Genomic DNA, 57,671 nt, shown 5'->3' with positions numbered 1-57,671 from the left:
AATATTAAAAGCATGATTATTGGTTGTTACTTGTTCACTCTTATTGCTGTTATCTTTTTTATCATTACTCTCGCTGCTTGAGTCACCACCACAAGCATTTAAGCTTATAATCACAATCAGCATAAATAATTTTTTCAATGTATATGTCACTTCAGTGCCCCTGCATCTGTGCAAATGTAATTTGCATCAGAAACTGAAATAGCTGGCATTGCGCCAGCCGTATTGTTCAATAAGATTGGTTAAATATTTTCTTCTGTATCTTGTTTAAGATCTTCAGCTGACACATCTAATGCATCAATGGCTTGTTGGATAAGGTCCGTTTGTTCACCTAGAGCGGAAATAGCCGCATAGATATGTTCTTTATGCTCAGCATTTTGAATTTGCACATCAAACGACATCCCTGATTTAGCTATTTCATCAATAATTAGAACTTTGCCCATAGTGCTATCAAGCGCCGCCTTTAATTTTACTGCAAGTTCTTCATGACCTTTAGTGATCAATAAGTTATGAATACTAGCACCACTTTGCTCTAACCCATTTACGCGTGTATAAAGGCCAAGATAAGTATTACGAATACCCTTTGCATTTAACCAAATATCTCTGTGTGTATTATCAGAAAAACATGAGTGCTCATCTTCTTGGCTATCGGTACGTACAGCGATACTCATTCGCTCTCCTGCCAGCTCACCAAAGCTTAAACGGCCCATACTTTCTAACATCGCGCCAAGATTTGCTGCTGCATTTTCTGCTTTTACGTATTCTTGGTAATGGAACCCTGTGTCAGGGCGCCATGCATCAACTACAGCTTGTAAATCTTCTACCAATAATTGTGTAACAGCCTTGAGATAAACACCACGGCGCTCACATATTTCATTAAATGAGCCCTGCTCACCTGATGTACAAGTGCGGCCATTTGCTTCATCACTAGGAAGGTTTGCACTGGTATAATAATCGGTGATTGGACGGTGACCTGCCGTATAATCGCGTTGCGCTGTGTAAGTGAGGTCAGCATTAAGATCTTGGCCCCATAGTAAAAACTCAATTGCGTGATAACCCGAGGTGACATTCGCTTCTTCACCATCTAGCTCAAACTTTTCACGAATTAACTCGGCAGTAATTTGAGGGAAACTGACACTATCTAAAATAATATTACCACCAGCTTGATACACTTGGGCATTACCTCGTGACTGATTGCCGTCCATATCTTGTGTATAGTCAATAAGTGCTTCAGCTAATGGCCACGCATTAATCGCACCTTCAGGACCTTGTCCATCCTCTAATGTCCAATTTCCTTGCTCATCTTTTGTTAACGCATCAATTGGCCCTTCACGAAAGCGAAATACTTCACTTTGTCCGTAAGGTTCACGCGCATTCAACCATGCTTGCTTAGCAGCCATAAAATTATTTTCGCTTGGACTGGCAACAAATTTATCAACGGCTTCTTGTAGTGATTGTGCACTGTGTAAAGCATCTGTATATACTGCAAATGCGTAGTCAGCATTCGCTGAAACCACACTTTCAATGGTTGCTGTTGGATGTACCACAGTTGTTTCGTCTGTCTGAACATTACCTTGATTTTGACCTGTATCAACAGGCGCAGCGACCTTTTTGTCATCACTACCACAGGCAGCTAAAACGCCAATACATACGAGCGAGAGTGCAATATTTTTAATGTTTTTCACAGTAATCCCAATTTTTGTAAGGTTATTATAGCGGGTGAATGTTAACGAATAACAAAGATGCATTCAATAACTATTTTCATTTAGATTAACAAGCCTTAAAAAGGAACTTGCTAGTTGGGAGTTTTTATCTCTGATGGTTATAAATTGATTTCACAGATAACAAACTGATTAATATCAGCTCTTCTGTCAAACTTTAGGTCTATTAGTATTCGCAGGTGTTACTTCTAAACGGTGGATAAAATAATGAAATAGATTAATTTGAATAAAAACAGCTTTATATGGCTAAACGTCAAGCAATCAAAATTTTTGTACATAGTGTAATTTGATGCTTCTACCAGCACCTACTATTTTTCCATCATCTATCCTAGGCTCAAATGTAACATATTGTTTATTAAAAATATTACTTGCTTTAAGCGTAATTGATTTTCCCTCATCAAAGCGCCATGATACCGAGCCACCAACAAGATAATAGGCGGTTTGATCTACACTTTCTAGCACGCCTGGTTCCGGTGTTTGCACAAATACGCTATCTCTCCATATGGCGTTTACACTCAACCGCAATGACCCTGCATTATGAGTAACTGATGTGGTTGCAAAACGCTTAAAACTTGGGTTAAAAGGCTCATCCATTAGGTGGGTATAGCCAAATTCTAACCAAGTAGCGTCCGTTGCATTAAACTTGCCATTTAATTCATATCCTTGCATATTCGTATTAAATATATTCTCAAATGTAAAACGCCTTTGCTCGATGGGTAATGAGCCTGATTGAATAGGAACCAAGTTTATGAAATCCTTGAGTTGATTATCAAATAGTACAAAATCAAACTCCCAATTTGTATATTTGTTATGCCACACAATCTCTGTGGTTTTAACATATTCTGACGTCAGGTCAGGATTACCCACGGTCACATCATCATTTGAGTTCAATTCATTGCTTACCGGCGTGCGAAATGATTCACCATACTGAAGTTTAAGAGTATGGTGCTCTGATAGTGCGTAAGTAGCCGCCACTCTTGGAGAAAGTTTACTGTCTATGCCTTTCACTTCATCGTATCTAGCACCAAAAAACAACGTGGCCTGCTCAGTCAGCGCATATTTTACCTGTCCGTATATTGCAGTTGAGTCGAATGATTGTAATAAGTTATTAAAGGGGATATGCGGTTTTACAGTAATTACGCCATCTTGATAAAATTCATTACCCAAATATACGTCACCACGGGTGAAATCATAATAACTGCTATTAATTCCCGCTTCAGATTGTTCCTCTTCAGAATACTCAACACCAAAGTTAATTGTAGTTGAGACATTTACGCGATAAGCAGCATCAACATTAATTGAGAAATCAATTGATTGCCATGCGGGCCCAACAAAAAAGTCATGCTCAAGCCCCAACTGCTGGGCTGTGGCAATTAAACCGGCAGAATAAATATCATGTTTGATGTATTTTAGCGTTGAACGGACATCCCATTTGTCACTATTCAACCAATCATATCCAAGCGAAAAAGCGATATTCTCACTTTTGTGCTTGTTTTCATCTGACCAACCCGCCAAGTTCACAAAACCATTAAGTTGCGTTTGGTTGTGCCACATTGATAGCTCAAAATCATGCCATTGTGCACCAAACTCGACATAGTAACTAGCAAGCGGGTCTCTCACGCCCTGTTCATAACGATGCCCCTGCTGTCCTTGCCAAGATGCATTTGCATATACAGCCAGTACATTAGAAAGTGATTTGCTAAGACTGAATGCCGCTTGTGTATACCCTTGCTCTCCAATGCCCGCACTCATTTGGTTTCGATTTTTAAAGGTAATGATGTTCATCACACCTAAAAATGCATTACTGCCATAAAGTGCCGATCCGGGCCCACGGATAAATTCAACTTTTTTAATAGTGTCTACTGAAATGTGTGGCATATATACCGACGCTTTGCCAAATGACGACTCATTCAATCGATGTCCATTGAGCATCACAAGCACATTACCACTATCTAAAAACACACCACGGGTATGCTCTTTAGGCACAGCCCCAACCCAATCACCGCGAGTTGATTGAAACCCAGGCACATAGTTCATCAAATCATAAACATTGGTAACGCCTAACAAAGACATGTGTTGATGGGTAAACACCGTAATGCTTGAGGGGACACTGGCGCGCGTTTCATCGGTTTTTGTGGCTAAGCTGATATTAACATCTAACAGCTCTTCAAAAGACAACGCAAATATATCGGGATCTTCATTAGCCTGGCAAATAGAGGCTATAAACCAAGTAGCAAGCAGAGAAATTTGTTTTTTATATGTATTCATAGTTCAGCCTAGCTACGTGCACTGACTGAAACAAAGGTAAAAATATGGCAACAGCACAGCGACTTTCACATTATATTAATAATACAAATGATCAGCTGCCGTGCAAGCTTTTACATGTAATTTATTGAAATTTATGTAGCAACAGCACTTTGCTTTGCCTTAAAGTACTTAACCAAGCCTATTATTGAGGCGACGATCCAAAATAATTCAATAACAAAACTTGCCAAGTTAAAATTGTAACATAAGCTGATTAGCAGTAAGATTGCGCCTGTGAGGTTCATCACGTTATAAGTTAAGCTCTCTGGTGCAGCTTTTCCTAGTTGAAGCATAAAAAATGCGCCAACTACCAAAGCAGTACCACTCATACCTATTACATCAAACAGTATATCAATCATGTTTTTGTCCATCAAAAATGCCAGAATTAGCTAGCTATAACTCACCCAAACACACTGGCCCTTTCCATGGGTAGGGTGACTTTCAATCGTTGAAACAGCATAAACGGCGAGAATCATAGCAGCTGTATTAACCTGTAACAGGATAATTGTCCGCTACTACTTAAACCTAACTTTGCCGCCAATAAATTTTATAGCAGGTGTACCACGTATTATCGTAGCGCGTGCAAATACCTGCTCGCAAGATGGACAGTGATTGTTGTCTTGTGTGTGGTTTTTTGTTATGCGTTCTAAAAAGCATTTCACCAGCGCGCCCTTACCACCTTTACGATATTTAAATAACGCACAAGTACAATTAGCACAATAGATATCAACTGTACGGACTGGCCCTTTTTTATTTGGTTTTGCCATCATCCATTACCCCGTTATGCTCAAAATAAAAGCCATTAAAATAAACTGGCAAGTATGATAGCCTCCATTAATAAAAAATAGTTTTAGCGGTCGTTGTTCAAAGATATAGCTAATACCTAGAGCTGTTGAAACAAGCCCACCACCCACAAATGTACCCATAGCTATCGAGTCAATTAACAGGGGGTCTTTACCCAATAACGCAGCCATAAAAAAAGCAGCCACAAGCGCTAACATTAGCGCACCACCGTAAATCAGCTTCGGATCACTTTGCTGCAGGTCTATCTCTGTCAAACCACAACACTCCATCCATACATGGCCAAATAACCATGGCGAATACCACAGCCCCCCAAGCATAAAAGATGAAAGCGCAGCTAACAATACGGCCCAATAGTTCAAATCAAAAATCGACATTCAAATATCTTTATTGCTATTTTTATTTAAATTTAGGCAATAGTTACTTGATGATCAAACTTTCCTTCTTACTCATAAGAAGTGATTAGATTGACTAAACTCAACTTAAAATACACAACACCCAGATATAAAAACCCGCTTACCGTATGAGAAATAGCATGACTTTATTTATGAACTGGACGTTTTTGTAGCTTACGCTGAAGTGTTCGTCGATGCATATTCAATTGCCGTGCGGTTTGCGACACATTACCATCATTTGCCTTAAGCACTTGCTGTATATGCTCCCACTCAAGCCGCTCTGCTGACATCGTATCAATATCAGATAAATGCTCACAAGAGAGACTATGACCCAATAATGTTTGCACAATTAATGCTGTATCGGCAGGCTTTGACAAGTAATCATCAGCCCCTAATTTAACCGCTTCAACCGCTGTGGCAATACTCGAAAAGCCAGTTAGTAATACTATACGGCACAAAGGAGACAGTTGACGTATTTGACTAATAAAGTTAAGCCCAGATACGCCGTTCAAGTTCATATCTAATAACACATAGTCTGGTTGGTTGGCCAAGCATTGAGCGACCACATCTCGAATATCATTTACTATCACAGGCTCAAAGCCATGTTTTTGCAATCGCCTAGCGAGTGCGTTAGAAAAAGCAATATCATCTTCAACGATGAGTAATTTCATAATCATAACTTCGTTTGCGTTAACGGCAATACAACGCGTGTTGTAGCGCCTTGCGACGGGTTGTTCTCAATAGTCATCTTGCCTTCCAAACGCTCCAATGTAGCGTTTGATAGCACCAGCGCCATACCTAAACCATGTTCACTTGGCACCATATCATGACCCAATTTAGCCAGCTTATGAGGCTCAATACCCAGTCCTTGGTCAACAATAGAAAGGTGCCATTGACGGTTTTTACTGAAACTATATATACCTATTTCATGCTTGCTTGCCAATTCATTAGCTCTGGCAGCGTTAGCAACTATATTTAATAACGCAGGAATTAACATCGGATCAGTTAGTACAAGGTCGGCCTCATTATCTGCATCAACAACAACCAACTGAGCACTATATTGCATCGTTGCAAGAGTGCTTAATTCAGACAGAACATCACCTATTGCAATCGCTTTTTGCGAAGGGCTCTGTTTTAAATACTCTGTTTGCGTGCGAAATCCATCAAGTTGTTTTTTACATTGGCTTAATACATCACCAATATCATGCCAAGCAGGATATTCAGGATACGCTTCTTCTACTTCTTCTAGTAGCAATGTAAGTGTAGCAATAGGCGTTGCAAGTTGATGTGTGGCTTGAGCCGCCGCGGCACCAAGCGCCAATAGCTGCTCGTTTTTAAGTTGTGTTTCTCTTATTTGCGCCAATTTTTTCTCTCGTTGCTGCAACTGTTTTGCAAGTGCCATAACAACAAAAACAATGACTAATACACTAAATACAAAGTTAATTAACATACCAAAAAAGTGCTGAGTCATATCCATATGATGAATATGATCACTCGGCACATGCCAAAACAAATAGCCATAACTTGTTATTGCACTTAATGCTATAACCAAAACAAAATGTCTAGGTATCGTTACTGCACCAACCACTATCGGAAGCAATAGTAGTGATACAAACGCATTGCTTGCCCCACCAGACAGAGATAGTAATATGGTTAAAAATATAATATCGGCAAGTAACTGTAACAACATTCCCATAGGTGCCGCTTCATGAGTGTGTCGATATACATAAACACTGGCTAGTTGAAATACCGACTCCAACGCAATAACAAATAGCAAGGGCAAAAGATTGACATCTTTATAAAAAAATAACGAGCCAGCAAGTACCATAAGCAGTTGCACTATTATTGCTATCGTTCTCAATAACAGTAAACGGCCAATAGCAGAATTAGGAGAAAAGGCTATCATAGCAACCGAGTTTTATTTCAAAGCGCTCAATCTAATGATTTAATATCAAATGACAAGTCAAATTTTAAATTTAGCTGATTTAGATCACTCATCCAAATGCAATTTAAACTCTGCACATGGTGTGCCTTGATGAAATACCAAACGCCATTTCCCATACTCCAAACGCCACAAAGACATACGAATAGAGTAATTAAGTTGGTATTTTACATTGCGACGATAAGCGGCATGATAGCTAAGTTGGGCAAGTTGCGCCGTGAGCATACGACCTTGAAATGCCTGATTATAAAACTGCGGTACTTTTTCATCTGGCAAGCGTGATAAAACATACTGTTTATTAAAAATTAGGCCATTGGCTGATATCTCATAAAAATCATTACTCAGCAGTTGTTCCAACATGTCATTGGACTGTCGTACACTGGGTTCAAGTAATTGACGCTCTTGCTCTATAAGTAGCTCGAGTAAATCAGATTTAATTTTATCGCTCATAACACCTTATAGATCAATCTGTCACTTAGGTATGAGTCTAGCCTAAACTTAGATGTGTTGCTCACAGAGTTCAACTGAATGCTTACACTTATTTGTCATTCTTAACTTACATAAACTACTGCGCTAAATTATTCATATAGCGTTTTAAAAGCCTGTGGAATGAAAAAGTTCATATCACAAAGAACACCACGCCCTAATGCCTAATAGTAATATCAACTGGTGATCAAACCCAATATTTGTTATAAATGCCACTATCGGCCAATGGTCAGACAAGAATAAGAGACCCGCATGATTTACGCAAAAATTACTGGTTGGGGGAAATGCATTCCACCCGCTGAAATTACTAATGACGAATTAAGCCAAATAGTAGAAACAAACGACGAGTGGATAAGCACCAGAACAGGTATTAGATCTCGCCGCGTGAGCCATGTTACGACCGCTCAATTGGCAACGGTTGCAAGTCAACATGCACTGGCTTGTGCAGGGTTAACTGGCAAAGATATTGACTTGGTACTTTTGGCCACTTGTAGCCCTTCAACCATGGTTGCCAATACAGCCTCGTTAGTACAAAAAAATATTGGTGCCACAGGTGCTGCGGCTTGTGATACTAATGCGGCTTGCTCTGGGTTTTTGTATGCCCTGCAAAATGCTACAGCACAAATTCAAGCTGGTATGATCAAACGAGCGGTTGTTGTTGCTGCTGAGCGCATGACTTGGTATGTCAACTGGGCAAAAAGAGACAGCGCTGTATTATTTGGCGATGGTGCTGGAGCTGTTATTTTAGAAGCCAGTGCAGAGCCATGTGGTTTACTTGGTACAAAAACAGGCTGCGACAGTGGCGATAGAGATATTTTACACATAGCCAATTACGGCACCGATATGGACAAGTACCAGCCAAGCGGGCCGTCTGATTTATTATTTGAAGGTCGAGAAATATTTAAACGTGCGGTCAAAGGCATGAGCGAAGCTTGTGATGATGTGCTTTCACAAGCTAACTTACAACTAAATGACATTGATGTCTTAGTGCCTCACCAAGCAAACTTGCGCATCATTCAAGCCATACAGCAACGGTTAGATATCAGCGATGATAAAGTAATGGTAAACATTGATAAATATGGTAATACATCTGCTGCAACCATCGCTATTGCGCTGTGCGAAGCAGTAGAGAATGGCCTAGTCAAACCACATAGTAACATTATGTCAGCGGCATTTGGTGCTGGGCTAACATGGGCTGCAAGCTACATAAAATGGGGAGAAAGAGTCACCCCCATTGCACTAAGTGATGCAGCACTACCTCCTTGCACTCAAAGCGGTTTGGAGCTCATCGCACCAGCCGTTAAAGCCTGCCAATAGAGCTATAATATTCCCCTCTTGATTTCACACTTTTATTTAAGTGGGGAAAATCTTTACAAACCAAAAGCTTAAAAACAATGCATAAAAAACAGGCTATATGAACGCCTGTTTTTCTTTTTAAAAGTTATTTAACGTAACGACTCAGCAAATAGTCAAACGAGGCTCTTAAACCAAGCCCTTCGCCACCAGCTGGGCGTCCCGGTAATGAACGAGTATTCCAAGCCATTACATCAAAATGCACCCAAGGTGTTTGCTCTGGCTCTATAAACTCTTTTAAGTAAAGCGCTGCAGTAATAGCACCACCGTAAGGGGTAGCGCCACTATTTGCCATATCTGCCACATCACTTTTAAATAAGTCTTTATACTGTCCAAATAATGGTAGTTGCCAAACAGGGTCTTGTGCATTGACTCCATGCTCAATCAAGCCAGCAGCCACTGAGGTATCCGTACTAAAAAAGCCTGGTAACTCAGTGCCCAACGCAACACGACAAGCCCCTGTGAGCGTAGCAAAGTCGACTAACAAATCTGGAGACTCACTTTGCGCTTCAGCTAACGCATCACACAGTACTAAGCGGCCTTCAGCATCGGTATTATCTATTTCAACGGTAATACCTTTGCGCGTTTTAATTACATCTCCTGGTCTAAATGCATTACGTGAAACCGCATTTTCAACCGCAGGCACTAATACTCGTAAACGTACTGGTAATTTGGCAGCCATTATCATTTGCGCCAAACCAATAACGTGTGCAGCACCGCCCATGTCTTTTTTCATATTGCGCATACCGGATGCAGGCTTTAAATCAAGCCCGCCAGAATCAAAGCATACACCTTTACCCACTAATGTAAGCTTAGGGTGGGTTTCATCACCCCAAGTCAAGTCAAGTAGACGTGGTTTATTGTCACTCGCTCTACCAACCATATGAATAGTCGGATAATTTTGTTCCAATAATTCATCACCTATGATTTGGCTAAATTGACCATCAAAACGGTCACTTAATTCAATCATTGCCTCAGCCAAGTGCTGTGGCATCATATCTGCGGCAGGCGTGTTAACTAAATCTCTTACTAAATAAATAGCTTCTGCACTTTGCATGACACGCTTAAATATATCCTGATCGGCAACTGCTAACTGAGCCTCAACCTTTGGTAGCGATTTATAAACCGAAAATTGATAGGCACCAAGCACAAAACTCAACGCTTGCTGCTCAACAAAAGCATCACTGCCTTGTATCTGATAAATACCTTTTGGCAATTGCTTGGCGAGATCCCCTGCTAACCACATCGAATCAAATGACTCTACGACGCTTACCACCGCAGCCAAATTTGTACTTTGCGTTTGAGGAATAAAAAAATGCTTGGTATTGGTTGTTTTAAGTGCCCCAACTATAGATTGTATTAAAGATGATTGGGTCGTTAACCAATCATCCAACTGAGATTTCAAAATAAAGTGAATGGGTATGCCTGTATCGGCTTGAACAAGTAATCCGCGCATCATAATCTGTCTCTTACTTTAAAAGTTAATTTAAGAATAACAAGTTACGAGGCGTAAATCACTTATTTGCGAGAAGCTTTATTACTGGAAGAGAATGAACTTGGCAGAACATCCACACCGACCCACTGGCCCAGTTTTACAATTAATGGAATAGTGATTGGCGCAAATGGCAATAACGCAAATACCCCTAACCCTAATCCTTTAAGCAAGTCAACAAATTGCTTATTTGCAACCACTAGTTCACTTTTTTGTGCTTTACCCGAGCTATACCTTTTATAAATATCAAGCATCTCCTTGGTTTCTTGCTTCTCCTGCGACAATGCTAATTTGAGCTCAATCATTGCACGACGCAAGCGTATTTGTTGCCTACGCTTTGATATTTTGGCCACCCTCATAGGTGCTTTATGTATAACTTTAATCAGCTTCATGCAACGCCATTGTTGATTTAAATCATCCCAGAGTTTAGCAAATTTTCTTTTAATGGTACTATGTGATTTTAGTCTTAATTTTTTACACACATGTCTAACTCAACGAAAAACCCACCTTGCGAACCAAAAAAACCAAAATCTGATGAATGCTGCGCAGGCGGAAGTTGCTGCCCTTGTGTGTGGGATACATATCGAGCACAAAAACGCCAGTGGTTAAAATACCAACAAACAAGCATTGCACTGAATAAAAAACAATCAACCAGTGTGCATTAAAAATTTAATTTTATCCTATTTTCTTCCATAATTTTGACTTTAATCTACCGTTAAACCTAAGATTTTAATAATAATTATTTAAAAATTTGCCTTTATTTAAATCACTGCTACGGTTATATCGGGTGCAAAGAATGTTTGCATCACAAGTTAATGATATGTATATATAAGTTGCAATAAAAAGCAAACATGAGTTTTTGTTTAAAGCTTATGACAACAAAAGAATCAAACTGGGGAAACAGGATGAAACTACAATTAAACGCGATTAGTCGTGCAATTACTTATGCTATCGCTTCAACAGCATCTGTTGGTATATTTTCTACTACTGCGATGGCAGATGAAAATGGAGCCAAAAAAGAAAAGATTGAAAAAATAGCGGTCGTTGGTTCGCGTGCAGCACCTCGATCGGTTGGTGATTCACCCGTTCCAGTCGATATCATCGGCGGTGAAGAGTTAAGTAAGGCGGGTGGCGATGATATGCTCGAACTTTTAAAAGGTTCAGTGCCTTCACTAAACGTACACCAGAACCCAATCAGTGATGCAGCTTCATTAGTTCGCCCAGCGAACCTTCGAGGCCTACCTGCTGACAGCACGTTAATTTTACTAAACGGTAAACGTCGTCACCGTTCATCGGTTATCGCATTTTTAGGCGGCGGTATTAACGATGGTGCGCAAGGTCCAGATATCTCTGTTATTCCAAGTATTGCATTAAAGCAAGTTGAAGTATTACGTGATGGCGCTGCAGCGCAATATGGCTCTGACGCAATTGCTGGTGTAATTAACTTTGTATTAAAAGATGCATCAGAAGGTGGTAGCTTTGCAGTTAAACATGGTCAATTCTTTGAAGGCGATGGTGATACCACAACCTATGAAGGTAATGTCGGTTTGCCATTTAGTGATGATGGTTTTGCTAACTTAAGTTTTCAGTATAAAAATGCTGATGCCACAAGCCGCAGTGTGCAACGTCCGGATGCTGCTGCATATGATGGAGCTGGCGTACCCGGTATACGTAATCCGGCGCAAGTTTGGGGAGCGCCTGAAATAAACGATGATATTACCTTATTTGGTAATGTTGGTTTAGATTTAACTAATGATTCGCAGTTTTACATGTTTGGTAACTACTCTGAGCGTGATGTTAAAGGCGGGTTTTATTATCGTAACCCGCAAACCCGCCCTCAGGTCTATTCAAACGATGGTGGAGACACCCTACTAGTTGCTGACTTAGATGGCTTAGATACTGGTATTAGCTGCCCAACCGTTAACCTTAAAAATTCAGCAGGCGAGCAGATTTTAGATGTATCTACGATTGCCGCTTATCAACAGATTGCATCAAACTCCGATATTGGTAATAACTGCTTTGCATTCAATGAAATTCTACCCGCAGGTTTTACACCTTTCTTTGGTGGTAACATCACGGATACGTCTTTAACGATTGGAACAAAAGGCGATATTACTGATGGCTATTTTAAAGGGGCACGTTATGACTTGAGCGGCTCAGTCGGTCGCAACGAGTCTCGTTACTTTATTACTAATACAGTAAATGCATCGCTGGGTGCTGAAACACCGATGGACTTTAGTCCAGGTAAATACATTCAGTTAGAGAAAAACTTCAATGCCGACATTTCAAAGGGCTATGACTTTGACCTTGCATACGATGTGAACATTGCGGCAGGTTTGGAGTGGCATGAAGAAACATTTGAAGTGATTGCAGGTGATGAAGCGTCATTTATAGCAGGTCCTTTAACAGAGCAAGGTTTTGGTATCGGCTCTAATGGTTTTCCAGGCTTTAAGCCATCAGCAGCAGGCGAATATAGCCGCCGTAACTATGCCGCTTATGTGGATGTTGAAACGCCGTTTACTGAAGAGTTCTTAATGGGTTGGGCACTGCGTTATGAAGATTACGACTCATTTGGCTCAACCACGAATTACAAAATAACGGCACAGTTCCAAGCAACTGATGACTTATCATTTCGTGGTTCAATCAGTACCGGCTTTCGCGCGCCAACTGTAGGTCAAGCGAACGTGAGTAACGTACAAACTAACCTAAGTAGTGGTGTACTGGTAGATTCAGCACTTTTACCACCAACAAACCCTGTATCTCAGCTTTTAGGCGGTACTGAGCTACAACCAGAAGAGTCAGACAGCTATACGTTTGGTGCAGTTTATCAATCTGGTGATATATTCTTAACCATTGACTACTACAACATTCAGGTTGAAGACCGTATTAGCCAATCAGATAAAATTAACTTAACAGTCAGTCAAAAAGCAGCGTTAAAAGCAGCTGGCGTGCCAAATGTAGATAGTCTGGCGCAGGTAAGTTTCTTTACTAATGACTTTGATACCACAACACAAGGTGTTGATGTAGTTGCTAACTATTCTATGGACTTGCTAGATGGTTACTCAACATTTGCATTTGCTTATAACTGGAATGAAACAGAAGTTGACAGGTTCTCTGCGATTACTGGCGCATTCAAAGTTAAGCGCTTAGAAGAAGACTTGCCACAACATCGCGCAACAGCAACTTGGACACAACAGTGGGAAACTTTCACAGGCTTTATTCGTTATAACTACTTTGGTGAATATCAAGGTGTACACGTAGACTTCGACCAAACAGCTATCACGGCTGACCCTTCGGTTACCTTCGATGCAGAGCTAACTTACTTTGCAACTGAGAATGTTAGCTTGAGCATAGGTGCAAACAACATCTTTGACCAAGAGCCTGAAAAACTTGATTTCCAAAAGGCCTCAGGTATTCCTAACAACAATTGGGGTGGTAAATACTATGAGACGTCTCCGTACGGTATTAACGGTGGCTTCTACTATGTGAAGGCTACTTACACCTTCTAATTTTTACTGTAACCCAGCAGTAAAGGCGAAATAGCATTAGCTATTTCGCCTTTTTATTTTTACCATTAAGCTAATCGAATTAAATAACTAACGCATATGCTATTGATAAAAAGAGCCAACGAATTAATGGAAGAAAATAAGCTCAGAGAGGCTGAGTTTATGTTTAAGGCCATACTAAAAGAGAATAATAACAATGGCTCAGCCTTGTTTGGCCTAGGCCGTATATGTATTCGTTTAGAAGATTTCGACAGTGCAATCTATTATTTACGCAGAGCCTGTGAACACCTGCCAAAAATGCTAGACCCCTTATTTGCTCTTGCGCATTGCTTTAATCAGGTAGGCTCCCCAGTGGATGCTAAAACCGTACTTGAATACACTTTGAGTATCGCAAAGCATAATGCACAAGCACACTATGAACTAAGTCAATTCTACCTAGACTATGGTTTTATTGATAATGCAAAGAAAACCTTAGAACAAGGTTTGAAATGCCCATATGGCCCAGTCAGCGTTTTTATGCTCAATGAGCTGGTACAAATAGCACCAGTGTCTGAACTCGAACAACATTTGCAACTATTAGAGCAGCTGCTGGATACCTATGACAACGAACGCCTTAAAGTAGTTGCCTACTATGCATTAGGTAAATGCCATCATCGTCTCAAAAACCATGACCAAGCATTTGACTTTTTTCAGCTTGCAAACGATATACAGTTACAGTTTTGTGACTTTAAAACATCGGCAATGCTGCCATTTTTTCATAAATTAAAACAACACTTTAATGAAGACTTTTTCAAAAAACCGACTGACAAAGTAGCGTCTACATTTACACCCACTTTTATTGTCGGCTTGCCCAGAACAGGCTCAACCCTACTTGAACAAATGCTAGTGCAACATAGCAATATAGGGTCTATCGGTGAAAATACCATACTCAGTGATGCCATCGTGCCATTTTTAGAAAAGCGCTCTGAAACTTCATATCCCTATTGCTTTGACAACCTAAGCACTTCAACAAAAGATTATTGCCGTACTTTATACGTAGAGGAAATCAAAAAACGCCGAGTAGGTGATGAAGTAGTTATCAATAAGTTACCTGCTAACTTTCAAAATTTAGGTATGATTTATAGCTTATTTCCTGAAGCACGAATTATTCACCTAACACGTAATTTCAAAGCAACAGCTTGGTCTGTATTTAGTAATCATTTTGCAGCTGATGAACCCTACTTTTGCTCAATCAGTGAATTTGAAACTTATGCCCAAGCAGAGCAAAATCTCATGGCACATTTTAATAACCATATTCCCAGAAATATATTTACACTTAGTTATGAAGCGCTACTAGAGCATCCAAATAAGATGATCACCAAAACTCTGAACTTCTTAAATCAAAAGTTTGAACCTCAATGCTTAGAATATTATAAAGATAGGCGCTCAATAACAACTTTAAGTAAAGCACAAGTGCGCAAACCAATCAGTAAAGCGCCACTTACAAGCTGGCAACCCTATGAAAAACATATCATAGCACTACTTAACCATGCTGATGAAACGCAAACCAATCAAGTAAGTCCTTAAACTGGTCGTGATGAGCCCCTTTATGCGTAAGCATATCTATATGACCATAATCATGTAAATGGCCATGTTTTTGGCCGTACATTTTCAACTTTTGCGTGCCACAGCCAGATTCTTGCATAAACTTTTTAATATCAACTGGTTGAGCTAAAGCTTTGTCCTTTACCCCCGCAACATGCAACGTTGCGGGTAATCGCATATTTTTTAATGTAGTAGCATAATCAAACCCATCATCACTGTCTATCCAAGGCTTACGTTTTGCCCACTCCATTGCTTGGCGGTGCGATTTTTGAGTTTCATTATCACTGCCCCACCTAAGCGCTTTTGCGGGTAAAAATCCATGTTTTTTTGCATATAAAGGGGCTAAACCATACCAAATTAAGTTTGCTTGAATATATTTACTAATATGGTGATTGTGAAGCGAACGCTTCGAGCCAAAATAAACACAGGCAGCCACTTTATCCACCATATTTTTAAAACGTGCAAAATAGCTATTCATAAGCACCCCCCCCCAAGAATGTGCCACCCAAAACTTGGGAAACTCACCGCTATGATAAGTAATATAATCAAGCATAGCTGGAATATCTTCTAAAATTGCTTCTGTTTGGCCATAGTCAGATTGGCGCGAAATTTCAGGTAAACTTAAACCCCTACCGCGAAGGTCACCAATATAACAGCGGTAACCTTTTGATGCCAAAAAGGGTGCAAGCCCTTTGTTGCTTTCAGTATAAAAGATTTTGCCATTTTCAACCGCCCCATGCATAAAAAACACGGCGGGCCCTTTGCTCCCAGACTTTGCGATATATCGCAAATGTAATTTTTGCTCGCTACTTAATGTCACGAAAAGAGAAGATTGCTCAATCATTATTAGTTCTTGTTATAATCCAGTTAACTCATCCTACCAGTAGTTTTGTGTACTCGCAATCAAGCTAAATTTGTCACAAGTAATTGGTACGCGATATAATAGAATGCTAACTTCATAAGAACTCACGTTAATGCACAGTAGAAACAAACATCAACATGGATATGACTTTAATGCTTTATGTATGACACTGCCTGAGCTATCCAAATACCTGATCATCACACCAAAAGGTACAAACAGCATTGATTTTAGTGATAGCAATGCCGTAATATGCCTTAACAAAGCACTACTGATGCATTACTACGCTATAAAATTTTGGTCGTTGCCTGAAGACTTTCTATGCCCGCCCGTCCCAGGGAGAGCAGATTATATTCATGCCTTAGCCGATTTACTCGATAAGCAACAACCTTGTTCAAATGTGACAGTACTAGACATTGGTACTGGCGCTAACATCATTTACCCATTACTTGGTAATGCAGAATATCAATGGCAATTTGTTGGCTCAGACATCAACCCCAAAGCACTCAAATGCGCTAAAGCCATTGTGGCAGCAAACCATTTAAATATTAAATTGATACAACAACACAGCCCCAACAACATCTTTAAGAATGTGATATTGCCTAATCAATATTTCGATTTAACAATGTGCAACCCACCCTTTCACTCCAATCAAGATGAGGCTATTAAAGGAACACAACGCAAGTGGCAGAACCTTAAACAGCACTCAAGTAGCAAACTAAACTTTGGTGGCCAAAACCAAGAGCTCTGGTGTGATGGGGGTGAGCGTAAATTCATCAAAACCATGATTAAAGAGAGCAAAAATTATTCACAACAGGTAGGCTGGTTTACTTGTCTTGTATCAAAAAAGGATAACCTATCATCACTTAAACTTTTTTTGAAAAAGCAGAATCCTAAAGAAATAAAAGTCGTAAAAATGGATCAGGGCCAAAAAGTGAGTAGGTTTTTAGCATGGCGTTATGCAAGTGACTCTTAAAGTAAAGTGAGTTTACGCCGTTTAGGGATTAACTAAAACGCACTCAAAGCTTAGCCCAGCCATATGTCCCTTATCTAAATTTATGTCTTGTTTTCTAGCTGAGCCTTATAATGGGCTCGACACATAGACACATAACGGTCATTGCCACCAATTTCAACTTGCGCACCATCTGCAATGGCAGTACCGTTTTCGTCAGTACGTAAAACTCGATTAGCCTTACGGCCGCAATGGCACACAGTCTTCAATTCAATAAGCTTGTCAGCCCACGCAAGCAAGTATTGTGAACCTTCAAATAGTTCACCTCTAAAGTCAGTTCTTAAGCCATAACACAACACAGGAATATTCAACTCATCAACCACATCTGTCAGCGCACTTACTTGCGACTTACTTAAAAACTGACATTCGTCTACTAAAATACAGTCAATTTTTTGCAGCTCATTTTCATTCGTAATTATTTGCATCAAGTCGCTATGTGTATCATAAACATGGGCATCCGCTTCTAGGCCAATACGTGATGCTACTTTACCTACCCCTGCGCGATTATCTATCGCGGCGGTAAGAATAAAAGGGGTCATACCGCGTTCACGATAATTAAATGCAGATTGCAATAAAGTGGTTGATTTACCAGCATTCATAGCTGAATAATAGAAATAAAGTTGTGCCATAGGATTATCTTGTAACTAACAATGCCACTAGTCTAACCAAAGTTTTGGTTGTTTACTATTTTACTTTGAGCCCTCAGGGTCAATTATGATACTGTCAATTTGTTGATGCTCAAATCCTAAGTACTCCATGTAAACCTGCGCAAATGGAAACTCAGCTAAATGTTCCCATAGTTCTTTTGCGAGTATCTCATTATTTTTAAAAAACTGTTTTGAATAAGTTAAAAAACCATAGCTCGTATCAAATGGCGGGTGATATGCCTCCAACCGCTTTGCAAAAGGAAACGCTTTAACAACCTTTTCATTGATCATACACAGCCCAATCGTACCATCAACTACCCGTTTACTTACCAATTCATAAGCATCTAGTTGAGATAATGTATCAACTTTAATAAAGCGCTCATCGGTGATATTTTTCGCAGATGAATAGCCATTGGGGATGGCCAGACTAAAACTTTGCTTTGAGGATGCTAACGCTTTGATAAACTGTTTATCTCCCACAATACAACGTCCAAATTTATTAAGTGCAAGTTGCGTGTTAAGTTCACCATGTTGAGTTGTTGGATAAACCATGAAAGCCGCTCGTTCTTCACGGTAACTGGCGATTACCGCATCAACCTTGTTGCGTTTCATATCATGTAAACATCGTTGCCAAGGCTCCCTTATAAAATCAATGCTAAGGCCATCAATTTTTTGCTCCATCATTTGTAGCACTTCAATACTAACACCAGGGCGAGTATCCGGCACATGTAAGCCTGTCCCCATATATGAGGGTGCTAATTCTTTGTCTTCATAACAAAAAGTAAGTGTTTGTGCGAAAATAGCAGGAACAAACGACCCTAAACACAAGCAAATGAACAGCCTTAATAACAACAGTTCTTACTCCCAAAGTTTATAATGATTGCTCACAAGTATATATAGTTTAATTTATTTTGCTCTCATGTTTAAGGCGTGTTTATCTTTGCGGTATAAATTTTTCAAATCAAATGCTTTCAATGCAAGAAATGCGCTATGTAGCATTGAAAGCCTTTGAGCAGTGCCATTCTGGTATTTTTTTCTACGTTATCAACCCTTACATAAAGCAACTATGGATACAGGCTCTGCCTTGGGGAAATACCCAATAACTGTGGTAACAAACAAAGCTAAGAGCAACAGCCCATCGCCATATAAAATCATGCAACTGTATATCAATTGCTTTACAAACAAGTCCCGCATTAATTCAACCACATTGCGATGCTACAACTATAAACATGTCAATCGAAGTACCTATAGCAAATTAATAAACTATAACTGCTGCCATAATTGAAAGGTTAAATAGCTTCGAAACGGAGCACATGTATTTATATCAAGCTCACCATACTTAGCAAACGCTTTTTTCACACCCAAGTCTCCAGCCAGATAAATATCGGGGTTACTTTGACCACGCATTTTTGCATAATCCACAGTCCAAGGGCCAACCCCTTTTATGTCTAACCACAAATCGAGATCATCAATTACGTTTTCATCACTGCAATAGCGAGCAAAACTTGCTAAAGCCTCCTTACGCCGTTGTGGCATTTTAAAAAAAGCAAATGCGTTATCTTTCATCGCATCAGGATTTGGGAATAGCGTTTGCCCTAAGTGATTTTGTTCGCCAAGTTCTTGAACCAATTGTTTAAGTAAGTTCCTAGCTGCGCCAACACTCACTTGTTGTCCTAATATTGCACGTACACCGGCTTCAAACTCGCTCCAAATACCCGGTAAACGTAACCCTGAAGTTAAAATAAACGATTTTGGCAAGGCTTGGCTAAGGTGGGTTTCAATAAAAGATGTATTAGCATCTAAGTCCAACACTCTTCGTATATTACTGACCACGGTTCGCAGTCCAGTCACATCGTTAATCGCTATCTCAACCCTAAAACAGTGATTAACTTTATCAAAGTGTACTGCGAACGAGCCATTGAATGTCTCAAGGCTAAAACTACGTCCATAGCCATTATCTGTTAACCATTCAACAGGCTCAATCAGCCGTTTAGCCAGAAAGTCATGTAATACTTGCCAGTTATAAGGTGGCCTAAATGGCAGGTTCAAGGTAATTATTGACTGAGTATGCTCTACACCTCCTCTTAGTTTACTTGGTGTAAGCTGATATAAACGCACAAACGCATCATTAAAGCGCCTTAATGAATGAAATCCGCTCGCAAACGCAATGTGTGCAACTGGTAAAGTAGTTTGTTGTAACAATTGCTTAGCAAAGTCACATTGTCTATACAATGCGTACTGCTTGGGGCTAGTTCCATAGAATTGCTTGAACAATTTGTTTAAATACCTCTGAGTAATACCCAGACGCTCAGCTAAACCTGCTACTGAGTGGGTTGATAAAACCCCTTCATCAATTAACTTTTTTGCTCGTACAGCGGTTGTTTCGGTGCCGAGCCATGCATAACTACCTGGTGCAGCGTCAGGCCGACACCGAATACATGGTCGAAACCCAGCCTCTGCGGCATTGTGAGCATATTCAAAATATTCCACATTTTTTTCTTTTGCCGTAGGTGCTGGACATATTGGTCGACAATAAATTCCTGTCGTTTTAACTGCTACATAAAATAAACCATCAAACCGATGGTCTCTGCTGTTTCTTGCTTTTTCACAAATATCAGATGAGTACATAACAACTCAATGGCTTAATAACAATGGTCCTAGTTTATCGTAAAATCTATTTCGTTATAGCCAGATTTGGAACCAAACCTAAGAATGATGTATACGTGGCTATCTAATATGGAATTGACCACATTGCAGATGTTTGCTAATTTGGCCTTATATTTTAACTTAAGAAAAGTTTAACCGTGAATCTTAGAGTGTTTATCAGCCTTATTATTACTTTAGCGATTGCTTTGCAATCTGTTGGGGTGGTGGCTGCTGCAACACAAGTTCATCAAATTGATCTTGAGCACCTCAAAACAGAGCATACTCACTCCTTGCTTACTATGGCACAGTTCGAGCAAGTTCAAGATGATCACAATATCAAAGATTGCCATCATTGCGGACATTGTAGTGGGAGTCACTTAAGTTGGTATATCAACAAACCCACACCCACTTTATACTGGCAACCCTCACACAACATACAGCGCGATGAGTTCGCATATGCGCTGCAACGTCACGAACCACAATTTAAACCTCCCAGAGCATAACGTCTTATTTTTATACCAATTTGCTTAGTTAAGTAAGCAATTTTGAGGCTATGAAATCTTGTCAATAGCACCGCTCTCGCTCCTTGCTATTTCCAAGGTACCTACAGCCATACAGGCAAGGCTCGAATTTCGCTATTTAGTTGTTCTAAATGAGAATTTTATGACGAAGTTTGCGTCAGGTTTAGTTCCTCAAAATGATTAAATATTATTGCAAATTAGTATTACAAGCCTCAAAGGCCACTCATTTGGCACTGCTTTCACTACGCACTTTAAGTGCGCAGCATTCGATTATGAGTGTCAGTTAATAAAAAATTAAATCCATCTGCAAAAATGGATAAAGCAAGAGACTGTTATGTTTAAATTGATAACCGTGGCAATAATATATATTGCACTTACCCTATACATCCCTTCAAAAGCAATATCTTGGGAGGATGAGCACATTCATATCGAGAAAAATACTGAGCAGCAAGATTTACTAAAACACGACGAAACTTTACAAATTACTTTAACTCAAACTCAGCAAGAATTAGCAAACATCACTGTGGGCAAATTACAGTCCAAAATCGCGCATGTACGTACTTATGCGCCCGGGGAACTAAAAGCAAATGGTTACACAAGTTATGTGGTATCTCCGCGTACCGACTCCGTCATAATGACTCGCCATGTTGCTTTAGGCGAGCGGGTTAAACAAGGGGATAAATTAGTAACATTATATAGCGAGTCTATGGCTCAAGCCCAAGGTGACTACATAGTGGCATTTAACGAGTGGTTACGGGTTAAAAATATGAACGCACTAGCGGTCAGCGAAAGCCAGCGAATACAAGCAAAAACACGTTATTTAGCCAGTTTAGGTAAAGTAACAGCGCTCGGCCTAACAGATGGAGAGATTAATAAGTTAAATAATAACAGCAACTTAAAGCTAGGTCAGCATAATTTATATGCCCAAATAAACGGTGTGGTTTTACAAGATAATTTTTCACAAGGACAACGCATTAACACTGGACAAACGCTCATGTTATTAGCTGATGAGACAAACTTGTGGGTTGAAGCCCGTTTATCCACCAGCGATAATCAGCATATCTCATCACAAAGTACCGTAGAGATTGAACATTTAAAACATACATACCAAGCTAGAATCATTCAAGAGTCTCATACCATAGACCCAGTCACCCGAACACGCACAGTTCGCCTGCAAGTAAATAATCAAGAAGACCGACTCCATGCAGGTATGTTCGTTAATGTGTATTTTACTCAACCAACAGCGCAGCCTGTTATAACTGTACCTGAGACAGCGCTAATACAAACCGCAGAAGGCTTATGGCAAATATTTATTATCTCTCAAAAAAACCATTTTGTAGCGGTCAACGTTAAGCGAGGTCGCCAGTTTGACGAGCAGGTTGAAGTGATTGGCATAGCTGAAGGTTCAGAGGTGGTAACCCAAGGTGCATTTTTTATTTCCTCTGAGCTGGCTAAAAACAGCTTTGATATACACAACCATTAATTAAGGTGACTAATATGCTAAATCGCCTTATTGATTGGTCTGTTGATAATCGTCTGTTAGTTCTGTTAGCACTTGTCGCTACTTTGATTGCTGCTGCACTTTTAATCCCAAAGCTCAATTTGGACGCTTTCCCTGATGTTACAAATGTACAAGTTACCATTAATACTCAAGCGCCTGGGCTTGCCGCTGAGGAGGTAGAAAAACTAATTACTTACCCTATTGAAGCGGTAATGTATGCTCTGCCAAGTGTACAGCAAGTAAGGTCTATCTCTAAAACAGGCCTGTCTGGCATTACCGTGGTTTTTAAAGAAGGAACCGATATTTACTTTGCTCGCCAACTTGTATTTGAACGCCTGCAAACAGCCAAAGAACTTATCCCTGCAGGGCTCGGGATACCGCAGATGGGCCCAAATACATCCGGCCTTGGGCAAATATATCAGTATTTATTAATCAGTGAACCCAATGCAAATATTGATACCATGACACTTCGAAGCCTCAACGATTGGGTTGTAAAATTACTCATTATGCCCATTGATGGGGTTACAGACGTGCTATCGTTTGGTGGCAATGTAAAGCAATATCAAATTCATATCAATCCAACACACTTGATGAGCTATGGTTTAACTCAACATGATGTTGTAAATGCGATCGTTCAAAACAATGAAAATGCTGGTGGCTGGTATATGCAACGCGCTCAGGAGCAGCTAGTCATAAGAGGAATAGGTTGGTATGCAAGCTCGCAGGAGGGGATTAAGCAACTGGCACAAGTGCCAGTAAAAACCATTAATGGTGTTGTTATTACTGTTGCTGAAGTGGCAAAAGTAAAGCTTGGTACTGAAATTCGCCAAGGCGCGGTTACGATGACACGTAGAAATACACAAGGTGAGCCTGAACAACTGGGCGAAGTAGTTTCTGGCATTGTGTTAAAACGACTAGGTGCTAACACCAACAATACCATTGCAGGGATAAAGCAACGGATAAAGCTTATAGAACAATCCCTCCCCGATGGTGTGCGGTTTGTGCCCTTTTATGATCAAGCAGACTTAATTCAAAAAGCAGTAAGTACCGTGGTAAGTGCTTTAGCTATGGCCTTTTTACTCATCATTATTACATTAGCGTTGTTTTTAATGAGTCTTCGAGCAACATTTTTGGTGCTTATTTCTATCCCCATTTCAGTCGCACTGGCTTTGATACTGATGTCTTGGTTCGGTTTATCTGCCAATTTAATGTCGCTAGGAGGAATTGCGATTGCTATCGGTATGTTAGTTGATGGCTCAGTCGTAATGGTTGAGAACATATGCAAACAATTAAGCGAGAATCAATCACAATCTTGCCAAGTAACTATTAAGCGAGCCGGTAAGGCCGTTGCACGGCCTGTGATTTTTTCAGCAATGATCATATTGGTGGTCTTTATTCCCCTATTCAGTTTTGAAGGCGTAGAATCCAAGCTCTTTGAACCTATGGCCGTGAGCATTATGTTGGCATTGATAAGCGCAATCATTGTAGCCATGGTTGTTGTTCCCGCTCTGGCTTCTTATTTATTTACATACAAATTTAAAGTGCGAAAAAGCGTCATACTAACGCCTTTAGATAGGGTTTATCGCTTCTTGCTTAATAAAGCGATGTCGGCACCTGCTCTAGTATTAATAAGTGCCAGTGTTTTACTTATTATAGCTGTTGTGATTACACCTAAAATTGGCACGGAGTTTGTACCCGAACTTGAAGAAGGTACAATTAATTTAAGAGTGACACTCGCGCCCTCTGCCAGTTTAGAAACGGCGTTATCAGTAGCTCCCATACTCGAACAAAAACTGCTTTCTTTTGATGAGGTAACCTATGCATTAAGCCGTATTGGCCGGGCTGAAATTGGGGGTGACCCTGAGCCCGTAAATAACATTGAAATTTATATAGGACTCAAACCAATACAACACTGGAAAAATGCAAAGGATCGTCATGGGTTGCAAAAACTGATGTTAGAAAAATTAGCTACCCACCCAGGCCTGTTGTTTAATTTCTCGCAACCAATAGCAACTCGAGTCGATGAACTACTATCTGGTGTTAAAGCACAGCTGGCCATTAAGCTCTTTGGTCCACAATTAGATATCCTCGTTGCCAAAGGAAAACAAATTGAGGCGCTGGTTAAAACAATCGACGGCACTAGCGATGTTGCTTTAGAGCAAGTTACCGGTGAGGCACAATTGATTATAAAGCCAATTCGCATGCAACTGTCACGCTATGGATTATCAGTAGCGGATGTGATGTCTGTGGTAAGAGATGGTATTGGCGGTACAGGTGCAGGTCAGATAATAACGGGTAATGAACGCTATGATATTTATGTACGTTTAGACAATCGTTTTCGAGAAAACCCTCAAGCAATCAAAGACCTTAGATTACTCGCTCCGAGCGGTGCTTGGGTAAAGCTTGGTGACGTTGCACAAGTTAGCTTTCAATCTGCCCCTGCGCAAGTTAGGAGAGAAGATGTTCAACGAACGGTTGCTATTGAAGCTAACGTAGAGGGTCGAGATATGGGTAGCGTCGTTGCCAACATCCGCTCTGTAATAGACAACCAAATAACTCTACCCGTGAGCTATTCGGTAGTCATTGGCGGCCAATTTGAGAATCAGCAACGCGCGCAAAAAAGATTAACTCTTATAGTACCTTTGTCCCTAGCTTTGATTGCACTTTTGCTCTATTTGGCATTTTCATCGGTAGGTCAAGCTATGCTTATCTTGATTAATGTACCTTTGGGAGTTATTGGTGGTGTATTTGCTTTATATATAAGCGGACAATACTTCTCAGTTCCAAGCTCAGTAGGCTTTATTACATTATTTGGCGTGGCAATTTTAAATGCAGTGGTAATGGTTGAGAGTATCAACCAACGCATATCACAAGGTGAAACAGCACAGCAGGCTATATTTAACGGAGCAACAGCACGTTTACGTCCAATTTTAATAACAGCTTTAACATCTGCATTAGGGTTGCTACCGATGATCATGTCAAGCGGTGTTGGGGCCGAAATTCAGCGACCGCTTGCCACTGTGGTAGTTGGTGGGCTCATCAGCTCAACGCTATTAACACTGTTTGTACTGCCAGTTCTTTTTACCCGTTTTTCACGCGTTAAGATAGCAGCTTTAAGCGAAAAATAAGCTAGCCATCACCTAGATTAGTTGCTTGCCTAGGTGATGGTTCATCGGCCACTTAAGCCATATAATGATACAAAAATTAACTGTAATGCGAATTATAATCAATATTTAACCGCATGATTTTCATGGGTTTTTTATTGACAGGTAAATCATTTACTATAAACTGGCCCTCTATTAATTATTAGCAGGCAGATGGTATGAAAGGTAAGCAACGCGTTATTGATGCATTTAATGCACTTTTGGCAAATGAGTTAGCAGCTATTGATCAATATTTTATTCATTCTCGCATGTATGATGATTGGGGGTTGAACAAACTATACGAGCGTCTAAACCATGAAATGGAAGAAGAAACAACGCATGCTGATTGGCTAATCAAGCGTATTTTATTCCTAGAAGGCATCCCCAACATGACTAAACGCCGAGACTTACTAATTGGTCATGACGTACGCTCTATGATGCAAAACGATCTAACACTTGAATTAGAAGTTGTTGTAAGTGTTAAAGAAGCCATCGCTATCTGCGAGCAAGAGCAAGACTATCAATCACGCGAAACGCTGGAAAAGTTATTGTTTGATACCGAAGAAGACCATGTATATTGGTTAGAGCAACAGCTAGGACTGATGGATAAAATTGGTACCCAAAACTACATTCAAACGCAACTATAATTTAGGAGTCAGCATGAAAGGTGATAAAGACGTTATCAGTGCATTAAATACCGTGTTGGCTAACGAGTTGGTGGGTATTAACCAATACTTTTTGCATGCTCGCATGTTCAAAGACTTTGGTTTTAGCGCTCTTGATAAAGCTGATTATAAAACCTCAATTCAAAAAATGAAAAATGCTGATCGCTTAATAGAGCGCATTTTATTTTTAGAGGGATTGCCAAACCTACAAAGCTTAGGTCGCCTGCGTATTGGTGAAAATAGCAAAGAGATGATTACAGCTAATATGGAGTTTGAACAAACGTCATTAAGTGATTTAAAAGCGGCTATTCTGTTAGCTGAACAAAAACGAGACTATATCTCACGAGAAGCACTTGATGCCATTTTAAATGAGCAAGAAGAGCAACTCGATTGGCTTGAAACCCAACAAAACTTAATAAAAGTGATGGGAATTGAAAACTATTTACAATCGCAATTGTGATTTATAGCAACAAAAAAGGGCCTGAAGGCCCTTTTTTGTTTGAATCTAAAAGTTATTAAGCAACTTGATCTGTCACATCCACAATCTCTATCAACTTCTCGTTTAAGATTTTTTTAGTACAGTTCGTACATTTACCACACTGCGTACCAACGCCAAGCTCTTTGCTAAGCTCTCGCATACTAGTGGCCCCATCGTCTATCGTTTGGGCTATTTTTTTGTCAGTCACGCCGTGACAAATACAGATGTACATGAATACGAACCAATCTCAATAACATTAACTGCCAATAAGTTTAATCTAAACAAAAATAGTTATCAACTACAAAAAACAAAAAATGATAATTATTGTTATTTACATACAAGTTGATCATAAACTTAGTATGTAGTAACGAATAAATGATTACTTACGACTAGGCCCCTGTAATTAATAAAAAACTATACTAAAATTTCTATTAAATGAAGTTGGTGACGTTATTAAGTAACCCCTTTTTAAGGCATCAACCAGTCTAGTTGGGTACAATAATACTGTTTAAATAAGCGTGCTATATCAATTGCATTAAATAAATGACCAGATATTACGATAGATAAATGGCTTAGTAACCAGGCAAAAATTTCGGCATGTATTTGTTCTACTTGAGTTATTTAACTCGCTAGAATGATCAATGTTTTAATAAAATTGGTATTAAACTAGTTTAATGGGAAGTATTACCTCACACTCGAACATAGTAACGCCTTAGAAAGCAGGAAACATGACAATTAAACAATAACAATTCGAAGGACGATTACATGTATCGTAGCTGTGTGCTCATTTTTTTTGCTTACTTAGCGATTGTTTTACAAAGCAATGCCTTCGCACTAAATAGCGGCACTATTAATCGACTTTCTACTGAAGAAGGTCTGTCTCAAGCAAGCGTTAGTAATATTGTTCAAGACAAACATGGCTATGTGTGGATAGGAACACATATGGGTTTGAATCGCTATGATGGTGATTTAGTAGAAGTCTTTAAAAAGCCTATTAACTTCTCAACAAAACACATTTCAATGTTAATGTTACTAGATGAAGATACCCTGCTGGTTTCTACCACTTTTAATGGCGCTTACCTAATTGACATCAATACACTTGATGCTAAACAGGTTTATTCAGGAAGATTAGCCACCAATACAAACACCTTTTCTGAGATCACCGCAGCTATAAAGTTAGGTAACTCACTTTACGCTGGAATAGATAACTTTCTCTATAAAATAGACTTAACAAATCGCCGCTCAACTTTAATTGCATCTTTTGAGCAGCATAGCTATATAAGAGCCTTACTTAAAATTGACAAGCAACTAGTTATTGGCACAAACCATGGGCTATTTACTTTAAACATTGACTCTAAACAACTCTTTGAACATGAGTTCCTTCGTAAACAACAAAACAACCTCAATAGTAATATAAAATTATTAAAAGTAGACTCTGCTATTGGATTATTAGTTGGCACAGTACAGGGCTTATACGTAATACCAATAAACAACAAAAACTTACAGCTAAACTCTGCATATATACTAGTGCCAAAGCTGAATATTTGGGATCATGTTATGACACCAGAAGGCGAGTTGATTGCCACTGAACGTGGCGTGTATCAAGTAAATAGAAATGCTAAAACGGCTAAAAAACTGCTTTCATTACAAGACAGTAAATACAAACTACCCCAAGCAAGCGTCACCGATTTAATGTTAGACACCAATAACAATATTTGGATGGCCACATTAAATCAAGGCGCTTACTATTGGCCAATAAGTTCTTTGCGCTTTAATGTACTCAAAGCAACTAATAACACCATTATTAACAACAATATTTGGGCAATACACCAAGACTCCGATAGTCGTATTTGGCTTGCCACAGATAATGGCGTATTAAGATTTAATACATTACAAGACCCAAGCCCGCAACATTTTTATCAAAACGCAGACCCTAAAGCAGCATATGCAACGAATGCGGTTTATCAAATAATCTCCCTCAACAAACTCATGCCCAATGAGCTCTTTTTAGAAACTTTAAATGGCCTGAAATTAATCAATAAATACAGTGGCAATATTCGACTACCCCCAGTAAGTCCAACAATGGGCAAAAACCCATTCTCAGTTCAAAACTGGGGAGCGGGTGTGTTACCAAATAATCAAATTGTATTTATTAGTAAAAGTGGTTTTTTTGTCTATGATGCAAAAAACGAAGTAGTACGACCTTTAACAACCTTGACCCAACAACTTGATGTGGATAATACTTATAAGTTTTTGCCTCCATTGCCATCAAGGCCAACTGAATATCTAATTAGCACAGCACATAGACTTGTAAGTTTTAATGAAAATACAGGCTTAATAACGACGATTTATGAATTTGAGCAACAAGAGTCAGAACAGTTTTCGGTAATTGATAGTTGGATAGCTACAGCAGACGGTACTATATGGCTTGCAAGTTCAACTGACGGTGTTATTGCACTTAATGCAGATAATTTATCGGTTAAATTTAAGGTTAAGTTACCGCCTGAGAAAGCCCCCCAAACGGTATATCAAATACACGCTGATAATTTGGGGTATTTGTGGTTAAGTAGTCAATCTGGACTACTTCGATACAATATAAAAACCAAACAAATTCAACGATTTGATACCAATCACGGACTACCAAACAATGAATTTAATGCCAATGCTAGCGCCGTAATAAAAAGTGGTAAGATGGCATTTGGTACCATTAATGGAGTAGTTTGGTTTTCTCCTGATGACTTCACCAAACACGCTAATACCATGGCTAAACTCGCCATTACAGATATAAGTTTGATGACACGTGACCTAAACTACTCCCCGAGCTTTATCAATAACCAGCGTCTAACCTTAGAACCTAATGACTTAGGGCTAAGAATTAAATTCAGTAATTTTGACTTTTCAAATCAAGCGAGCTACCAATATCATGTTGATTTAAAAGGGCCAACTGAAATGGAGTTTGATAATTTAAAGGTCAACTACTTATTTTTTAGCCAGCTAAAGCCTGGTCAATATACACTCTCAATAAAACAGCAAACATTAGGCAACAAAACGGTTATAGCTTCAATCACAGTGCCTTTTAACGTCAAATACTCTCCTTTTAATTCTCCAATAGCATGGACTTTTTACCTTATAAGCATTGGCGGTATATCATTCATTTGGTTTAAGCAAAACTATAATAAAAGACAAGCCATGGAAGCCGCTTTACATGCAGTGACGGTCAATAAACAGCAAACAGAAATGGCATTAAACACGACTAAAAGTGGCATATGGCAAGTAGATTTACAATCTAAAGTGGTAACACAAAAACGCAACTCAGATTGTTTATTAACACAGCACAATAGTGAACAAGTTCCTTTAAAACACTACGCTTCTCTTATCCATCCTGATGATCAAGAACGCGTACAAATTACATGGGAAAAAATACTCCATTCAACTAGAAACAAGCAATTTTCATTGACCTATAGGGTTAAAGGCAATGACGGGTCTTGGTTGTGGTATCACGATATTGGCCAAGTCTTAAGTTTTGACGAACACGGTCGCCCTGATCAAGTAATGGGGATCTATACCAACATTACAGAACAAAAGGCTGTTGATTTACGAGCAACAATACTCGGTGAAGCATTTAGCCAAGTAAGCGATTGGATTTTAATTTTAGATGCTGATTTCACGCCTTTATCAGTCAATTCAAGCTTCTGTTATGCTTTTGAATTAAATGATAGTACAGCTATTCATGATCTTTCATTGAGTAAGTTTTCCCAAGTTGTTGGTAAAACGCGATTAAAGAGCCTTTTAAAGCGAATGCGCCAACTTGGGCCAAAACAGCTCATAAGACAAGAGCTGACAGTTAAAACATCTCATCAAAATGTACATCCAATTAACTTAAGTATTAATGCAATTTCAAAAAACACTGAGCATATTGAGCATTATGTTATTGTAATATCAGATTTAACAGAGCAAAAACAGGCTGAAAGCGAACTGCGTTATTTGGCTAACTTTGACTCATTAACGAAACTGCCAAATCGAAATTTAATGCTACAGCACATTGAGTTTGCACTACATCGTGCAAAATCATCGACAAGCAATTGCGCACTACTGTTTATTGACCTTGATAAGTTCAAACCAATCAATGATGCATATGGTCATCACACCGGAGACCAGTTATTGATAAAAATTACACAAAGGATCTCTGATAAATTGCCACGATATTGTATTTTAGGACGTCAAAGTGGTGATGAATTTTTAGTATTGGTTAAAGATATCGACTCTCCACATAAGCTGAGTGAACTGGCAACTGAGCTGCTCGAATGCTTACCAAACAAGATTGAAATTGGTGGTATTTCTATGAGTATATCTGCCAGTATTGGAGTGGCAATGTACCCATTTGATGCGCAAACTCCTGAAATGCTCATTCGTAATGCTGACATTGCGATGATCCATGCCAAAAAAGCGGGTCGTAATGGCTTTAAGTTTTTTACCACGCAGATGAATACACAACTTTCTCGTAAACTAACTTTAGAAAATGCGCTTAAAACAGCCTACACAGATGATCAAATATACAACAACTATCAACCTATTGTGAATATAATTAGTGGCCGAGTTGTAGGCGTTGAACTGTTAATGAGATGGCGCCACGAGGGAGAGCCAATTTCCCCGATGGACTTTATACCTATATCGGAAGAAGTTGGGTTAATTGAGTTAATGACTGAACAAGCTTTAAAGCGCGCACTTTATGAACTCAAAGACTTTATTCGTAACGACCAAGACTTTTATCTATCTTTAAACCTATCAGCAGTGCACATTTTAAAATCAGATATAGCACGCAATTTAATCAACATTCTGAAATCATTCAATCTAAACACCACAGTTTTGCGACTTGAAATCACCGAAAGTTCGCTGATGGAAGACACAGAAAAAGCGAAGCGTTCGCTCAATGCATTAAAGCAAGCTGGATTTGTTTTACTGCTAGATGATTTTGGTACAGGCTACTCATCTTTAACCTATTTAAATCAATTTCCCATTGATATTATAAAGATTGACCAAGGTTTTGTTAGAAAGCTAAATGTATTAAATAGTAATAAGTCCATTATTAAAACTATCTATTTGCTGGCACAAAGCTTACAAATGACTTGTATTGCTGAAGGTGTAGAAACCGAGGAACAGCTCGCATTTTTAAAAAATATTGGTTGCCACTTTATGCAAGGTTATTACTTTTCTCGACCTGTCAGTGCAAAAGCGCTCGAAAAGATCATAGCAAATAACTTACGGTAACTTTGCCCATGCCAAATAACTTACTTAGCATCAAATTTGAATCACAGTTTTTTTAAATGGGAACAATTTAAAGCTAATATTACTTACAATCGAAGACTGGCTATTGTGCCTTTGAATAATTTGTTCCAACGAATAAGTATGGCTTCATCATTCAACCGCTTCGCTTTTTTATCATCTACATACAACGCAATATGCGTATGATTGCTCATTACCGCACACGTCAATGTAAATTACTTTGGTAAGCGCTAGCAGCTTATCTTCTACCCGTTCTGCGGTGCTCATAACTTTTGCCTGTTACCCTATCATCACCACACAAAAAAGCACGACAAACACACCGTGATATACAGTCATAGTAATCAACCAAACTGACCTGTCTTTTACGTACCGTTATCATGTTATTCCCAGTCTATTACTTCCTACATTCCAAATACTCCAATATCCTCTATGCTCAGTTAAGGGTTGATACTAACATCTACATTGCCATCTCGCATCACTGCAAAGCTTGATCTGTTTTTGTTATAAAATAATTTCAATGCACTTTCAAAGCATTTACAGAGGGAGTATCGTAGTGTTAAGTGGGGTGTTTAAGTCAGTCGCTAGTTGCCCATCAATTTTACGCATTGTGTCCGCAGTGAGTTTTTGACCTATCGCTTTAATATAACGATTACGGTTATTTTTCTCCGCTTCAGAGCGCTAAATACCACTCACAATAGTATTACCCCAATGCATTGCCAAATGCATTGGCTAGCAAAAATAGCTAACTGATTTGTGTTAGGTGTTTACCTTAAGCTTTATCTTTCACTTTAAAGTCGACTAAACACACAGTCTTAGATTTATCTGTTTTGTGATAGGTGGAATATGAATGGTAATATCTCATTTTAATATCATAGCCCGTATAAGGAGTAATCAGTTCTATAAAATCGCCTTTAAAGCAAAGTGGCATGGTAGGGTCTTGTGATCTCAACCAACCTGCTTCATTATTAATATGAAATTCCCCTTTGCTGGTATTCAGTTTTAGGATTGTCCATAAGTCATCCTCACCTCTATTTGTCCTGTTACCCGGCCAAGTTTCTCTCAATATTTTGGTAGAAATAAGCTTCGCTTCAAATGTTTTAACCTTATGAAAATTATTGATATGTTCATAATTTACATAATTGGCTTTTTTTTCCTCATACTTATCACTGTAAGTCGTGGCTTGATACGTTATGTAAGCAAAAATACAGCTAATACATAAAACTGAGTGGTAAGCTTTAAGTTGGTTTTTATACTTCTTATGCTTATAAAAAATAAATACTAATGCAGCTATCAATACAGTACTGATCACACTTGTGTGCATTAATTCTAAATGGATATCTAACGAACTCGTCATCGCTGGTGAATAAATTGTGGTATAACTTGTCATAGTTTTTGGTGGGCTAAAACACGCCCACCTTTTCCTTTTAATGTTATCGTTTGTTTAGTTTGTTAACCATTTGTACTGGGCAAAATGCATGTTTTGGAAACCATAGAAAAGCTCGCCCATACTACCTAATTCCCACGATGAGTTCTGAGAAGACTGTTGCCTAACAACATGCCCCGAGACACCGTAGTTTCTAATGCCTGTTACAGACTTCCTTGAGGAAGACATAAAGTTGGGCAAATCGAAACTTTTAGCCATTTGAACACCATATAAGTCTAATCCTGCTGGGTTGTCTTAACCAACTAAACAAGACAGCCATAATTAAATTATCAAAAAATGAAAACTGAACAAAAAAACAAGCAAATAAAAATGGGGGATGAGATGGACGGTCCCAAATCGGCGTCAATGCGCCAAACTGATTTGGTAGCAACAGTCCATAGGAGCATCCATCATGAAAAAAGTTAGCATATTGTCCATTGACCTCGCAAAAAATGTATTTCAATACATTGGGCATTGATAATCACGGTCACCCTTGTTTATCCAAACGCCTGTCTCGAAGCAAGCTTAAAGAAACCATTGTTAACTTGCCTCCTTGTGAAATCGTTATGGAAGCCTGTGCGTCTTCTCACTTTTGGGGTCGAACATGTTTGGCTGCGGGTCACCAAGTCCACTTAATCCCTGCACAACATGTCACCCCTTTTGTGCGTGGTAATAAAAATGATAAAAACGATTGTCTCGCCATTTATGAAGCCAGTCGCCGACCGAACATTCGCTTTGTACCTGTGAAAACTGAACAACAACAAGCTGTACTTATTCTACATCGCATGCGTGAGCGCGTTTTATCTGCTCGAACTGCTTGTATCAACCAAACACGAAGCTTGTTACTTGAATTTGGCATTGATATCCCTAAGTCTTACTGCAAGTTTAAACAAGAGTTACAAGAACTGCTTACTCATTCATTACAACCTGCTGTGCTGTTGATGATTTCTGAAGTCTACGATGAACTCACTGGCTTTGAGCGAAAAATCCATTTACTCGATAGTTTATTTAAACAAGAAAACTCCCGTAGCGAAGCCGCTCAAATCATACAATCTATTCCTGGCATTGAACTTATCAATACCTCCGCCTTTGTCGCTTCTATCGACAAAGGCCAAGCTTTTAAAAGTGCCAAAGATTTTGCTGTATGGCTTGGTCTCACACCCTCGCAATACGCTTCGAGTAATACAAACCGGCTGGGCAGTATAACTAAGCCTGACGATGGGTATCTTAGAAAACAACTTATTCACGGCGCTAGAACCATTGTAGCTCATGCTAATAAGAAAAATGATGATTTGAGTCGTTGGATCACTGAGCTTAAACAGCGACGAGGTCATAACAAAACAGTTGTTGCTACTGCACATCGCCTAGCAAGGCTGATGTGGATATTATTACAGAAAAGCACACCTTATCAGCCCCAATTTACGCAACAAGGCGGTGCACATAATGTTTGATTTTTTCTATCTTTGGTTGTTAGGTAAGCTCGTTCTTGACAAGGGCAACCAGGCCGAGTGAGTGAATTACTTTTTAGGGAATGCAGGCTCGAAGCTCATTAGGGGCACTGCTAAATGCAGTTAAGCCCGAATATATGTCAGAGCAGCGTTTTACATTGCACAACTGGTTGATTCAAAGCTAAAAGTTAAGCAGGTAAATAATATAAGAAAGGCACGAGGCGACTAAAAAGTCACCTCGATTGGTTAGTACTGTTCGACAAAGGCTAAGCGTCCATATATGTCTTGTTTATTTTACATTATCATGGCAACGATTCATAATTGGACGCGCCATATGTCAACCATTGACAAGCAGTTTTATCTGGAGCTGGGACAACGTATTGCCAGTTATCGTAAGGCTGTTGATATGACCCAGACACAGTTAGCCGAGGTTTTGGGGATCTCCCAAAAGACGATGGCTCACTATAAAGTGGGGAGATTAAGGATTTCAGTGGAGATGCTAACGAACCTAGCTAAAACGCTGGGTGTGAGCGTTGAACAGCTACTAGAAGATGATGTGCCAACTAAGGCAACTAAGCGAGGGCCAACCTCGTTATTAGAACGGCAGATTGAGCAGATCAGCCAGCTACCCCGCACCAAACAGAAATTTGTGAGCGAGATGCTGGATACGGTGATACAACAAGCAAGCGGCTAAGAGTAATTAGCCGCTTTACATTTATATGTTTTACTTTGTTTTCTGCCTTTTAATCAAAGCGGTTAATACCAGTAAAACAGGACTTAAACTGAAACCAACCAGAGTAAAAATAATGAGAGCAACAAGATAAAAGCCCCTTTCATAAATAACTAACGAACCAATAAAAAGAGCTAGTGCAAAGCCTCCCATCACAGCTAGTGATTTTATTAGATCTTTAGTCTCCATTCTGACGGCTAAACCTTTTGCTATTTTTACAAATGGCTTGTAATCAAGATTTAATCTCTCTGACTTTCTCTCTGTTCTAATGTAGGCAAAGAGAATAACCATGTACGAAAGTAAAACTGGCAATGATATAAATAATTCAATCTCTCTACTTGCACCATTTTTTAAAGAGTAAAACGCCCCTATAGCTGCTAAGACCAACGACGGAAGCAAACTAACCAGAACACACTTTTTAAAGAATTTTACATGTTCACAACGTACTAAAAGGCAACTACTACTCATTGGGTTTAAGAAGCTAAACCAAATTTCTCGATCACGTACACTAACGCCCTTTCGAACTTCATCTACAGAGTCTTGTACTGCAAACGCAAAATTACTCATTAAACCACCCAATAATATCTCTTGTCGTTTCGGTTACAGTGTTGTTTATCGTCGTACCTAAGCCACTGAACGTATATGTTAAAGTGCCCGCAATACCACCTACTGCACTTCCAATTAAAGCTCCCGGTGCAGCACCAACTCCACCAAAGAAGGCTCCTATACCAGCACCGATAGGTGCTCCAGCCGCCGCTCCAGCTTTGAACGAAGCTAAACCACCTCCAAGTTCAACCGCCGTACCTAAAGCTCTAGAACCAACATTTCTAGATGCAATATCTAAACTTACATCATTTTCCACAGCGTAATACACCTCTGATCCCAGTTGAGATGCCGCATATACTCCGGGGGCATATTTCGAAACAGCATTTAAGCCAGAATAAACAGGCGTTCCATTTAGTTTGGCCAGTACTTCAAAAGATTTTGCGCTAGTAATAGGAGCATATGTATTCGCAGTCATACTCAATGGTGTTGATACATTTTTTAAGTAATCAATACGTAGCGAGTTAACAGGAATTCCTTTGCTAGAATTAAGCATGTTAATTATTTTACCACGGGCTGCAAATTCATTAGCTATATGGCTTGATTGTGCGATCGCACTAGTCCAATCAGCAACTGAAGATACATTGCTTAACAGCTTACTTTCTTTAGGGAAAATGTACCCTTCTCTCCAAGGGCCAAATCCTGAAGGCTGAGATATGGTATTCAAAAGCCCTGCACCAGCCCCTTTTGCTCCTTGTAAAAATTCAGGTGCCCACGGCCCCGGAGTCACGCCCGGAATACCAACCATTGCAGGTCTATCAAACACACCATTTGCACCACCAAGCTTGTACTTGGCCATATCTAAGTGTTGGATAGAGTTCATTTGAACATCATGGTGTCTTTGTGTCTGACCGATGATTTGGTTAGTTGTCATACCAAGCATCTTGCCTGCACCCGGTGAAGTGCCTAGGAAATCTGACATAGACTCAATCAGGTTATAACCAGATTGAACCGTAGTGGCATTGTCAGTAAAGAACTCTGCCGTTTCTCCTTTGCTGTTCGTCAGTGTTGTACCTGTCCCTGTATACTCATCAGTATAGTTAGCTCTACCACCCGAAATAGTTCCACCATTTTCAGAGGCTATTTGCTGAGCTACTTGCTGTACTGCTTCCTGTGGTGTTGCACCATTTTCTACAGCTTCAGCAATCGTGTCTTTTGCTTTGTTGGTATTTGCTTGGGTTTGCTTGCTCTGCATTCCGGCAACTATAGAGTTACCAATCGCATTGCCAAAGGCATCCGTTGCAACGTTACCAAAATTCCAGCTATTGCTGTTGCCGAACAATTTATCAGCGCCATAACGCACTGCCGAGTTTAAGATGCCATTAACAGGATTAAGAGACCCTTGTCCAGCTTGTCCTGCATTGACACCTATTCCAGATACTAACGCTGATGCAGCAACATTACCCCATCTAAAGCTAGCATCATTGCCAACCAACTTATTCGCAGCAACCGAACTAATTGATGCTGTTGCTCCCATCACTGCCCGGCCGTATACATTTAAACTAGCTTTAGCGCCTTTTGTGGCAATTTCTGTAAACGTACCTGCCGACTTAGCGCCAACTCCCATAGCACTGCCTACGCCAGCGGTGACCGCTGCGGTGCCTGCTGAAGTAAGTGCGTTTCGCAACGAGAAGCTATCAACTACACCCATTGCTTTTCCAGTAAGCTGACTTGCCACACTGCCTGCAAACCCCCCAATGGCAGCCGCGGCAACTCCGGCGGCGCCTAAACTGCCACCGAGGGCTGCTGTTCCTGCTGCCATTATGCCCATAGAACTGGATGCAGCACCCATAGCAACAGCCGCAGCTCCTGCCGTTGCTATGGTCGCCACCACAGCAACCGCTATCATTACAATAGATGCTACGGCATTGCATCCTGCTTCTGGTGGCGGTGGCACATAAGGCATTGACGGGTCTGTGTTACCAATGACTTCACCCAAATTAATCGGTTTAAAGTTATCGTGTGTATTAAAAGCATTTGCTCTTGCTGGAATATCGAGTATCACGCCCTGAGATAAATCAGACCCCGCTCCTAGGCCATTTATATCGGCTATAATGTACCAAAGGTTTTCATTACCGTAGTAAAGCTTCGCTATCCCTTTTAAGGTATCTCCCGATTGAACTTGATGGCGAGCCATAACCGTTGTGTTTTTGCTATCAGGTGCACTGAAATGCTGCTCTTTAATAGAGTTTGTTCCAGTTTTGTTTATTTCTCCCAAATAATGACCGCTACTATATAAATAGTAACTACCCGTTTCTCGGCCCAAGTAACTGGTGTCTTCTTTAAAGCCGACATTTTTTGCAACGGTAGTCTGCCAATCTATTCTCTGTCCAGTGTAAGGGTTGTAATAAGATCGGTCGGTATTCAGGTCTGCCGTGGTTAAGAGTCTAGATTGTTTACCAGTTACTTTAGAGATGATTTTCCCTTCAGCGTCATAACGCATGTATCTTGAGTTTACCTCTTTATCACCCTTAAAACCTTCATCGGTGATATGTTCTTCGATACGTGTGCGGTTACCATTTACATCATAATTTGAACGAGTCTGTGCATCTTGTAAGTTTTGACTGTCTTTATGCGAACTATCCCCGCGACCAGTTGTAACCTTCTCTAAATATGTATCTCTGGCCTCATACTCCTTTGTAAAGCGATGAATAAGTTGGCTTACACCTGACGGTAAATTACTCTTTTGATAATAAGCATAGGACTTCACCATGCCTGCACCATCATAAACATAGCTTTGCGTTGTAGATTGTTCTTTTAGACTTGATTCGGTCCAAGGTTCTGAGACATAAATAACACTAGATCCAGAAAAGCCAAACTCAGGAACGTGTTGCTTAAGTGTATTTGTTATATCTAATTTTAATGCTTTTTCTTGTGTCCATGTGACCTCTCCCGCGGCATTATAACGCGTTTGGGTATGATGCTTAATCGCTCCACCATAATTTATTTTCGTATTAAAGCCGGGATCACCACCGAGGCCTTTTGTATAAATTGATACCGTTGAATTTGCTCCAAAGTACTCACGTTTATCCGTCACACGGCCCATTGCGTCATACTCAAACTTACTGCTAGCTCTCCAGTTATTATGGTTTGGTGTATTCGCAAGCGTTGCACGAGCACCATATAAATCAATATCACTTTTGTTTAAAAAGCTATCCACAAATGCAACTTGGCCCCAGCTGTTGTAAACAAATTGCTGTGCACTTTTATTGTTAGCCGTTATCAATAAGGTTTGCTGTCCAACCTTGTTATAATCTATATATTGACCTTGATCATGGGTGGTAATTGTACCGTTTATTAACAAACCACCGTCATGAACAACTCGGTTATTACCGTCGTAAGTAAACCAATATTCATCTTCGCTAGAATCCGATGAGCTAGTGCCACTTGATGTATTTGATGACGCGATACCGGCTTGGTGCAATTGTGGGGCTTGCGGCGATACTTCGGCTTTCGCTAATATCGGTGTGGCTTCTGTTAGCTTTTCATTTTGCGGTGCAAAAGATAATGAGCGAGCAGCCATCATAGGTTCATTAACCATGAATGGCTCACGTTCTCTTGGATTAAAGCCGCCACCGGGTTCAACTTCAATATACAACTTTGTTGACGCTGTGAGTCCCTTAGGATCGCGTGCCGTAATAGTCACGGTAAACTGACCAGGTCGATTTATAGAGCCGGAAATTTTTGACCCACTCAATCTTACCCCTGAAGGTAAACCACTCGCTGAATAGGTTAACGTATCACCATCGGGGTCGGTAAATGCATTGCTAGGTATATTGTAACTAAAATATCGATCTTCAAACGTAAAACTATGTAAATTTCTATTCGCAACAGGGCGTCGGTTACTCGCTGTTGCACTTGTTACACTCACACTTTTAGTTACCCAACTACTCCACGCGCCATCATCATCTTTTACGCGTACTTTTACCCACTGACCACCTATTGTAAGGCCTTTAACCGTGACTCGATTGCCACTTCCGCTTAAACTTAATCCAGATGACTTTTGCCACTCATACTGCCTAATTGAACCATCCGTATCCTTGCCCGTCGCAGTTACAGTAGTACTGCTGCCTTTTTTAACACTACCAGAAGCACTGACTGTCACTGTAGGCGCTTTATTAGGAATAACGTTTGCTATTGTCAACGAAAACTCTCTGGACGCAGACAGCTTAGTCGACTTTTGTTCCGTCGCAGTAACCGTAACTTTATAGGTACCACTAGTAGAATAGCTAGGCGTTCCACTTAGTACCCCTGTTGTACTAAAGTTTAACCCTGCAGGCTTAGATACTAATTGATATGTCCATGTGCCACCGTTTGAAATATCATCAATTGATGGGGCAACATCAAAGCGTTCAAACCTATCTCTTGGATCAATGGGGCCTGGTCTAAATACACGCTTGTAAAACTTAGCGGTATAAGTGAGCGTATCCCCATCGGGGTCTTTAAATTTACTGGTTACATTATGAGAAAAATAGCTACCTTCAGATGCTGATTTATTGTCAATACTGCCTGTTGGTGCTCGATTTGGAGTTTGTGTATCTCTAACAAGAACGGTATATTTTCTTGTACCATATGTAAAATTACGTTTTAGCTCAGGGTCAAACTCACTCACTGTTAATGTGAATGTATAAGCACTACTGCGTCCTGCAGTAGCGCCAGGGTTAAGCGTTAAGAATTTTTTATCACTTGAAACTGTAGCCCAAGAAGGGGCACCAGATAACTGCTTACGGATCAAACTATGGGTTCCGCCAAATGACGAAATATTAATCCGGTGAGTTTGGCCTTCATTGAGGGTGATGTAATTAACGTTTTCAACACTCAAAGTAAATACCGACTGTACCTTTATACTGCTATTACTTTTATCACTGGCCGTAACCGTAATTCGGTGATTACCCCCCGTGCCGTCTTTTAATGCACCAGCGCTACTAATTACGCCTGTACTTGAATTGATAGATACACTACTTGGCAATCCTGCTGCACTGTAAGTTAGCTTTCGACTACTCACATCTGTAACAAAGTAACCAGACACGTTGTAAGATAAACTTTGTCCTTCAACCGTACTCTTGTTCGGTATATTCGCTGCAGTAATGGGGGGCTTAACGTTTTGGATGGCTACTGTTATCTGCGCCGTGGCCCGATTCGGATTTGAACGGTTCGTTTCTGTTGCAGTTACATCTACGCGATACGTTCCTGACGCAGAGTTGCCTATTTTACCTTGTAAGTATCCAGAGCGATTGAATGTCACACCTTGTGGTGGATTCACCACCACCCAACGACGTACTAGATCAGGCTCAGACCTACCTTTAGAAATATCGACTAGCTTTTGCTGATAGAAAGTAGCCGTATAACTAAGCGCATCATTATCTGGGTTAGTAAAGAAGCGCTTCAAGTTGCCATTGCTGCTTGAAAGCGACTGGCCTTCTTTAAAACTCAATGAACCATTTTTCGCCGTCAAAGGTTGGTTTGCCACTTTGGTATCTGGCACTAAAATATGATATTCAAACTCACCAGCCTTAAATTCTTTTCTCAGCTCAGGCTCATAAATAAACTTCGCATACCTCACTATATAGACACCACTGCGACCATCAGTTGCACTTGGAGTAATAATCAATGTGTTAGCGTTGTTTATTTGTGTAAAGCTCGGGCCACTAATTTTTCTGATACGGAGCTGATTTCCTGGGCTACTAGTGCCTAAACTAATCTCTTTTCTTTGCTCTTCTGCAACAGTAACAACCGACATGTTTGCAACACGTAAGTTAAAACTCTGCTCACGACGAATATTGCTGTTACTTTTATCTGAAACTTGAACGCGGACATTATATGTATTTGCAGTGCTATAGCTTAATTTTCCACTGATCAACCCAGTTGAGCTATTGTAACTCAAACCAGATGGCAAGCCTGTCACCGTATATTGCAATTTGCGGGCGGTTGAGTCAGCAACAAAATATTCGCTTAAACCAATAGCAACTTGCATGCCTTCTTTAACAGACTTAGTCGGTATTGGCTTAATTTCTATTGGCGCATCAACGTTAGCAATATTTAATTGTATTTCACCTGCATATGTACGAACAGGTGATTTAGTTTTGTCTGTTGCAACAACATCAATACGATAGATACCTGCAGATTCGTATGAAGGAGTACCGGTTAAACGCCCATTGCGGCTAAATGATATGCCCTCAGGTTTGGTTATTTCAGTCCATTTGCTTGGGTTTGTGGGGTCTTGTTTCAGAAATGTAGCGCTAAACTCTAGGTTTGGTATCTGTAACGCTTGAAAGAACAGCGCTATATCACCCGTTTGTTCGGTGAGCTTAGTATTTTCTGCAACACTTAATGAGCCATAAAATTTGTATGATGGGTCAACAGATAAATCACCAACGATACCATTTTCTACCTTCATACTACGCCTGTTACCCACAGCGTCATAACGATAGGTAACCCTAGATAATACTTTACCTTCTTGCCATGCAGGCTCTCCAGAAGTACGCGTATTATTGTATTCTTGGGTCTGAGTTAGCGCAATTCTACCGTGGCTGTCATATTGCGTCGTTGTTTCATGGCGGATCACTCGTTGTAAATCATCCCAAGATTGACGAAGTTCAAGTGTTCTACGCCCAGACTTATCATATTCAAAATAAACGTAAGCATCTGTTGCTTCGTCACTAATACTCTTAAGCCAGCCATTTTCATAGTAGGTATATCGCAAGTCTTGTCCGTAATCATTTTGTTTACGAATCAAGCGCCCAATATCTATTTTTGTGGTATCACCACCTACATTTGTAAGTGTATTAATACTGTTATTTTCACCCCAACCTTTACCATAAGTGTATGTAAACCCTTTACCACCAAGATCATTACCCGATTGAAGGTTTCCGTAATCATCATAATAGCGAGTATTTTTGTGCTTATTTGGCGTTGAGTTACTGTGCAGGTTTGAATAGGTTTCATGACGCTGAGTGCCATCACTGTTGTACACATATCGCTTTTCACGAGCCATTTCATCTCGTGAATAAACTACGTTACCGTAAACGTCAAACTTATAAGACTTTACACCCCCTACGGCATCATATTCATGAGTTCTGTTACCCAACTCATCATATTCATAGACGTTATTAGCACGATATTGCCCTGCTTTATTATTTATTACACCAAACTGGCCAGTTTCTTTAACTCGGTCTACCTTATCGTAGCTTGTAGTTGTCGTCTTATTTTCAGCATCTTTTGTGAGTACTTTTCGGCCAAAAATATCATACTTGTATAGTGTTTGATTATTCTCGCCATCTTGGGATTGGATTTGGTTCCCACGAGCATCAAATTTAAAGGTTTGGCTATTATCGTTGCCATCAATTTTTTGTACTAAATTACCTTTACTATCATAGCGGTAAAGATTAATTGGAGTGGTACTGGTTGTTTGTCCACTCTCATCAGTAACTGCAGTTAAAGGTAATACCTCTTTAATGACTTTATTATCATGATTGTATTGAGCTTGCGTTACAAACCCTCTCGCATCTTTGAGCTCAATTATGTTACCCCAGCGATCATACTGCTGTTCTAATTGCGGCTTATGAGTAACGCCTTTTTGAGTAAACTTAGGCTGTTTAATTAATATTGCGTTACCTGAACCATCGCGGGTAATTTCAGTTAGGCCATTTAATGCATGAACTGTGCTCGTTAAACGCCCTGCTTTATCATAGCCATGGGTTTTAAGTACACCATCGCCTTTTGTCGTTTTCCAAAGCTGACCATTTTGGTTATAAACATAAACACCCTCTTCGTCTTTTTTCACCTCGCCAAACGCATTGTAATAGGTTTGCCATGAGTTTATAGATATATCACCAGCCCCTGCATTTTGACCTATCGTTTTACGCTTAGTTTGACCATTTCTATCGTAGTAGTACTTAGTAAAGCGCACTTTTTCATCATCACTACCACTGTGAGGAGCCCGCCACTGAGAAAATGCTGTTAACGTCTTGCTGCCATTTTTGCTATCAAATGAACGCGTTTGAATTTTTGCATTGTCTGACGATAGATAGTTTGCACGTAATGTGATCGTTGCGGTCGAATGCCCCACTCCTTCATCATAAGGATTAAAGTCAAATATTCTGCCACTAAGTTTACCTGTGCTCTCGTTAAATGACACTCCATGAGGCAAACCTCTTTGTTCATTAGTTGAGCCTCTATATTTGCCGTAAGAATCAAAATGATAAAGCTTATAGGTGAATGAATACGACTCGTTTTCATGATTCCATTCGTTATAGCTTTGACGTGTTTGTTCTAACTGCCCAAGCGCATTATAATTATGGGTAGTTTTGTTACCTAAAGCATCATATTCAGCAATGAGCTGTCCACGTGTATTGTATTCATGGCGCGTCAATTTATCATGTGAGCTACTTGGCGGTGCAGTTATATTAGCTGTAGAAGTATTTAGTGTGCCTCTATTTGCATGCTCTTTTAATCTAACGAGATTGCCAAACACATCATAGCCCATTGACGTAATGTGCCTACCTGTTCTAGTGCTTATTGCGCCAGAGAGTGGCTTAGATAAATCCAGTGTAGTCGTTGCAACCGCAGCGCTTGCAGTGTGGATTAGGCGACCAACTGCATCATATTCCCAAGCTTGAATATCAGAAGTTTGTGCGCTTAAGTTGGTTATATCTGCTGTATTTTCAGAACGAACCTGAGACTGTACTGTATTTCCAAGCTTATCGTATTTAAACGCCGAGATTTTATGACTGCGCGCTTGCAAGTTCATACCAGAAGTAAATTCATCAATATGCACATTAGATTGCACCTGATAAATTACTCGGCCCATTGAGTCGTAGTGATATTCAATTGTTCGATTACGGCCATACGTGTCATTACCATCTGTACCAACAGGCATGGTATGCTCGTTAAAAGCTCCCGTCGCTGCAATTGCGTATTCCGTACGCGCCTGTACTTGACCAAAAGCATTATAACTCAGCTTGGTTAAGTACTTAGCCGAGTCAACAGTTGCAACTTTTTGACCCAACTCATTGTAATATTGATAACTTATTAATGCCTTGTGCCCTGACGTATTAAAGCTTCCAGATACTAACTGTTCTTTCTTTATCTCTTGCCCAAATGCATTATAGGTAAAACGTGTACTTTGCTCACCGATATTAACTTGAACTTTACGCCCTGACGCATCATAGGTGGTTTCAATACGACGGTCTTTACTTGCTGAGACATTAAGATTTGGCACATTACCTGTTTTTATATTGCCATTGTTATCCACAATGTCTGATAACTCTAACGAACGATTGGGCCTCCATGTAAGTTCATCAGCATATTTAATCAATGTAACTTCTTGACCTAAGGCATTGTAACGTCGCTCAGTGATATTGCCTTCACCATTAATTTCAAATCGAACATTACCTGCATTATCGTAAACTTTAAGTGCAGTGATCCCACCTTTGGTTGAGCTTACGGCTCGACCAAGCGCATCATATTGCGTGGTGGATTCGGTTGCAGGCGCATTTTTAGTTGCATTTTGGCGCATTGAAATTTGGCGACCCGCATTATCATATGAGAAATAAGTCGTTGCTTTTTGTACACCGCTTATCCAGCGATTATTTTTTTGTCCGCCTTCCGTTATCGATGTAACATTGCCCAAACCATCGTACAAAAAATGTTTGGTCACATTTACATTTTCTAAATCACTTAGGTTCCCACTACTCCAGTTATATATGGTTTGCGACGGCCCTCTTTCATATGCCAAACGACCACCATTGTCATAGTCATATAGCCACGTCACACCATTTTGATTGGTGTAGCTCGATTTAAGTCCATTATCATTATAACTATAAGATTCAGTTGTCCCGTCACTGTGACGTTGCCATGTAACGCGTCCCAGTGCATCATATTCAGTGCTTGAGATACGAGCACCTGTAATCACACTCTCACTGTAATGAGTGGCGAGTTCACTGTACTTTAATTTATTTTGAGCAAATTCGGCTTGCAGTGTTGATTCATCATTAATTGAAGCTTGATACTTGATGGTACTTATTACATTGTTTACTTCATTGTAGCGATGCTCTGTGACATACCCTTGTGCGTCAATATTAAAACGCAAACGCCCTGCATTATCGTAGTACAGATTTGTAACTCTATCATTAGCAGATATTACTCGTTTACCTGCTGCAGTTGCTTCATCAATAACTTGGCTATAACTCACTGTATTTACGTATGCTAACGTCTTAATGAGTTGACCCGCAGCATCATAAATACTTTCTTTAATGCTCGCTTTATCATCCTCAATCAAGGTTAACGTAAAGCGTGCCTGACCATTAGAGCCATAAATAGTTTTAACTTTACTATCAGCTGAGGTTGGGCCTGTTTTAACTAACTCTGCAGCACTTAAAATTCCAGTGGTGAGCTTTTGACGCTGGTTTTGTGCCAGCGGCGACACTCTTTGCCCCCATTTCAGCAACTCTTGTACACGTCCTTGACTATCGTAACGCCATTGAGTTACGCCACCTTGCGCATCAATGTGTAAAGCCTTTTGACCATTTTCATCATAAGCTGTGTGTTGTGTCACATACTCCCCATCATGGGAGGTAATACGCGCTATTATCGTACTTTTCTGACTAGTTAAAAAGTCAGCCAAAGAACGCTCGCTAGAGCTCGTTTGATTATTAATTAGTTTAAGGCTGTTGACTGCTTGAGCTTGGCCGATTAACTGCCCATTTGTATTATACGAGTAATGTTTAACACTGCCGTATATGCTCACTTTATTGGTGACGTTGGCAGTCGAAGATGTGACTGAGTTGATATCACCCGATGCGACTGCTACCACATCAGGTGGCGTTGGGCGAATTGGTCCGATGTTAATAGGGGGTTCTTGTTCAATACCTTGTTGCACGGTAGCCTGAGCATGTGTACTGACAAATTCGTGAGTAACTTGATTCGCTTCATTGTACACATAATAGGTTACTTTTTGATTTTGTATGCCAGTTGAGTCATTGTGGCTGTTGATAATACTCGAGCCTAGGTATTGAGCTTTAGTGATTAAATTATCATTTGCATCATATTCATAGTTCGTTTTACTACTACCTGTTTGCTCTTGGCGTAAACGACCGAGCTCATCATATACATATTGCGTTGTAACAGCTTTAGCACCGCTTCCCTTAATTGCCTTAAGTGTGTTACCCGCTGAATCATACTGATATGCCATTTGGCTTTGTATTTTGTTTCCTTGTCGCGCTATCACTGACAACACACGCCCAGCACTATCGAGTTCTGTTGTGGTAGTTTGTATCGTACCTGAGGTAATGTTGCTACCTGTTGCCACCGTATTCAATTGTTCGGTTTTGATTACTTGCCCACCGTGTCGTGTATAGCTAAACTCAGTGCGTAGTTGTAATCCATCTGGGTCAACAATTGTAGCTTTTACTCGACCTGTCGCATCATATTGCGTTTCAACTTGTTGACCATTCGCATCAACAACCTGCCTTACACGATTTTCTTTATCATATTCTTTTAGAGATTGTGTTTGCCCATTTACAATCGACTCAGTCAAGTTACCACTATGATCATACTTATATTGTGTTTCGCTAACAGTTTCACCGCTGCGGTTAAAATAAGTCAATGATGCGGTTTTACCCAGTGCATTGCGTGTAGTAAGAACAAAGCTGTTGTTGGGTTGGAACACTTTGACACTGTTAGCGTTATCATCGTATTCATAGCGCGTAACCTGACCTAACCCATTCTTGACAGATAGCATGCGGCCAAGCATATCGTAACGAGTTACTATTTCTCTTTGTGTGCCATCGACCACTTGGGAGGCACTAATAACTCGTCCAATACCATCTTGGCTAGTATCTAGTTCATATGTGGTATGTTTAACGTGATTATTTGAATCTGTAGTTTTTATAACCCGTCCAAACGCGTCATAATCCTTCACAATCGTTTGTGTAATACCATCAGCTACTTTGGTGGTGCTCTCTAACAAACCTCTCGCATCGTAACCAAAGTTTGTGTGTATGGTTTTAAGTCCACTTGTACCTTTAAGCTTATCAATGGAACTTAAATGTGTTGTTTGTGACTCTCTAACAAGCTGCGAAAATGCATTGTAGGTGAATGTTTTTTCGTAGTCTTGTGCATCTGTATGGCGCTCTAGCATACCTCGTTGGTCAAAACTTAACTGCTCTTCATAAGCGCCACCATTGACTACTAATGCCTGTATATAGGCGCTTGCAGTTTGTCCTCCGATTACTTTATTAGTATGTAATCCGCCAACTAAACCTGCTTGCGATATTTGTGACTCACTCAGTTGAGTGTGATACCGTTTTACAAGAGTGCGTTCATTAAAACTATTATAGCGATACTCTGTAACCTGACCCATAGCATCAATTTGAAAACGTTCGTTACCTTTTGCATCATAGTAATAAAGAGTTTTAGCGCCCTCTTTGTTTGTGTGAGACTGAATATTACCCAGCACATCATATTGGGTGTGGTCACCCTTTGAAGCAAATAAAGCATCAAAACTGTCAATGGAATGAGCACCCACTTCAAGCCCTCTATTTGCTAATTGAGTCTGAGTTAAATCACTCAAAGACACCTGCCCAATTCGACCCGACCCTCGGACCAGCATCGCATTAACATTTTTAATGTTATTGTCTGGCTCAACAGATTGCAAATCAGCTAATAAGTCTCGCGTTACGGTATGCCAACTGCCCGTTGATGTACTCAAAGGCAAGGCTATATGGGCATATTCACCTCCAAGTGAGGAACCGTGAGAGCCTGGTTTATATGTAATATAACGATGACCTTTATTGGTATCTACGCTGATATAAACCGTAAAACTTTCTGAATACTTCATATCCCAGCTAATGGTTTTTTCTAGCGCATCCCAAGGGGTTTTATTCAGGTTTTGTAATCGATACCCATTACTACTGCCTGCCCCTTTTAATTCAATCACTTCACCGTTATATTGTTGATCGTATACGGCTGTCATTGTTGCACCACTTGGCGTTGGATCGTATATATCCCAATGCTCGGTGTTTACGGGAGTATTTAAGTTTTGGCCGAGTAATTGATTACCATCTAACGAAGAAATTTGGCGTCCTAGTAAATCATACTGATAGCGGGTACTACTTACTTCATTGACAGAATGTATTTTTAGATTATCAATATATACTTCATTGCCATTGGCATTCGGTCTTGGGTTATTGTAAAAACGCAATCGAGCTGCATTGCTCCAATCTTGTGAAGAAACCTTAACGGATGCAGATTCGTGTGGCTTTCCCTTAGGGTGAACGGTTAGCGTGGTAAAGTCATCATTGGTTGTCCAGTTAATAACATACGTGGTGTTCGTAGTCAGTGACATTAACTTTTCTCTGCCACTGGCTAGACCATTTCTGACCACATCTGAATATATTGCATTCCCGTCAAAATACACTGCATGACGGTCTAACGTTTTGCTAGACCAAGACCCCGAGTTATCTAAGCCACCATAAAAATACATTCCACTGAGATTATCACTTGTTGTAACCTCAATTGTTGACGACACATTATCCTTCAATTGAAAAGACTGCTTAGAAATTAAACTAGGCCATTCACTTTTCTCGGAATTTAAACGCTGAAAGCGAACTTGATTATCGACTACCTCTATTGAAGTAGATGAACCATTAGAAATAGTAAATGCATTAGCAACACCATTATTAAAGTCATCACTTGAATATATCAACTGTGCATTAGCCGCTTGTATCGAATCAAAAGTTTGTTGATGAACTAAGTTTTGCATTTCATCATAACGATACTTGGTTAACGAACCATCGGCATGGGTTTTAGTTTCTACCTGCCCCGTCGCTGTATAGCGCCAATGTGTGGTTGTTTTTTCACTACCGGGCAATACAAGTGGCGCTCCAACGGTATGATTTAATACTTGTTGGTGATATCTTGATTGGCTTGTTTTCAAGCCATCGGCATTATAGTTAAAGGTTGTTAATGCACCATCAGCAGCTAGGTTTGCTTTTACGCGACTTTGACCATCATAAAAAGTATGAGTCACTAAATCTTTGTTTGACTCACTAATATTGCCTGGTGTGCCTTTGTGAAAATAACGGCGTGTGGCAATTTCATTACCCGCTTGGTCATAATAGTAGCGTGTTACATAACCTTCACCGTCAGTTTTGTACTCCAGCTGTCCAGCTGTGTTATATGCTAATTTTGTACTTTGTGCTGCTGCTGATGTAAGTTCGTCATTAAGGCCAGATAACCTTACTTCGGCGATTTTACCTGAGCCGCGCACAAGAAAAGCATTAATATTAGTAATAGTTACATTAGGTTCAACGGCTGCCAAATCAGCTTGAAGATCACGAGTAATACTTTGCCATTGCCCGTTTGTAGTTGTAGTTGATAAATAATGCGAAGCATATTGACCACTTAAGTGCGGGGCTTTATCACCCGCGTAGTATGTAATATACCGATGGCCCGCGGTTGTATTTACGCTAATGAATACCGTATATGCCTCAGCGTACTTCATGTCCCAAGAAATGGTGCGATTATCTGATTGCCAGTTTGTGGTGGTTTTATCTCTTAAGCGATAGCCATTAGACTTAGCACTGCCTTTTAGTACCATAACCTGACCGCCATACTGCTCATCAAATTCAGCGCTCATTGTTGCCCCTGCAGGGGTAGAGTCATAAACTTGCCAATCCGTACTCACAACTGGACTATTAAATGTATGAAAAACTTTGCTACCAAGAGGCGCTTTGTACTGCTTTTGTTCAGCTAATTTACCATTCTCATTATAAACATATTGAGTGACGAAACCTTCCCCGTCAATTTCAAACTCTTTTTGGCCTGTCGAGGTGTATAATGTACGGGTGATACGGTTTTCAGTATTATCTTTGCGCGTAGCTATATCAGACTTAAGCTGTGCGAATGTTTTAGTTAATTTTTCACTGCTGTTTATCCAATTTGAGGTACTAACTTGTTGTGCATAACCAATCGTAGCGCTCAAGCGACCTGCAGAATCGTATTCATATTCAGTAATTGAACCTGTACTACTGACCGTCGCAGCTCTTTGGCCTGCTGTATCATAGAAAACATAACTTCTTGCACCTTGCTCATCCTGTTTAGCAACCAGCCTACCTTGAGCATCTCTATAAAACCGTGTTTGACCTAATTGGGTATCATCAATTGACACGCCTTTAGCTGAAGAGGTAAGCGCTCCTGTCTTATCGAAGATATTTGTTTCCCAAAGACCATTGGCATAGTGTGTGGCTATTTTTTGGTTTGCATCATCATAAGTAAAGGTCGTCTGTGCTTTATTTGCGTCTGTTTTTACTAAAACTCGGCCTAACCCATCATAGCTATAGGTGGTTGTATAGTCACCTTTAGTTGCTGTTTTCTCACCGCGTGCCGTTGTTTCTTGAAGCAACAGTCCTTGCGCGTCATATACATACCGTGTTGAACTAACCTCACTAACTATGCCTTCATCAGTCGTGGTGTATCTTGTTACTAAATTTAATTGACCTCTAAAATCATAGCTGTAGGTACTTTTTTGCTGCTCGCTGCGCTCTACATTTGCAACAAACTGCTCCAAAGCAGCCAAAGACATATCACTGCTAGTATAATGTGCTGTTGTGTAAACATGTTGACGACTGCGCTGGCCTAAATTGTTATAACCGTACTCAACAACCGCATTTTGTGCGTTTACAATAAAACGTAATCGCTGTTTAGCATCATATATATAGTGAGTGGTTTCATCACCCACTTGCTCTTCAATCAATTGATTAGCATTGTTATATTTGCGATTAACAGAAATACCATTAGCATTAGTTTGTTTGGTAATATTTCCATTATTATCGTATTCATAGTCAGTTATATGGCCCATTCCATCAGTAACTGAATTTAAACGACCCAAATTATCATAGCTGTAGTTTTGTTGTATTACTTGATTACCACCAACACGTTTGGTGCTTACTAAGCGTTTTTTCTGATCAAAGAAATAGTCAATATGGTTGTTGGCAATACTTACTCGCGTATGAGATTCACTTAAGTATTTATATTCTGTAAGGTTGCCTTCACCATCTTTTAGAGTTTTAACTCGGTAGTCATTACCATACTTTTCGTAGGTTACTGTTAAAGAAGTGCCATCAGATTGTCTAATTGCTTCTACACGATTACTTGTACCAAAGTAGGTATATTTTGTTTCATATACCTTGCCATCTGAAACGCTATTGTCGTCCGGTGTAAGATCGACCTTGACCGAAGATAAACGACTATTAGTATCGTATATGTAATAAATATGGGTATTTGGCTTGCTTTCACCTTGTGCAAAGCTCAACTGTTCTAACAACCCTTGAGCGTTATAAACTAAATTGGCTTTTTCCGTCCCATTGGAAGTTGTAGTAACAATACTTGTCGCACGTGACCCAGAGTACTGAATGCTTGTTTTATGGCCATTATTATCTATTAATGAGGTTAAACGCCCTGCACTATTATAATGCTCTGATACTGTTGCACCATCAGGTTTTACAATGGCGCTACCATTGGCATTGAATGTGAGCGTATCATCGGCTCCGGCACCTTGACGACTAACATATAATCCACGACTAGTATCAAAAGTAAAAAGTTGCTCATATCCATCAGCGGTAGTTCGAGTTACAACACTGCCTGCTTTGTTTTTTTGACCTTCTAATTCAATTTGTTTTAAAAAGCCCAAACGCCATTGATCATTATTATCACCATCAAAGTGCCCCAGACTATTATAAGTACGAATAACACCTAATCCCAAACCCAGACCTTTTAACTGTTCATCTTGGTTTTGTAAAACCAAGTTCCCTGTTGCTGCATTTACAAAAATATTTTCAGATGCTTGACCAAGCGCTGCCCCTGAACTACTTCCTTTACTGCCTAATTGAGATAGTGAACTGTTAAATAGACCTAGTCCTTCACCTGAGATTACTGCACTCATGCTGTTTTACCTTTGTTATTTTTATGTCTCTATATAACCTCTTCCTCTAATTGTCAGAAATCTTTAATAATTTTTTAAATTTTTAAAAAAATTGAATCGACCAGCTTCTCTAGGCACTTTATTTCTTCACTACATTTTTTGTGTTTGCCGTAGGCTGGGTGCTAATTACAAAATCTTAAGCACAACTGTGCCTACTTTGTCAGCATGATTGCGTTCAAGTTCTTTGGGTTATAGTGTAGTTTAAGCGAGCAGCTTTTCGCATTGACTGATGCTGGTTCGTCGTTTTACTTCTAAATGTACGTAGTAACCATCAAGCTTATTGGGCCGCCCTAAGCTGGCACAGAATTTTGAACGCCCTCTATGCTTACACTCACAGGGATTCGCATTTGAATCTAACGAATATCTAAATTAATTTGCTTAGGCAGGTTTAAGGAAAGGCTTAGCCATAATACTAAGCCTTATAATTAGGGACTTATTTTAGTTGTTAGGAATTAGTTATTAATTTCGATTTGCCCGACTGCAATGGAACCACTTTTCCAGGTAGAACGGCATTTTAGTGTCAATACGGCGTCACTTTCAAAGTTATTATCAAGCGTGGTTGTATAAGATACAAATTGCTTTGCACTATTTGAATTGTCTGAAATATCAGCCCAATCAAAGCCTTTACCAGTACTAAATTTAAACCATTTATCTTTTCCGCCATCACTAATTTTACGTACACGAGAAATTGAACAACCAGCATTTGTGCCTGTGAAAACTGAGCAACAACAAGCTGTACTTGTTCTACATCGCATGCGTGAGCGCGTTTTATCTGCTCGAACTGCTTGCATCAACCAAACACGAAGCCTGTTACTTGAATTTGGCATTGATATCTCTAAGTCTTACTGCAAGTTTAAACAAGAGTTACAAGAACTGCTTACTCATTCATTACAACCTGCTATGCTGTTGATGATTTCTGAAGTCTACAATGAACTCACTGGCTTTGAGCGAAAAACCCATTTACTCGATAGTTTATTTAAACAAGAAAACTCCCGTAGTGAAGCCGCTCAAATCATATAAGAAAGGCACAAGGCGACTAAAAAGTCACCTCGATTGGTTAGTATTGTTTTACAAAGGCTAAGCGTCCATATATGTCATGTTTATTTTGTAGTCGCATATTAAAATGGTTTAGCTATATCTGTATCTGTGAACAAAGCAAAACAGGCAAGCGTAAGGAGCAACTCTTAATGCTTGTTAGTTGCCCTTGCCTAACACTAGTGCTAACATTTGTATGTACATCAATTTAGGAGTGACTCATGGACACTAGAATTCAATTTCGTGTTGATGACGAAATTAAACGCTTAGCTCAGCAAATGGCTGAAAGCCAAGGACGCACACTTAGTGATGCTTGTCGTGAGCTTACTGAGCAAATGGCTGAGCAACAACGAAAAACATTATTTCACGATACTTGGTTAACTGAACAAGTAAACCTAGCATTTGAAAAGTTTGATTCAGGAAAGGCTTCATTTGTTGATCATGGCTCAGCAAAAGCACAAATGGCTGAACGAAAAGCTAAGATTCGTAGCAGACATCAGCAATGATTCTATGGGAAGAAGAATCGCTCAATGATCGTGAGAAGATCTTTGAGTTTCTTTATGATTTCAACCCTGACGCGGCAGACAGAACTGACGAAATCATCGAAGCTAAAGTAGAAAATTTACTTGAGCAACCACTGATAGGTGTTCAACGTGATGGTATTCAAGGACGATTACTAATTATCCCCGAAATTTCAATGATCGTTTCCTACTGGGTTGACAGTTCAATTATTCGTGTAATGCGAGTTTTACACCAGAAGCAGAAATTCCCTACCGACTGATTATTATTGCATCTGAACCTTCGTCATATGAAAAATCAGAGTAGCCAAATTAGTATTCAGAGCGACTAATTTACCTAAAGTAATAAGAGAACTCATTTGACTTATCATGGAGCAAGGCTGACCATCAACAATGAACCAATAAACTAAACCAATAAACTAACCAATAAACTAGACAGCCATTATTAAATAATCAGACAATGGACATTCAAAGCCAGCTCCTTTGATATTGTTTTATGCCAAAAGCACTTTTTCACTGCTATTTTTAGTTTTATCCGAGGATTTGAATGGTAATTACAAAAAATTAATCGCGGTTTTGCCTACTTTATCAGCATGATTGGTGTTTTCGGTTATAGAGTAATTTAAGCGAATAACTTTTCACATTGGCTGATGCTGGTTCGCCGTTTTACTTCTAAATGTGTGTAGTAGCCATCAAGCTTATTGGGTCGCCCTACCGCCCCTTTGAACACTTTGGTAAATTGTGTGGTGAGTTTTAACCAGTTTTCAGGTGCTATGTTTAGTCGCTCTAAGAGTGGAAGTGTGCGCTGCTCTATATGCCCGCGTTTATCTTTTCTCATACAGCGGCCTGTGAGTTCAACTAGCTCTAAATAAGACTTTAACTCGAAGGGTAGTCCTTTGGGCATGTGTTTTCTGGGACTGCCTGCAAAGCGGGCAAGTTGATTGGGTTGTTTAGCGTCTTTGGCTGATTTAATTCGCTTTTGAACGCTGGTGTGCTCAGAGTCTTCTGGTGTTTTTGCCATCTTCGCTCTGATGGGGTTTAAATCAACATACGCCATACAGGCTGCCAGTGCGGCTTCATCTAGAAGTGCTTGCGATTTAAAACGCCCCTCCCAAAACCGACCTGTGCAGTTATCTTCTTTATTGGCTTTTCTGGCGACATCTTCATTGAGTACGCGCATAAACCAGCTAATATCCGCCAGTCGTTTTCGATAATCGGCAATGGTTCGATTTAAAAAGAATTGTTGTGCCTTATCTAGCTTATCGCCTTGTAGATATTTTTGTGTAAGCAGCGTGCCTTTGAATAATTTGTGCCAGCGAATAAGTATGGCTTTATCATTCAACCGCTTGGCTTTTTTATCATCTACATACAACACAATATGCGTATGATTGCTCATCACCGCATAAGCACACACATCAATACAAAATACTTTGGCTAGCGCTAGCAGCTTATCTTCTACCCATTGCCTGCGGTGCTCAAAACTTTTGCCTGTTACCGTATCATCACCACACAAAAAAGCACGGCGAACACACCGTGATATACAGTGATAGTATTTTGTATCAACCAAACTTACCTGTCTTTTGCGTGCCGTTGCCATGTTAGCTGCCTACCTTTTGACCAGATAAATAAAAGATAGACAGTGAATGAAAAACCAGCAAATAAAAGTGGGTGTCAAGTTTATCATTATCATCATGAATGTCTAGTGCCCCTGCGAGCCCATAAGGAAATGGAAAAAAGTAGGCAGCGATGAGATCGCAATAAAAGAGCCTCTATATGTGTTTGCCGTAAGCAACTTGCTTAACAGCCACATCGACAGACGAAATAAACGAATTTGTTTATTGATTTAGAGTTGGCCGTCACTGTATAAAAACGGCCAAAAAGAACATTAGTGCCTATTGACAGAGTTAAGGCTCATATGTGTTAGGTGTTTTTTACCCAGCCTATGCTAAGTAAATACCTATTGCCTTTTACAATTTTTGAAACTTGATGTTCGCTTACATCTGGACGAAATAGCTTAATCCGTTTTGTTTCGTAAATTGGATTAGAACAAATAAACTCACCGCCTTCATCTGCATTTTTTATTACGATATTTAACCTATAATGTTTACCTGATACAACTTTATCAGTATGCGGAGCTATTGCACTCCCTTCAGGGAACTTGAGCAGATAAGTATCAAACTTTATAGGCCATACAGCTCCACAAAGTAGCATTTTATCGTAACCTGATTTTTGCCTCCCTAGTTCCCAGCGGAATAATTTACTCAGAAAAGACATACGGACTCTCGAAACACCTAACGAATGATATGGACTCCCCACTCAGCACATTTTTACCAATGTGCCATAGTGAAGGTGATTATAAGCTTCAAATATGAGGAGTCCATATGTCTGTAATTAAAGCTGTTGGCATCGATTTAGCCAAGTTAGTGTTTAGTATTCACGCTATTGATGAGCATGACAAGTGCAAATTTCGCAAAATTGTTAAACGAAACAACCTATTAGCTGAAATAGCTAAATTACCACCGTGTATTATTGGCATGGAAGCCTGCTCTGGCGCGCATTACTGGGCGAGAGAGTTTACCAAGCTCGGTCACGATGTT

At 39.9% G+C, this 57,671-nt stretch carries 36 protein-coding genes and 3 pseudogenes (1 of these 39 running past the window's edge); 17 read left to right on the top strand and 22 right to left on the bottom strand.

Annotation, left to right across the window (positions count from 1 at the left end; translation table 11 throughout):
• The 9 genes from OCI93_RS13850 to OCI93_RS13810 form a co-directional block, all read right to left on the bottom strand.
• A protein-coding gene (locus OCI93_RS13850; protein ID WP_261626634.1) for a di-heme oxidoreductase family protein crosses the window boundary here: on the bottom strand, positions 1-150 show its beginning. It extends 1,533 nt beyond the left edge of the window; 150 of the gene's 1,683 nt are visible here — the first part of the coding sequence; its start codon is at positions 148-150; its stop codon lies beyond the left edge, outside the window.
• 89 nt (positions 151-239) lie between these two features.
• Positions 240-1,682, bottom strand: coding sequence for an imelysin family protein (locus OCI93_RS13845; protein ID WP_261591431.1), 1,443 nt, complete (start codon positions 1,680-1,682; stop codon positions 240-242).
• Between the two features lie 297 nt (positions 1,683-1,979).
• Positions 1,980-3,986, bottom strand: coding sequence for a TonB-dependent receptor plug domain-containing protein (locus OCI93_RS13840; protein ID WP_261626633.1), 2,007 nt, complete (start codon positions 3,984-3,986; stop codon positions 1,980-1,982).
• A 131-nt stretch (positions 3,987-4,117) separates the two neighbouring features.
• Positions 4,118-4,381: a CBU_0592 family membrane protein gene (locus OCI93_RS13835; protein WP_261626632.1), complete on the bottom strand. Its 264-nt coding sequence runs from the start codon at positions 4,379-4,381 to the stop codon at positions 4,118-4,120.
• Positions 4,382-4,537: 156 nt separating this feature from the next.
• Positions 4,538-4,789: a hypothetical protein gene (locus tag OCI93_RS13830; protein WP_261591538.1), complete on the bottom strand. Its 252-nt coding sequence runs from the start codon at positions 4,787-4,789 to the stop codon at positions 4,538-4,540.
• Between the two features lie 6 nt (positions 4,790-4,795).
• Complete coding sequence (locus OCI93_RS13825) at positions 4,796-5,200, bottom strand: DUF1761 domain-containing protein (RefSeq protein ID WP_261626631.1); 405 nt, start codon at positions 5,198-5,200, stop codon at positions 4,796-4,798.
• A gap of 164 nt (positions 5,201-5,364) precedes the next feature.
• The gene (locus OCI93_RS13820) at positions 5,365-5,889 is read right to left on the bottom strand and encodes a response regulator transcription factor (protein WP_261591427.1); all 525 of its coding nucleotides are present in this window, start codon (positions 5,887-5,889) and stop codon (positions 5,365-5,367) included.
• Between the two features lie 2 nt (positions 5,890-5,891).
• Positions 5,892-7,124: a sensor histidine kinase gene (locus tag OCI93_RS13815; RefSeq protein ID WP_465250990.1), complete on the bottom strand. Its 1,233-nt coding sequence runs from the start codon at positions 7,122-7,124 to the stop codon at positions 5,892-5,894.
• 84 nt (positions 7,125-7,208) lie between these two features.
• Entirely contained in the window at positions 7,209-7,610 is a 402-nt protein-coding gene (locus OCI93_RS13810; RefSeq protein ID WP_261591425.1) for a nuclear transport factor 2 family protein, read from the bottom strand.
• Positions 7,611-7,898: 288 nt separating this feature from the next.
• On the opposite strand from OCI93_RS13810, the gene OCI93_RS13805 reads away from it, so the two are divergent.
• Positions 7,899-8,963, top strand: coding sequence for a ketoacyl-ACP synthase III (locus OCI93_RS13805; RefSeq protein ID WP_261591424.1), 1,065 nt, complete (start codon positions 7,899-7,901; stop codon positions 8,961-8,963).
• 124 nt (positions 8,964-9,087) lie between these two features.
• Here the strand turns inward: OCI93_RS13805 and OCI93_RS13800 are convergent, their stop codons facing one another.
• Together OCI93_RS13800 and OCI93_RS13795 are read right to left on the bottom strand one after the other, a co-directional pair.
• Entirely contained in the window at positions 9,088-10,455 is a 1,368-nt protein-coding gene (locus OCI93_RS13800) for a leucyl aminopeptidase family protein (protein ID WP_261626675.1), read from the bottom strand.
• A gap of 62 nt (positions 10,456-10,517) precedes the next feature.
• Positions 10,518-10,883 carry a hypothetical protein gene (locus OCI93_RS13795; RefSeq protein ID WP_261591423.1) on the bottom strand — a complete coding sequence of 122 codons (366 nt, stop codon included), beginning with the start codon at positions 10,881-10,883 and terminating at the stop codon, positions 10,518-10,520.
• 90 nt (positions 10,884-10,973) lie between these two features.
• Between OCI93_RS13795 and OCI93_RS13790 the strand changes: the two genes are divergently transcribed.
• The 3 genes from OCI93_RS13790 (at position 10,974) to OCI93_RS13780 (ending at position 15,563) form a co-directional block, all read left to right on the top strand.
• Positions 10,974-11,156 carry an oxidoreductase-like domain-containing protein gene (locus OCI93_RS13790; RefSeq protein ID WP_261626630.1) on the top strand — a complete coding sequence of 61 codons (183 nt, stop codon included), beginning with the start codon at positions 10,974-10,976 and terminating at the stop codon, positions 11,154-11,156.
• 240 nt (positions 11,157-11,396) lie between these two features.
• The gene (locus OCI93_RS13785; RefSeq protein ID WP_261591421.1) at positions 11,397-14,000 is read left to right on the top strand and encodes a TonB-dependent receptor plug domain-containing protein; all 2,604 of its coding nucleotides are present in this window, start codon (positions 11,397-11,399) and stop codon (positions 13,998-14,000) included.
• A 96-nt stretch (positions 14,001-14,096) separates the two neighbouring features.
• Entirely contained in the window at positions 14,097-15,563 is a 1,467-nt protein-coding gene (locus tag OCI93_RS13780) for a tetratricopeptide repeat-containing sulfotransferase family protein (protein WP_261626629.1), read from the top strand.
• On the opposite strand, the gene OCI93_RS13775 is transcribed toward OCI93_RS13780, so the two are convergent.
• Entirely contained in the window at positions 15,520-16,425 is a 906-nt protein-coding gene (locus tag OCI93_RS13775; RefSeq protein WP_410007636.1) for an alpha/beta fold hydrolase, read from the bottom strand. The genes OCI93_RS13780 and OCI93_RS13775 overlap by 44 nt on opposite strands.
• 130 nt (positions 16,426-16,555) lie before the next feature.
• Here OCI93_RS13775 and rlmF point away from each other — a divergent pair, with 130 nt between their 5' ends.
• A complete protein-coding gene (gene rlmF, locus OCI93_RS13770; RefSeq protein WP_261591419.1) occupies positions 16,556-17,416 on the top strand; it encodes a 23S rRNA (adenine(1618)-N(6))-methyltransferase RlmF in 861 nt (286 codons plus the stop codon).
• Positions 17,417-17,496: 80 nt separating this feature from the next.
• On the opposite strand, the gene OCI93_RS13765 is transcribed toward rlmF, so the two are convergent.
• The 3 genes from OCI93_RS13765 to OCI93_RS13755 all read right to left on the bottom strand — a co-directional run bounded on the left by OCI93_RS13765 (position 17,497) and on the right by OCI93_RS13755 (position 20,727).
• A complete protein-coding gene (locus OCI93_RS13765) occupies positions 17,497-18,081 on the bottom strand; it encodes a thymidine kinase (RefSeq protein WP_261591418.1) in 585 nt (194 codons plus the stop codon).
• Between the two features lie 60 nt (positions 18,082-18,141).
• On the bottom strand, positions 18,142-18,951 hold the full coding sequence (locus OCI93_RS13760; RefSeq protein ID WP_261626628.1) for a type 2 periplasmic-binding domain-containing protein: 810 nt from the start codon (positions 18,949-18,951) through the stop codon (positions 18,142-18,144).
• 411 nt (positions 18,952-19,362) lie between these two features.
• The gene (locus OCI93_RS13755; protein ID WP_261591416.1) at positions 19,363-20,727 is read right to left on the bottom strand and encodes a DNA-3-methyladenine glycosylase 2 family protein; all 1,365 of its coding nucleotides are present in this window, start codon (positions 20,725-20,727) and stop codon (positions 19,363-19,365) included.
• A gap of 176 nt (positions 20,728-20,903) precedes the next feature.
• On the opposite strand from OCI93_RS13755, the gene OCI93_RS13750 reads away from it, so the two are divergent.
• The 5 genes from OCI93_RS13750 (at position 20,904) to bfr (OCI93_RS13730) (ending at position 27,035) form a co-directional block, all read left to right on the top strand.
• Positions 20,904-21,248 (top strand): hypothetical protein, encoded by a 345-nt coding sequence (locus OCI93_RS13750; protein WP_261591415.1) that lies wholly within the window; start codon positions 20,904-20,906, stop codon positions 21,246-21,248.
• A 352-nt stretch (positions 21,249-21,600) separates the two neighbouring features.
• Positions 21,601-22,749 carry an efflux RND transporter periplasmic adaptor subunit gene (locus OCI93_RS13745; RefSeq protein WP_261626627.1) on the top strand — a complete coding sequence of 383 codons (1,149 nt, stop codon included), beginning with the start codon at positions 21,601-21,603 and terminating at the stop codon, positions 22,747-22,749.
• Positions 22,750-22,763: 14 nt separating this feature from the next.
• Positions 22,764-25,895 (top strand): efflux RND transporter permease subunit, encoded by a 3,132-nt coding sequence (locus tag OCI93_RS13740; protein ID WP_261626626.1) that lies wholly within the window; start codon positions 22,764-22,766, stop codon positions 25,893-25,895.
• Positions 25,896-26,089: 194 nt separating this feature from the next.
• Positions 26,090-26,557, top strand: coding sequence for a bacterioferritin (gene bfr / locus OCI93_RS13735; RefSeq protein ID WP_261591412.1), 468 nt, complete (start codon positions 26,090-26,092; stop codon positions 26,555-26,557).
• 13 nt (positions 26,558-26,570) lie between these two features.
• Positions 26,571-27,035, top strand: a complete 465-nt coding sequence (gene bfr, locus OCI93_RS13730) for a bacterioferritin (protein WP_261591411.1) — start codon at positions 26,571-26,573, stop codon at positions 27,033-27,035.
• Between the two features lie 55 nt (positions 27,036-27,090).
• Here bfr (OCI93_RS13730) and OCI93_RS13725 read toward each other — a convergent pair whose 3' ends face one another.
• Positions 27,091-27,285 (bottom strand): bacterioferritin-associated ferredoxin, encoded by a 195-nt coding sequence (locus OCI93_RS13725; protein ID WP_261591410.1) that lies wholly within the window; start codon positions 27,283-27,285, stop codon positions 27,091-27,093.
• A gap of 533 nt (positions 27,286-27,818) precedes the next feature.
• Between OCI93_RS13725 and OCI93_RS13720 the strand changes: the two genes are divergently transcribed.
• Positions 27,819-32,321 (top strand): EAL domain-containing protein, encoded by a 4,503-nt coding sequence (locus tag OCI93_RS13720; RefSeq protein WP_261626625.1) that lies wholly within the window; start codon positions 27,819-27,821, stop codon positions 32,319-32,321.
• Positions 32,322-32,422: 101 nt separating this feature from the next.
• Here OCI93_RS13720 and OCI93_RS13715 read toward each other — a convergent pair.
• Together OCI93_RS13715 and OCI93_RS13710 are read right to left on the bottom strand one after the other, a co-directional pair.
• Positions 32,423-32,715, bottom strand: a pseudogene (locus tag OCI93_RS13715) (hypothetical protein); the annotation flags it as partial.
• Positions 32,716-33,105: 390 nt separating this feature from the next.
• Positions 33,106-33,645 (bottom strand): hypothetical protein, encoded by a 540-nt coding sequence (locus OCI93_RS13710; RefSeq protein WP_261626624.1) that lies wholly within the window; start codon positions 33,643-33,645, stop codon positions 33,106-33,108.
• Between the two features lie 526 nt (positions 33,646-34,171).
• Between OCI93_RS13710 and OCI93_RS13705 the strand changes: the two are divergent.
• Positions 34,172-35,210: pseudogene (locus tag OCI93_RS13705) on the top strand (IS110 family RNA-guided transposase).
• A gap of 277 nt (positions 35,211-35,487) precedes the next feature.
• On the top strand, positions 35,488-35,901 hold the full coding sequence (locus OCI93_RS13700; RefSeq protein ID WP_315942821.1) for a helix-turn-helix domain-containing protein: 414 nt from the start codon (positions 35,488-35,490) through the stop codon (positions 35,899-35,901).
• A 30-nt stretch (positions 35,902-35,931) separates the two neighbouring features.
• On the opposite strand, the gene OCI93_RS13695 is transcribed toward OCI93_RS13700, so the two are convergent.
• Positions 35,932-36,504, bottom strand: a complete 573-nt coding sequence (locus OCI93_RS13695; protein ID WP_261626622.1) for a hypothetical protein — start codon at positions 36,502-36,504, stop codon at positions 35,932-35,934.
• Entirely contained in the window at positions 36,497-53,482 is a 16,986-nt protein-coding gene (locus OCI93_RS13690; protein ID WP_261626621.1) for a putative Ig domain-containing protein, read from the bottom strand. Before OCI93_RS13690 ends, OCI93_RS13695 begins: the two co-directional genes overlap by 8 nt.
• A gap of 633 nt (positions 53,483-54,115) precedes the next feature.
• On the opposite strand from OCI93_RS13690, the gene OCI93_RS13685 reads away from it, so the two are divergent.
• The 3 genes from OCI93_RS13685 (at position 54,116) to OCI93_RS13675 (ending at position 55,337) form a co-directional block, all read left to right on the top strand.
• Complete coding sequence (locus OCI93_RS13685) at positions 54,116-54,541, top strand: hypothetical protein (protein WP_261626620.1); 426 nt, start codon at positions 54,116-54,118, stop codon at positions 54,539-54,541.
• A 236-nt stretch (positions 54,542-54,777) separates the two neighbouring features.
• Positions 54,778-55,062 carry a type II toxin-antitoxin system RelB/DinJ family antitoxin gene (locus tag OCI93_RS13680; RefSeq protein WP_261591405.1) on the top strand — a complete coding sequence of 95 codons (285 nt, stop codon included), beginning with the start codon at positions 54,778-54,780 and terminating at the stop codon, positions 55,060-55,062.
• Positions 55,059-55,337, top strand: a complete 279-nt coding sequence (locus tag OCI93_RS13675) for a type II toxin-antitoxin system RelE/ParE family toxin (protein WP_261591404.1) — start codon at positions 55,059-55,061, stop codon at positions 55,335-55,337. The genes OCI93_RS13680 and OCI93_RS13675 overlap by 4 nt, the downstream gene beginning before the upstream one ends.
• A gap of 359 nt (positions 55,338-55,696) precedes the next feature.
• Here the strand turns inward: OCI93_RS13675 and OCI93_RS13670 are convergent, their stop codons facing one another.
• Entirely contained in the window at positions 55,697-56,671 is a 975-nt protein-coding gene (locus OCI93_RS13670) for a transposase (RefSeq protein WP_261626619.1), read from the bottom strand.
• Between the two features lie 323 nt (positions 56,672-56,994).
• The gene (locus OCI93_RS13665; RefSeq protein ID WP_261626618.1) at positions 56,995-57,348 is read right to left on the bottom strand and encodes a 2OG-Fe(II) oxygenase; all 354 of its coding nucleotides are present in this window, start codon (positions 57,346-57,348) and stop codon (positions 56,995-56,997) included.
• A 107-nt stretch (positions 57,349-57,455) separates the two neighbouring features.
• Between OCI93_RS13665 and OCI93_RS13660 the strand changes: the two are divergent.
• Positions 57,456-57,671, top strand: a pseudogene (locus OCI93_RS13660) (IS110 family transposase); the annotation flags it as partial.

This window comes from Pseudoalteromonas holothuriae, assembly GCF_945859825.1.
Lineage (GTDB): Bacteria > Pseudomonadota > Gammaproteobacteria > Enterobacterales > Alteromonadaceae > Pseudoalteromonas > Pseudoalteromonas holothuriae.
The sequence above is the reverse complement of the archived record's forward strand: the minus strand, read 5'-3'. Positions and strand labels throughout refer to the sequence as shown.

What these genes read in the sequence shown, in the direction of transcription:
- OCI93_RS13840 (WP_261626633.1), bottom strand. Translation starts at nt 3,986, where the DNA reads ATGAATACATATAAAAAACAAATTTCTCTGCTTGCTACTTGGTTTATA.
- OCI93_RS13835 (WP_261626632.1), bottom strand. Translation starts at nt 4,381, where the DNA reads ATGATTGATATACTGTTTGATGTAATAGGTATGAGTGGTACTGCTTTG.
- OCI93_RS13830 (WP_261591538.1), bottom strand. Translation starts at nt 4,789, where the DNA reads ATGGCAAAACCAAATAAAAAAGGGCCAGTCCGTACAGTTGATATCTAT.
- OCI93_RS13825 (WP_261626631.1), bottom strand. Translation starts at nt 5,200, where the DNA reads ATGTCGATTTTTGATTTGAACTATTGGGCCGTATTGTTAGCTGCGCTT.
- OCI93_RS13820 (WP_261591427.1), bottom strand. Translation starts at nt 5,889, where the DNA reads ATGAAATTACTCATCGTTGAAGATGATATTGCTTTTTCTAACGCACTC.
- OCI93_RS13815 (WP_465250990.1), bottom strand. Translation starts at nt 7,124, where the DNA reads ATGATAGCCTTTTCTCCTAATTCTGCTATTGGCCGTTTACTGTTATTG.
- OCI93_RS13810 (WP_261591425.1), bottom strand. Translation starts at nt 7,610, where the DNA reads ATGAGCGATAAAATTAAATCTGATTTACTCGAGCTACTTATAGAGCAA.
- OCI93_RS13805 (WP_261591424.1), top strand. Translation starts at nt 7,899, where the DNA reads ATGATTTACGCAAAAATTACTGGTTGGGGGAAATGCATTCCACCCGCT.
- OCI93_RS13800 (WP_261626675.1), bottom strand. Translation starts at nt 10,455, where the DNA reads ATGCGCGGATTACTTGTTCAAGCCGATACAGGCATACCCATTCACTTT.
- OCI93_RS13795 (WP_261591423.1), bottom strand. Translation starts at nt 10,883, where the DNA reads ATGAAGCTGATTAAAGTTATACATAAAGCACCTATGAGGGTGGCCAAA.
- OCI93_RS13790 (WP_261626630.1), top strand. Translation starts at nt 10,974, where the DNA reads ATGTCTAACTCAACGAAAAACCCACCTTGCGAACCAAAAAAACCAAAA.
- OCI93_RS13785 (WP_261591421.1), top strand. Translation starts at nt 11,397, where the DNA reads ATGAAACTACAATTAAACGCGATTAGTCGTGCAATTACTTATGCTATC.
- OCI93_RS13780 (WP_261626629.1), top strand. Translation starts at nt 14,097, where the DNA reads ATGCTATTGATAAAAAGAGCCAACGAATTAATGGAAGAAAATAAGCTC.
- OCI93_RS13775 (WP_410007636.1), bottom strand. Translation starts at nt 16,425, where the DNA reads ATGATTGAGCAATCTTCTCTTTTCGTGACATTAAGTAGCGAGCAAAAA.
- rlmF (WP_261591419.1), top strand. Translation starts at nt 16,556, where the DNA reads ATGCACAGTAGAAACAAACATCAACATGGATATGACTTTAATGCTTTA.
- OCI93_RS13765 (WP_261591418.1), bottom strand. Translation starts at nt 18,081, where the DNA reads ATGGCACAACTTTATTTCTATTATTCAGCTATGAATGCTGGTAAATCA.
- OCI93_RS13755 (WP_261591416.1), bottom strand. Translation starts at nt 20,727, where the DNA reads ATGTACTCATCTGATATTTGTGAAAAAGCAAGAAACAGCAGAGACCAT.
- OCI93_RS13745 (WP_261626627.1), top strand. Translation starts at nt 21,601, where the DNA reads ATGTTTAAATTGATAACCGTGGCAATAATATATATTGCACTTACCCTA.
- OCI93_RS13740 (WP_261626626.1), top strand. Translation starts at nt 22,764, where the DNA reads ATGCTAAATCGCCTTATTGATTGGTCTGTTGATAATCGTCTGTTAGTT.
- bfr (WP_261591412.1), top strand. Translation starts at nt 26,090, where the DNA reads ATGAAAGGTAAGCAACGCGTTATTGATGCATTTAATGCACTTTTGGCA.
- bfr (WP_261591411.1), top strand. Translation starts at nt 26,571, where the DNA reads ATGAAAGGTGATAAAGACGTTATCAGTGCATTAAATACCGTGTTGGCT.
- OCI93_RS13725 (WP_261591410.1), bottom strand. Translation starts at nt 27,285, where the DNA reads ATGTACATCTGTATTTGTCACGGCGTGACTGACAAAAAAATAGCCCAA.
- OCI93_RS13720 (WP_261626625.1), top strand. Translation starts at nt 27,819, where the DNA reads ATGTATCGTAGCTGTGTGCTCATTTTTTTTGCTTACTTAGCGATTGTT.
- OCI93_RS13700 (WP_315942821.1), top strand. Translation starts at nt 35,488, where the DNA reads ATGTCTTGTTTATTTTACATTATCATGGCAACGATTCATAATTGGACG.
- OCI93_RS13695 (WP_261626622.1), bottom strand. Translation starts at nt 36,504, where the DNA reads ATGAGTAATTTTGCGTTTGCAGTACAAGACTCTGTAGATGAAGTTCGA.
- OCI93_RS13690 (WP_261626621.1), bottom strand. Translation starts at nt 53,482, where the DNA reads ATGAGTGCAGTAATCTCAGGTGAAGGACTAGGTCTATTTAACAGTTCA.
- OCI93_RS13680 (WP_261591405.1), top strand. Translation starts at nt 54,778, where the DNA reads ATGGACACTAGAATTCAATTTCGTGTTGATGACGAAATTAAACGCTTA.
- OCI93_RS13675 (WP_261591404.1), top strand. Translation starts at nt 55,059, where the DNA reads ATGATTCTATGGGAAGAAGAATCGCTCAATGATCGTGAGAAGATCTTT.
- OCI93_RS13670 (WP_261626619.1), bottom strand. Translation starts at nt 56,671, where the DNA reads ATGGCAACGGCACGCAAAAGACAGGTAAGTTTGGTTGATACAAAATAC.
- OCI93_RS13665 (WP_261626618.1), bottom strand. Translation starts at nt 57,348, where the DNA reads ATGTCTTTTCTGAGTAAATTATTCCGCTGGGAACTAGGGAGGCAAAAA.